This is a genomic window from Bradyrhizobium sp. BR 10289 (assembly GCF_019455385.1).
Taxonomy (GTDB): domain Bacteria; phylum Pseudomonadota; class Alphaproteobacteria; order Rhizobiales; family Xanthobacteraceae; genus Bradyrhizobium.
In genome coordinates this window covers 1-56,478 of the sequence record NZ_JACOFR010000012.1, presented here as the reverse complement: position 1 = coordinate 56,478, position 56,478 = coordinate 1, and the positions used below count along the sequence as shown (strand labels likewise).

Here is a 56,478-nt window from a genome sequence, read left to right as displayed (position 1 = left end):
GGCTGCGGCAAGCACACAGACGTTGGGCGGCCGCGCGTCCGCAAAGGTCAATGTGATCTGGACGCAGGCCTTCTCGTCCTACCTCGAAGCCCATGCCACCGAGATCGCCGGGACGACAACGGCCGGCGCTCAAGCGGGTCTCCGATACACTTGGTAACGACATCCGATTGGTCGCAACATCCGAGAGAGGCCCGCCAATGCTCTGGCTGGCCTCAGCCTTTCCGAGCATGCCCGCTACGGGGGACCGCAGAGTGCTTACGTCGGGCTCCGAGAGCGTTCTCCACCAAAGCTCGAATGGCTCACCGGCATTGCGAGCCGGCCTCCTCGCGTGACGCCACTCTTAAAGCGCGATCAGATTAGGATGAATCGTCATCGCGCTTTCGGTTATTGTTTGCGCATGATCCTTTCGGAAAACCGCTTCGCACTTTTCCGGATCATGCTTTAGGGCGCCAGATACCGTATCAGTTCCGGATTACCCCTCACCTCGCCTGCCTGCCCCTGTAGCGCGACGCGGCCGCGGTCCAGCACGTAGGCGTAGTCCGCGACGCGTAGCGCCAAATCGAGATGCTGCTCGACGATGATGACGGCGATCTCTTTCGCAAGCTCGATCAGGCGCTCGGTGATCTCCTCGATCACGCCGATCCAGACGCCTTCGGTCGGCTCGTCCAGCAACAGCAGTTTGGGATCGCCCAGCATGGCGCGGCCGATGGCGAGCATCTTGCGCTCGCCGCCGGAGAGGGTGCCGGCGGGCTGGTCGAGGCGCTGGCCGAGCTTGGGGAAGATGGCCAGCACGCGGTCGACCGCGTTGGCGTCCTTGTTGGTGAGCGAACCAACGGCGAGATTGTCGCGCACCGACAGACGCGCGAACACCGAGTGTTCCTGCGGCACATAACCGATGCCGGCGCGGACGCGCTCCTGGGTGGCGCGGCGGCTGATGTCGCGACCGTCAAAGGCGACCTCGCCCTTCCAGGCCGGCAGCTCGCCGACGATGGTCTTCATCAGCGTGGTCTTGCCGGCGCCGTTGCGGCCGAGCACGGCGACGCCGCCGCGCCAGGGAATGCCGAGGGTGACGTCGAACAGGACCTGGCTGCGGCCGTAGCCGGCGTCGAGATGCTTGATGTCCAAAAATTCAGGCACGGCGCAGATAAATCTCCTGAACGGATGTGTTGGCCTGGATCTCGGACACCGTGCCCGATGCCAGCACCTTGCCCTGGTCGAGCACGGTGAGGCGATCGCAGATGTCGCGGATGAAATCGAGGTCGTGCTCGACGATGACGAGCGAGCAATGCTGCTTGATCGGCTGGAGCAATTCACCGGTGACGCGGCGCTCCTCCAGGCTCATGCCGCCGGTCGGCTCGTCGAGCAGCAGAAGCTTCGGTTTTCCCGCGAGCGCCATCGCGATCTCCAGCCATTGCTGCTGGCCGTGCGACAGCGCGGCGGCGGGATCGAAGGCGCGATCGGCAAGGCGGAACTGCGTCAGCATGGTCATGACCTGATCGTGCAGCGTGCCCCGCGTGCGCGAGAACACCAGGTCGAACAGCGAGGACTGCGCCTGCAGCGCCAGCAGGATGTTGTCGTAGAGCGTCAGCGACGGCAGCACGGACGTGATCTGGAATTTCAGGCTCATGCCGGCCCGCGCACGCTCGGTCGGCGTGAACGCGGTGATGTCGGTGTTGACGAAGCTGACCTTGCCCTGTGTCGGCACTTCGGCGCCGGCGATGCACTTCATCAGCGTGCTCTTGCCGGAGCCATTCGGGCCGATCAGGCCGTGAAACTCGTTCTCGCCGACGGTGAGCGCGGCGCCATCGAGCGCGGTGAGCTTGCCGAAGACTTTCTTGATGCCAGCGGCTTCAAGGAGCATTGCGCGCCTCCTTGATCTTGGCCCCGAAGCTGCCGACGCGTTCGCGCTCGCCGAGCACAAAGCTGATCAGGCCCAACGGGCGGAACAGGATCACGAGCAGCAGCAGAACACCGAGGATAATCGGCCAGATGTCGCGATAATTGTCCGAGAGCCAGAAGCTGACGCCCTCGACGATGACCGCGCCGATGACTGCCCCGATCAGCGTGCCGGAGCCGCCGAACAGCACATAAAGCACCACCTGCGTCGAGACCACGACGCCGACCATGTTGGGCCAGACGAAGCCCTCGTGGAAGGCGTAGAGGCTGCCGGCAAGGCCGGCGACGGCACCACCGATCGTGAAGATGATGGCCTTCAGATGCTGCGCCTTGTAGCCGAAGAAGGCGATGCGCTGCTCGTTCTCGCGAAGGCCGGCGAGCGCGAGGCCAAACTGCGAGCGCACCAGGAAGCGACAAAGCAGATAGACCACGACGAGAATGCCGAGGACGAGATAATAGAACGCCGGACCTTCCGAGAATTCGTAGGCACCCAGTGTCATCGGCGCGATCGAGGGAATGCCGTTCTGGCCGCCGAGATAATACCAGCCGCGCGCGAGGCGGTCGGCGGCGTAGGAGCCGGTGAGCGTGCCGAGCGAGACGAAGATCACGCTGGAGGGATGGCGGCCCAGCAGCAGGAAGCCACCGAGCAACAGCGAGAAGGTCAATCCGATCAGCGTTCCCGCCGGCAGCACCAGGAAGATGTTGGTGATGTCGAGGTCCCGCGCGAGCAGCGCGACGCCGTAGCCGGCCGAGCCGAAGAACAGGGCCTGGCCGAAGCTCATGATGCCGGCATAGCCCCAGACCAGATCGAACGACAGCGCGAACAGCGCGAGGATGACCACGCGCGTCGCGAACACGGTGAGGTAGTCCTGCAGCACCAGCGGCGCGAGCAGCGCCGCGACCAGCACGACGCCCTCGACGATCGGCAGGACGTTTCGGCCTGCCTCGACCGGTTTCCCAGCCTCTCCCGCCGCCACGCGTTCAACCATCCCGTCGTCCGTTTCGTCGCCGGCGATGGCCTCTCTTACCACACTCATCGACTTCATCATTCCGAGTTAAACATCGTGAGAGTCAGGCGCACGAACAACGGCGGGGTTCACCTCTCCCCGACGGGGAGAGGTGAAGATCAGCATTCCTTGGGATCGACGAGCCCGTTGCTGCGCGCGACGATCTCGTAGTTCCCCCCCTTGGCGACCGCCGTGTACATCTTCATCTTGCAGTGCCGCTTGCCCGGTACCATCTCGGCGGGTCCACCCGGACCTTCCGCGATCTTCGCGTGATCGAGCGCAGCCGCCACGGACTCGCGGTCGATCTTGCCAGCTTCCTTGACGGCCGCTTCCCACAGCTTGAGGCCGCGATAGGTGCCGGTCGCGGCGCTGCCGGCTGCGAACAGGAAGTTACCCGGAAAATCCTTCTCGTAAGCTGCCTGGATCTTGGCGTCGAACGGGTTCTCCTTGGTCAGCACCTTGAAATAGTCGAGACAGCTGGCAAGGCCTTCGATTTCGCTCGCCTGGTTGATGTTGAGCGTGTTCTCGTCATAGTAGACGCAAGCGAGACGCCCGCCGTTCTTGAGGAAACCCGCTTCATAGAGCTGCTTGAAGAACGGGCCGACACCGGGCGGGATGACGGTGTTGAAGACGACGTCGACCTTGTTGGAGATGATGCGGTTGACGGTCGCGGAGAAATCGACCTGGTCGAGCGGGTAATATTCCTCGAACACGACCTCGCCGCCATTGGATTCGATCACCTTGCGGGCATAGACGTTGAGCGTGTGCGGCCAGACATAGTTGGCGCTCGGCAGCGCAAATTTCTTGCCGCCGTTCTTGATCAGCCATGGAATAAACTCGTCGCACTGCTGCGCCGGCGTCGGGCCGGTGCAGAACAGATAGGGCGTGCACTCCTTGCCCTCATAGAGCTGCGGATAGATGTAGAGTGTCTTGCCGCGCGCCACGATCGGGTCCTTGATCGCGTTGCGCATGGACGAGGTGATGCCGCCCAGCACCATGTCCACCTTGTCGCGCTGGATCAGCTTACGCACATTGCCGACGGCAACGGACTCGTTCGACGCCGTGTCCTCGATATAGAGCTCGAGCGGACGGCCGAGCAGGCCGCCGGCCGCATTGATCTCCTTGATCACCATTTTCGCGACATTGGCGTCGGCATTGCCGGCATAGGCGATCGGGCCCGTGAGGTCGGTGGCAATGCCGACCTTGATCGGGGCTTCAGCTGCGTTGGCCCAGGGCGCCGGGATCACCCAGCTGCCGACGCCGGTTGCGACCGCACCGGACGCAAAGGCGAAATTGGAGAGGAAACGGCGACGTGAGAGCTGAGTACGATCGAACATGACTAAACCCCTTTTCCAGCGATGAGGCCCTGTGGCCGGAATTTGATGAAGGCAATGGCGAGAACGAAGACGAGAACGTCAGCGACAACGGGCGCGATGATCCATGGCAGCGCGGCACTGAGCGTGCCGATGACGCCGGCACCCGCGACCGGCCCGATGAATGAGCCGACGCCGCCGACCATCACCGCGACAAAGCCCTGGATCAGGAAGCGCAGGCCCAGATCCGCGTAGAGGCTGAACACGGGAACGATCAGCGCACCGGCAAGCCCGGCGAGCGCCGAGCCGAACGCGAAGGTCGCGCCATACATCACGGGCGTGGAAATGCCCGAGGCGCGCGCCAGAGCCGGGTTCTCCAGCGTGGCGCGCATGCGCAGACCAAAGTTGGTGCGCGACAGCAGCAGATAACAGCCCGCCATCACCAGCAGCGTGATGACGATGATGGTGAAGCGCCAAGCCGAGATGTGAATGGTGCCGATGTCGATAGAGCCGCCGATCGGCTCGGGAACGGTGAGATAGAAACCGCCGATCAGCCCGCGCACGGCCTCGCGAATGATCAGGCCCAGCGCATAGGTGCCGAGCATGGCCACGATCGGTGCGGCGTAGAACCTGCGAATGATCAACGCCTCCAGCACGAAGCCGAGCGCGCCGACCACGAAGGGCGCGGCGACCATGCCGGCCCAGATCGGCAATCCCTTGGAATAGGCGAGATAGGTGATGTAGGCTCCGAGCAAGACGAACTCGCCTTGCGCAAAGTTGAAGATGCCCATCATGCTGGCGATGATCCCGAGCCCCAGCACGATCAGGACGATGATCGCGCCGAAGCTCAGGATCTCGAAGGCCGCGACGAACGCATTAGCCATGCAATGGTGTTCCGTCCGTCTGCATGAATTCTCCTCTCACATCTTCTTCCAGTCGCCGATCTGCTCGAACGCATGCGCGGCGCGGTAGATGGTGGATTCCTCGAACATGCGGCCCACCAGCATCAGGCCGACCGGCAGGCCGTCGACCATGCCGCAGGGCAGCGACATCGCGGGGTGATGGGTGATGTCGAACGGCGCGGTGTTCGAGATCATCTCGAGCGCGCGCGCAACGTATTCCTCGCGGCTGGCATTGGACTCCGGCAGCTTGGGGGCTTTCATCGGCGTTGTCGGCAGCAGAAGCAGATCGTAATCCCTGAAGGCCTTGTCATAGGCCGCGGTCAGGCGCCGCGAGATGTTGAGCGCCTTTCCGTAATAGCGGGGGCCGAAATTGTTGTTGATGTAAGTGCCGAGCAGGAGGAACAGCTTTGTGGTCTCGGACAGCGAATCCGCCTGCCGCCGCCAGCCGCGATGGAAGTCCATCAGCGACGTCGAGTAGAGATCGGACCGGCTCAGGCCATAGCCATCGCCATACATCATGGTCTGGGTCATGCCCTCGGTGCCGATCGGGGTCCAGATCGCGGGTCCGACCATGTGCATGGGGATCGAGACGGTCTCGACGGTGGCGCCAAGGTCCTTGAAGCGCTTGGCGGCCTCACGGACGCTTTCATTCACTGCGGCTTCCGCGGTCGGCTGCTCAAAACCCTCCTTGAGAATTCCGATCTTCATGCCCTTGACGCCCTGGCCGAGCGCCTTGGTGTATTCTTCGACCTTCGGCGCCTTGATGCGCGGATCGTAGCCGTCGTCACCGGCAAGCACTTCGAGCAGCAGCGCATTATCGGCGACGGTCGCCGTCATCGGGCCGGTGTGATCGACGAAGATCTCGATCGGCATGATCCCGGTATAGGGCACGAGGCCCCAGGTCGGCTTCATGCCGTAGGTGCCGCAGAACGAGGACGGCATCCGGATCGAGCCGCCCTGGTCGCCGCCCATCGCCATGTCGGCTTCGCCAAGCGCGACGACGACACCACTGCCCGAGGACGAGCCCCCGGCCGAATAGCCCATCTTGTAGGGATTATGCACCGCGCCGACCGCGCCGGTGTGGCTGCCGCCGGACATGCAGAAGGATTCACAATGGGTCTTTCCGACGATTTCCCCACCGGCGTCCAGGATGCGCGTGACGACCGTGGCGTCGAAATCGGGGATGTAGCCCTCGAGTGTCGCCGAGCCGTTCATCATGGGAACGCCGGCGAGCATGATGTTGTCTTTGAGCGCGACAGTCTTACCCTTCAGCTTCCCGCTTGCGGCGCCCTTCACGGTCGACTTGCGATACCAGGCGTTGCGCGGGTTTTCCTCCGGCGAGGGCCGGTAGCCCGGCGTGCGGGGATATTTCACCTCCGGCACCTCGTCGGGCATCGCGCCGACGAGATTGTAGGCTTCGATCGAGCCCCGCATCAGGCCGCGGAACGAGGCGACATCGTCGTCGGACAGTGAAAGACCGCACTGGTCGGCGACACTGCGAAGCTGGGCTTGTGTTGGAAGGACAACTGTCACGGCGCTCTCCTGAAGTTTCTTGCAACGAAAATCGGGCGCGGCCGCCCCGGCGCGATGCACCACCGGCCTCGCCGAAACATTCAAAACGGAAATATTTTCCTTTTCAAGTATTATTTTGCGCTTGCGGGCCGCCCGCGGATTTGCCGCGCGTCAGATCGGCTTGATCAGCTTGAAATCGAGACCGTCGGCCTCGGCGAGATGCATCGGCATGCGCACGTATCCGTTGCGGACGGTGACCGGTCCGCGGGCGCCGCTGTAAACAATGTTGCGGCCGGCTGCGAGCATCGGCCCCATCGCCAACGAGCCCGCCTTGTTGGCCACCGCTTCGAGAAAGCGCATGCCTTCGTAGCCGGACTGCCCGACCGAACCGATCGGCGGCGCGTTCGGTCCGAACATCGCGCGATAGCGGCTCTGGAAATCGTCATTGGCGCAAGCGCCGGTGCCGGTGAAATAGCCGGAGGCGCAGAACATGTTCTCGCTGTTGTCGGCGCCGACGCCGAGCAGCACGGTGTCGTCCATGGCGCCTGCCAGCCGTAGCGTGGTTGCGCCGAGCCCGCATTCGCCGAAGGCACGATTGAAGGTGCTGCTGTCGGTGCCGATCAGCGAGATCAGCACCACGTCCGGCCGCGCGGCGCGGATGCGCGCCAGATGCGGCTCGTGATTGTCCTCGCCGAGCGGAACGAACTCCTCGCCGACGACGTGTCCGCCGGTCTCCTTGATGTAGTTCTTCACGGCACGGTGTGACTGCCAGGGCCAGACGTAATCGCTGCCGATCAGGTACCAGCGCTTTGCTTTCTTGACATCCGCCAGCCAGTGGATGGACGGCCGGCTCTGCCAGCGCGGCGTCTCGCCGATCGCCATCACGCCCGGCGTTCGTTCGCCGCCTTCATAGACGGGCGTGTAGATATAGGGGATGCGATGCCGCGTGGTGATGTCGCGCAAGGCGACGCGGACCGCGCTGGTATGCAGGCCGACGATGAGATCGAGCTCGTCGAAGGCGATCGCCTGCTCGGCGCGGTTCAGCACCTCGTCCAGGGGGCCACCGACGTCGTAGACGGAAAACTCGACCTCGCGACCGAGGATGCCGCCACGCTTGTTGATCTCGGCGACGGCGAGCTGCGCAGAATTGGTCGCGCAGGGCCCCCAGATGCCCGGCGATCCCGTGCAGCAGATGAAGCCGCCGACGCGCAGCTTGTTCGTGCCGCGTCGCTTGAAGAGGATGTGATCGCTCGGCGACAGCGCGCCGTCAGCTGCCGATGACGACAGATTCCTGAACAGCATGGACGGCGGCAACGCCGGACCGCCGTGAGCCGGGAAGTTTACCGTCGCGCGCACGCCAACTCCTGTCCGGTGCCAGACCTGAAAGCCTATTGAGCAGGCGGCCGCGGCTTCCGCCCTTTTGTTGGGCAATGATCCTATTTGGAAAATATTGAATATTCAAGAATTGAAGTGCATATAGATGCAGCATTGATTGCAAGACATTCACTCATTCGGGTCAAGACGAAGTCTTAGCCGTGGCAAAATCGAACGCTCCCATCACCGAACATCTCGCTTATCTGCTTGCGCAAGCCAACCGGGAGATCAACCGGCAGCTGGAACTCCGGCTGAGCAAGGAAGGCGTGCCCGTCGAGCAGTGGCGTATCCTTAAAGTTCTTTCCGACGGCAACGGCCATTCGATGGGCGAGCTTGCGGACGCGGTGCTGCTCAATCATCCGACGCTGACCAAGATGATCGACCGCATGGTCTCCGACACGCTGGTCTATCGCGTGCAGGACCCGAACGACCGCCGCAAGGTGCTGATGTTCATCTCCGATCGCGGCAAGGTGCTGTGCAAGAAGCTCAACTCGCTCGCGGTGGACCAGGAGGAGCACATCCTGGAGAGCTACGGCGACAAGTCGACCAGCGAATTGAAGCGGCTGCTGGAGAGCTTGATCGACAGCTCGAATTGAGGGTGGCCCCCGCCATCCTCGCGGTGATGGAACCAAATGCGGAAGCCGCGGTTTACGAATGCTATGGCTGGCGAAAACCTCATCCGCTGAGCCGGTCCGGACTCGTCAGAGCATCACGACGCCGCAAATGACACCTTCAGTACTGATCGTCGAGGACGAGATTTTCGTCGCAAGCGACATCGCCCGCATTCTTGAAGATGCAGGCTACCATGTGGCCGCGATCGCTGCGGATCGCAAGGAGGCATTGGAGGCTGGCCCTCAGGCCCAGATCGCTCTTGTGGACGTCAATCTGAGGGACGGTTCGACCGGACCGCAGATCGCGGTAGACCTGGCGCGTGATTTCGGCACCAAGATCGTTTACGTGACGGCCAATCCCGCGCAAATTGCGCCCCGCGCTGGTACTGCTATCGGCTTCATCCGCAAGCCCTTCAGCGACGAGGCGATCCTCGCGGCAGTCCAGCGGGCTTCCGGCGAGGCCGAACGAATTCGTTCAGGCGAGGTCACGTTCTTTGCGGGACCGGACGGCTCATCGACGTCTTCGGAATTCTGATCTCGACCTCAAGACCTTCCGCACTCCAGCTATAGCGCACCGTTCCACCAAGCTGGTTGGTGAGGCTGAGATTGATCAGCCTCGAGCCAAATCCCTCGGTGGTCGGCGCCCGCTGCAGCTTCGGACCACCGCGCTCGGTCCACGCGATCGCAACATCGTCGCCCACTTCCCGGATTTGGATGACGACGCGCCCCTCGATTGTTGATAGCGCGCCATATTTCGCCGCGTTCGTCGCGAGCTCGTGGAATGACAAAGCCAGCGGCGTTGCAGAGCGGTCGTCGATGCGCAAGTCGCCGCCCTCGATCACAATCCGTCCTTCCTCTGATTGATAGGCCGAGAAAAGCTGCTCCAGCAGGCCCTTGAGAGCCGCCTGAGGCGTACTTGGTTGCGAGCGCGCACTATGCGGGCGGACGAAATCGTGAGCCCTGCCGAGCGACATGATGCGTGCACGAAGCTCGTCCGCCGGACGCTTCAGCTCGGGATGGGAGCGCGTCGACAGACCGATCAGGCCGTTGATCACAGAGAAAATGTTCTTGATGCGATGGCTCAACTCCTGACTGACCATCTCGCGCTGCTCCATCAGGAGCTTCTGCTCATGGATGTCCGTGCAGGTGCCGAACCAACGCGTGATATTGCCCTGATCATCGCGGATGGGCAGTGCGCGCCCCAGCGTCCAGCGATATTTTCCCGCGGCGTCGCGCAGGCGATATTCGATTTCGTAGGGTTCGCCAGTTTTCAGCGAGTGCCGCCAGACCTGCCAGGCGCGATCTTGATCTTCAGGGTGGAACATTCCGTTCCACGCCTCGCCGTCGGTGGAGCCTTCGGGCACGCCGGTGAACTCGTACCATCTTGCATTGTAGTAGTCGTGGTGGCCATCGGGCAGCGTGGACCACACCATTTGCGGCATGGTATCGGCGAGAATACGAAATTTCTGCTCGGTTTCCGAGAGCGCCTGCTTGGCTTCCGCTTCGCTGGTCGCCTGAAGCTTGGTTCTCCTGCGCGAGCCAAGCGCAGCTTTCACCTGTGAAGCCATGACCCGAAGGCCCTGCGCCTGCAGAGCCGAGAGGCCAGCCCGGGGCACGCTGTCGATGACACAGAGCGAGCCGAGCGGATATCCGTCGTCGGTCGCGAGCGGCGCTCCGGCATAGAACCTGACGTGGGGCTCTCCGGTCACGAGAGGATTGTTCGCGAACCTCGGATCCTGCGTCGCATCGGGCACGACCATGAGGTCCCTCTCGAGCATGGCATGCGCGCAGAACGACCATTCTCGCGGCGTCTCGCCAACATCGAGCCCGTGTTTGCCCAAAAAGCGCTGGGTGGTATCGCCGACGATGCTGACGAGGCAGATGGGCGCTTCGCAGAGCCCCGCGGCAAAAGCCGTCAGCTCCTCGAATCCCACGTTCTGCGTCGGATTCGTGAGATCGTGCTCGTCGAGGACGGCGGAACGGGACGAAGTGAACTTGTCTGCCGAAGTCATGATCCGTGTGAGCCGGCCCCGATTGCGCTCCCCATTGAACGCAAATCACATCGATGCAACCAGCCGTAGACGTTCGCGACTGGCGGCCTCACCGGATCTCAACGGAGAACCTTTGGAGCCGCGACGGACAACGTGTGCGCCCCAGCAGGGTGACCCATCAGGGTCATCAGCTAGATAATAACATATGTTGCAAACGGTTCCGCGGATGCCCACGGCAAAGACTGCCGCGGCCGCGCGGTGCGGCCAACGGGGTCGAGCTTCACGCCGATTATGCGTACCGCCCGTGGCAGTGCTTGTACTTCTTCCCTGAGCCGCAGGGGCAATCCTCGTTGCGGCCGACCTTACCCCAGCTTGCGGGATTCTTGGGATCGCGCAGCGCGGCGTCGGTCGCCTGCGGCGCGAGTGTGACGCTGGCCAGCGCCATTTCGTCTTCGCCGGTGTTCGGGTCGAACTTGTGCGCTTCCATCTGCGGCAGCACGGGCGCTTCCTGCTCCGGCGGGACGATCTCGACGCGCATCAGCTGCGCCGTGACGGCCTCGCGCAGATGCGCGCTCATCTCCTGGAAGAGATTGAAGGCTTCGGTCTTGTACTCCTGCAGGGGATCGCGCTGGCCGTAGCCGCGCAGGCCGATGACCTGGCGCAGATGATCGAGCATGATCAGATGCTCGCGCCAGAGATGGTCGAGCGTCTGCAGCAGAATGGTCTTCTCGACGTAACGCATCACGTCGGGACCCCATTGCGCGACCTTGGCGGCCATGTGCTCGTCGGCTCGGGTCTCGATGCGCGAGAGCAGTTCCTCGTCGGCGATGCCTTCTTCCTTGGCCCATTCGTCGACCGGCAGATCGAGATCGAGCACGCGCTTGAGCTCGTCCTTGAGGCCGGCGACGTCCCACTGCTCGGCATAGGCATGCTCGGGCACGTGCTTGGCGACGAGGTCGTCGATGAAGGCGTGGCGCATGTCGGCGACGGTCTCGGCGACGCTGTCGTCCTTCATCAGGTCGACGCGCTGGTCGAAGATCACCTTGCGCTGGTCGTTCTGGACGTTGTCGAACTTGAGCAGGTTCTTGCGGATGTCGAAGTTGCGCGCCTCGACCTTCTGCTGCGCCTTCTCCAGCGCCTTGTTGATCCAGGGATGGATGATGGCCTCGCCCTCTTGCAGGCCGAGACGTTGCAGCATGCTGTCGAGACGGTCCGAGCCGAAGATGCGCATCAGATCGTCTTCCAGCGACAGGAAGAATTTCGAGCGGCCGGGGTCGCCCTGACGGCCGGAACGGCCGCGCAGCTGGTTGTCGATGCGGCGGGATTCGTGCCGCTCGGAGCCCATGATGTAGAGACCGCCCGGCTTCTTCACGGTCTTGGCGGGCTTATTGCCCTTCGCCGGCTCGATCTCGACGGTCTCCTCGGCCTTCAGCACGATATCGCGGAAGTGCTCGATGTCGGCCTTGATCTGCTCGATCTTCTTGGCCTTCTCGGCCTCGTCGGTGATGCCGGCCGTCTCCTGCTGGATGCGCATCTCGAGCGAGCCGCCGAGCTTGATGTCGGTGCCGCGGCCGGCCATGTTGGTGGCAATCGTGATCGCGCCAGGCACGCCGGCCTCGGCGACGATGTAGGCTTCCTGCTCGTGGAAGCGTGCGTTCAGCACCGCGAACAATTTTGCCGGCTTGCCGGCGCGGGCTGCAGCGTAGAGCTTCTGCATCGAATTCTCGTTGCCGAAATCGATCTGCCGGTAGCCGTGCTTCTTGAGGTACTCGGCGATCACTTCCGACTTCTCGATCGAGGCGGTGCCGACCAGCACCGGCTGCAGCCGCGCATTGGCGCGCTCGATCTCGGCCAGGATCGCGGCGTATTTCTCGTTCTGGGTGCGATAGACCTCGTCGTCCTCGTCGAGGCGGGCGACCGGCAGATTGGTCGGGATCTCCACGACCTCGAGCTTGTAGATGTCAAACAGCTCGTCGGCTTCCGTCAGCGCCGTGCCGGTCATGCCGGCGAGCTTCTCGTACATGCGGAAGTAGTTCTGGAAGGTGATCGAAGCGAGCGTCTGGTTCTCGGGCTGAACCGTCACGTGCTCCTTCGCCTCCAGAGCCTGGTGCAGGCCCTCCGAATAACGGCGCCCGGCCATCATGCGGCCGGTGAACTCGTCGATGATCACGACCTCGTCGTCGCGGACGATATAGTCCTTGTCACGCGTGAACAGCGTGTGGGCGCGCAGCGCCTGGTTGATGTGGTGGACGACGGAGACGTTCTCGACGTCGTAGAGCGATTCGCCCTTGAGCTGGCCGGCATCGCGCAGCAGCCCTTCGATCTTCTCCATGCCGGCCTCGGTGAGCGTCACCGTGCGCTGCTTCTCGTCGACGTCGTAGTCGGACTTGTCGAGCTTGGGCAGGAACGAGTCGATGGTGTTGTAGAAGTCGGAGCGGTCGTCGAGCGGCCCGGAGATGATCAGCGGCGTGCGCGCCTCGTCGATCAGGATCGAATCGACCTCGTCGACGATGGCGTAGAAGTGCGGCCGCTGGACCATGTCCTCGAGCCGGTACTTCATGTTGTCGCGCAGATAGTCGAAGCCGTATTCGTTGTTGGTGCCGTAGGTGATGTCGCAGGCATAGGCCGCCTTGCGCTCGGCATCGTCGAGGCCATGGACGATCACGCCCGTGGTCAGGCCGAGGAAGCCGTAGATCTGGCCCATCCAGCCGGAGTCGCGGCGGGCGAGGTAGTCGTTGACCGTGACGACGTGGACGCCCTTGCCGGCGAGCGCGTTCAGGTACACCGCGAGCGTTGCGACCAGCGTCTTGCCTTCGCCGGTCTTCATCTCGGCGATGTCGCCCTCGTGCAGCACCATGCCGCCGATCAGCTGGACGTCGAAATGGCGTTGGCCGAGCGTGCGCTTGGCCGCCTCGCGCACGGTGGCGAAGGCGGGCACCAGGATGTCGTCGAGCGTCTTGCCCTCGGCGAGCTGCTTCTTGAACTCGGCGGTGCGGGCTTTCAGCGCCTCGTCGGAGAGCTTGGAGACCTCTGGCTCAAGCGCGTTGATCGCGTTGACGCGGGACTGATATCCCTTCACCCGCCGGTCGTTGGCGGAGCCGAAAAACTTGCGGGCGAGCGCGCCGATCATGCTGAATTCCTGTGTTCGCGATTCAACCGCGTTGCAGCCAAGAGGTTGTCACCCGCCTGCCTATCAACTCACCGTGACGCCAGATGGCGCCAGAGCCCGGACTGTGGGGGCCATCCGCCATATGGGTGGGAATTGGGCAAGCTTGGGTTCAACGGCCAAAAACGCAGCAAAATAAACGCCATCGCCATGGACGCGACCGGCCAGAGATATGGCCCGGTCAGGGCCTTGTCAACGGCGGCCGCATTGCGGCTAATTCATCAAATTGACAAGCTTTTCGCGTTGCCAAGCGCCCCTGAATTGGGCGAGTGTCCGCCCCGCTCGAGCAGCCCCCTGCTTCAACAAAAGGATTTTCCATGACCACCTCGTTCCCGGTAACCACCGGCCAGCGTTTCCGCCATGCGTCCGCCCTGGCTGGCAGCCTCGCTTTGGCGCTGACCTTGGCGTTTGCGGGCCCGCTCCGGGCCGCCGACGATCCGGTCCTGGCGAAGGTCAATGGCGTTGAAATCAAGAAGAGCGACGTCGCCATGGCCGAGGAGGAACTCGGACCGAGCCTCGCCCAGATGGACCCGGCGACCAAGGACGAGAACGTCCTGTCCTTCCTGATCGACATGAAGATCGTCGGCAAGGCCGCCGAGGACAAGAAGATCGCTGACGGCGAGGAGTTCAAGAAGCGGATGGCGTTCGCCCGCAACCGCCTGCTGATGGACAGCCTGCTGGCCCAGGAAGGCAAGGCCGCCACCACCCCCGACGCCATGAAGAAGGTCTACGAGGAGGCCTCCAAGCAGATCACCGGCGAGCAGGAAGTGCGTGCCCGCCACATCCTGGTCGAGACCGAGGACGAGGCCAAGGCGGTGAAGGCCGAACTCGACAAGGGCGCCGATTTCGCCGAGCTCGCCAAGAAGAAGTCCAAGGATCCGGGCTCCGCCGACGGCGGCGACCTCGGCTTCTTCACCAAGGAGCAGATGGTGCCGGAATTCTCGGCGGTGGCGTTCGCGCTGGAGCCGGGCAAGATCTCCGACCCCGTCAAGTCGCAGTTCGGCTGGCACATCATCAAGGTCGAAGAAAAGCGCAACCGCAAGGCGCCGGACTTCGAGCAGGTCAAGCCGCAGATCGAGCAGTATGTCACCCGCAAGGCCCAGGCCGACTACGTCGCCAAGCTGCGCACGGAAGCCAAGGTCGAGCGGCTGGACCAGCCCGCGGCCGATGCATCCAAGGATGCCAAGCCGGCCGACAGCAAGATGGCGCCCCCGGCCAAGAAGTAAGAATTCGCTGTCACTTCGGTGACGTGAAGAGTATCTAAGCCTTCGTGATGCCCGGCCCCCGCGCCGGGCATCTGCTTGTCCAGATCCCACCAAGGCGCCCGCGATGTCCTCTTCCGTCTCCCCCCTCGCCCCGAAAAACGTCCCTGATATGCCCGTGATCGCGGGCGTCCGTCTTGCGACGGCCGAGGCCGGTATCCGCTACAAGAACCGCACCGACGTGCTGCTGGCAATCATGGACAAGGGCACGGCGGTCGCCGGCGTCTTCACCAAGTCAAAATGCCCGTCCGCGCCCGTCGAATGGTGCCGTGCAAAACTGAAGGGCGGCAAGGCCCGCGCCCTCGTCGTCAATTCGGGCAATGCCAACGCCTTCACCGGCAAGACCGGCCGCAGCTCGACCGCGCTGACCGCCAAGATCGCGGCCAAGGCGGTCGGCTGCAGCGAGAGCGAGATCTTCCTGGCCTCGACCGGCGTGATCGGCGAGCCGCTGGACGCGACCAAGTTCGACGGCGTGCTCGGTCGCCTCGCCGAGACCGCCGAGCCCGGCGACTACCTCGCTGCCGCCAAGGCGATCATGACCACCGACACCTTCCCGAAAGTCGCGACCGCGACCGTCAAGCTCGGCAAGGCCAAGGTCACCATCAACGGCATGGCCAAGGGCGCCGGCATGATCGCGCCCGACATGGCGACGATGCTGTCCTTCATCTTCACGGACGCGCCGATCGCGCCTGCCGCGCTGCAGGCTCTACTCAAGGCCGGCGTCGAAGACACCTTCAATGCGGTGACGATCGACGGCGACACCTCGACCTCGGACACGCTGCTGGCCTTTGCCACGGGCGCTGCCGCCGAGCATGGCGCGCCAAAAATCAGCCGCGCCAGCGACCCGCGCCTGAAGGCCTTCGTCAAGGCGTTCAACCAAATTCTTGCCAACCTCTCGGAACAGGTCGCACGCGACGGCGAAGGCGCGCGAAAACTGCTCGAGATCACCGTCGAGGGCGCCAAGACCAAGGCGTCAGCGCGCAAGATCGCGATGTCGATTGCAAACTCGCCGCTGGTCAAGACGGCGATCGCCGGCGAGGACGCCAATTGGGGCCGCGTCGTGATGGCAGTCGGCAAGGCCGGCGAGACGGCCGATCGCGACAGGCTCTCGATCTCCTTCAACGGCATCCGCGTCGCCAAGAGCGGCGCACGCGATCCGTCCTACGACGAGGCGCAGGTGTCGGAAGCGATGAAAGCGCCGGAGATCGCAATCAAGGTTTCGCTCGGCCTCGGCAAGGGCCGCGACCGCGTGCTGACCTGCGATCTGACGAAGGAATATGTGGCGATCAACGGGGATTACAGGTCTTAAATCGAACGCCGATGGCCGATCTCAAACTGACACTGGTGGTGGCCTGCGCGCTGGTCGACGCCGACAAGCGCGTCCTGATCGCGCAGCGCCCCGAGGGCAAGGCACTGGCGGGCCTGTGGGAATTCCCCGGCGGCAAGCTGGAGCCCGGCGAGCGGCCGGAGCAGACCCTGATCCGCGAGCTGCACGAGGAGCTCGGCATCACCGTTGCCGAGCCGTGCCTGGCCCCGCTGACGTTTGCGAGCTACGGCTACGAGACGTTTCATCTGTTGATGCCGCTCTACATCTGCCGGCGCTGGGAGGGACAGGTGGCGGGCCGCGAAGGCCAGAACCTTGCCTGGGTCCGCGCCAACAAGCTGCGCGACTACCCGATGCCGCCCGCGGACATCCCGCTGATCCCGCATTTGATTGATCTGCTGATGTGAGACGAGGCGCTCACCACAGCCTCCGTCATGGCCGGGCTTGACCCGGCCATCCACGTCCTTCAGCTCGGCACGAAGATCGTGGATGCCCGGGACAAGCCCGGGCATGACGCGGAGAGAGACAGCCTACCCCTCCCCCGCCTTCTTCACCGCCTCCGCCAGGCTCGCCTTCGCCGAACCCGGCTTCAGCGGTTGCTGCTGGCTCGCATGCGGGGCCCAGCCGGATAGCCAGACGATGTCGAACGTCGCGCGGATGCGGCCGTCGGCATCGGCAAAGCGCTCGGCATAGATCTCGGCCATGCGCAGCAACGTCGCGCGCCGGCTCGGCGTGCGGCGCCGCTCGATCAGCACGTTGGCCGCGCCCATGCGGCGGAGATCCTGCATCAGCGCAAACGCATTGGAATAGCGCACCACGACGCGATCGACGTCGGTGACCGGCAGCGCAAAACCGGCGCGCTGCAACAGCGCACCGATGTCGCGCAAATCGGCGAACGGCGCGACGCGCGGCGACACGCCGCCCTCGCATTCCGCCTCCGCCGCGGCAAAGGCCTGGCGCAGCTCCGTCAGGCTGTCGCCACCGATCATCGCGGCGAGCAGCAGCCCATCCGGCTTCAGGGCACGGCGGATCTGCGCGAGCACGCCCGGCAGGTCGTTGACGAATTGCAGCGCCAGCGCGGAAATGACGAGATCGATGCTTTCAGGCGCGAATGGAAGCTTTTCCGCACCCGCCGCATCGAGCGCGATATGCGCGATGGACGGAAGCCGCACACGCAGTCCAGCGAGCCCCCCACCTGGCGTCCAGAGATCGACCGGGGCCTGAAACTCGCGCATCACCGCAGCCAGACGGTCCGACATGTCCTCGGCGACCCGATCGAGCAGAAAGGTCACTTCGCCCTGTGCCTGCGCGCGGCTCTGCCGCGCATGCAAAAGTGCGCGATCGAACAAAGCGGGCGGGGTTTGCGGGGTCTGGGCCATGCCGCTGGTTACGCCGATCGTGCCGGTCATTGCAATCTCCTCTCACGTGTCCCGGACGCGCTGCGCTGCGTCCGGGGCACGAGAGTGTGGCTTGAGGCCCAGCAAACGGAACGCTAGCCTCCCATCATGGACGCCAACGCCGCCCCAACCCGCACCATCGCCGCACCGTTGCGCGCCGCGTGGACGGCTGGCCGTCATGTCCTGACGCGGACGGCACGGCTCGCACTCGACATCGCGCTGCCGACGCTGTGCGTATCCTGCCGCGAGCCGGTGGATGGCGAAGGCGTCTGCGCGGCCTGCTGGGCAAGACTGTCGTTCATCGAACGGCCCTATTGCCCGCGGCTCGGCATCCCGTTCGTCTATGATCCCGGCCCCGACATGCTGTCGATGGAGGCGATCGCGAGCCCGCCGGCCTACCAGCGGGCGCGCGCGGCGGTCCGCTACGACGACGTTGCGCGCGCGCTGGTGCATGCGCTGAAATACCAGGACCGCACCGATCTCGCGCCGGCCATGGGCCGCTGGATGGCGCGCGCCGGCGGCGAGCTGCTGGCCGACGCCGACATGCTGATTCCCGTTCCGTTGCATTGGCGGCGGGCCTGGCGCCGCCGCTACAACCAGTCCGGGGTGCTGGCACGCATCATCGAACGGCAGTCCGGAGTGAAGGTGCGGGGTGACGTGCTGCGCCGGGTGCGCGCCACCGAGCAGCAGATCGGCCTGTCGCGGGCGCAGCGCGCCACCAATGTGCAGGGCGCATTCCAGGTATCCCCCGACCGTCAAGCCGAGGTTCAGGGCCGGCGGATCGTCCTCGTCGACGACGTCCTGACCTCGGGCGCGACACTGGATGCCTGCGCGCGGGCCCTGCTCCGCGCCAAAGCGGCCCAGGTCGACGTGCTGGTCTTCGCCCGGGTTGTCGAGAGCCGGTGAAGTCCCATATAATTCAATGAATTCATGACATGAGAGCGCCTGACAACATGACCGCTGCTGTCGAGATCTATACCAGGCCGGGTTGCGGCTATTGTTCCGCCGCCAAATCGCTGCTGAACCGCAAGAAGGCGACCTTCACGGAATTCGACGTCGCCCAGAACCCGTCCTGGCGCGCGGAGATGTACGACCGCGCCGGCGAGGGATCGACCTTCCCGCAGATCTGGATCGGCGGCACCCATATCGGCGGCTGCGACGATCTCTACGCGCTCGACCGCGCGGGCAAGCTCGACGGTATGCTCGAGAGCGTCAAGGCGATCTCATGAGCGAGAACCGGACCTTCACCGCTGCGATGATTCAGATGCGCACCGGCCTGCTGCCGGAGCCGAGCCTCGCGCAGGCCACAAAACTGATCCGGCAAGCGGCTGCCAATGGCGCCGACTACGTGCAGACGCCCGAAGTCAGCAACATGATGCAGCTGAACCGCAAGGCGCTGTTCGAGCACCTCCAGAGCGAAGAGGACGACGCCTCGCTGAAGGCCTATCGCGCGCTCGCGGCGGAGCTGAAGATCCACATCCATGTCGGCTCGCTGGCGCTGCGCTTCTCGCCGGAGAAGGCGGTCAACCGCTCCTTCCTGATCGGGCCCGAGGGCAATGTGCTCGCGAGCTACGACAAGATCCACATGTTCGACATCGAGCTGCCGGACGGCGAGAGCTACCGCGAATCCGCCAATTACCAGCCCGGCGAGACCGCCGTGATCTCCGACCTGCCCTGGGGCCGCGTCGGCTTGACGATCTGCTACGACGTGCGCTTCCCCGCGCTGTATCGCGCACTGGCCGAGAGCGGCGCGTCTTTCATCACGGTGCCGTCGGCCTTCACCCGCAAGACCGGTGAAGCGCACTGGCACATCCTGCTGCGGTCCCGCGCGATCGAGACCGGCTGCTTCATCTTCGCCGCCGCTCAGGCAGGCACCCACGAGAACAAGCGCGAGACCTATGGTCACTCGCTGATCATCGACCCCTGGGGCGAGATCCTCGCCGAGGGCGATGTCGAGCCCGGCATCATCATGGCCCGGATAGACCCGGCCAAGGTCGAGACCGCGCGGCGCGCGATTCCATCGCTCCAGCACGGCCGGCGCTTCGGCGTCGCCGACCCCAAGGCCGGGCCGGACCATCTGCACCTCGTGCGGGGATCGGCATGATCCGCTACGCGCTTCACTGCGAACGGAACCACGAATTCGAAACCTGGTTCCAGAGCTCGTCCGCCTACGATTCACAGGTCAAGCGCAAGCTGGTGACCTGCCCGATCTGCGGCTCGGCGAAGGTCGAGAAGGCGATCATGGCCCCGCGCATCGTCGGCAAGAAGGGCCGCGGCCGCGCGACGGCGCCGCCGGAGCCGAGCGCGACCGCCGCGCCCGAGGCTGCACCGTCCGGCTCCACATCGCTGATGCTGGCGCAGGAGCGCGAGCTGCGCGCCAAGCTGAAAGAGCTGCGCGACCACATCGTCAAGAACGCCGACAATGTCGGCGAGAAGTTTGCGAACGAAGCGCGCGCGATGCATTATGGCGACAAGGAGCATCGCCCGATCTACGGCGAGGCCTCGCCTGAAGAGGCGAAGTCGCTGATCGACGAGGGCATCGAGGTCTCGCCGCTGCCGACCTTGCCGGAAGACAGGAACTAGATCCCCACCAGCAGCGCCACGCCCACCACGATCAGCGCGATGCCAAAAATCTCGCGCGGCGCTATCGGCTGCTTGAACGAGTAATATGCCACGCCCTGCGCGAACAGCACCTCGATCAGCGCGAGCGTGCGGACATTGGCGGCCGCCGTCAGCGCGAACGCCAGAAACCAGAACTGCGAGGCAAAGGCGCCCATGAAGCCGGCGAGCAGCGACGGCTTCCACAATCCCAGGATCGCCTGAAGCACTTTTGGTGCGCGCCAGAGCAGATAGACCGTCAGGATCAGCGTCTGCACGAACAGGCCGAGCACGAGCGTGAACGAGGCCGAGGTCACGAAGGAGACGCCCGGCACGTTGATGATGGCGCCGCGAAAACCGACCGCGGACAGCGCAAACGCCGCGGCCGCGACGAGGCCGGTGATGGTCGGCTTCAGCTCGGCAAAGCTCTTCTCGCCGCCCGGACGGAGCGCCGTGATGACGACGCCGACGGTCGCAATCAAGATCGCCAGCACCTTCAACCAGGTGAGGTGATCGCCAAGGAAGACGAAGCCGAAGATCGCGGTCTGGATCGCTTCGGTCTTGAGGTACGCCGTCGTCACCACGAAGGAGCGGTCGTTCATCGCAAGCAGCATCAGGCCGGTGGCGACGATCTGGCTGAGCGCCCCGAGCAGCAGCCACGGCCAGAACACCGATGGCGGCATGCCGATATGATCGACGGTCGCAACCAGCACCAGCCCCAAGAACAGCACCGAGAACGGGAAGCCGAACAGGAAGCGGATATTGGTCGCCCCCCACGTCCCCAGCGGCTTCGTCAACGACCGCTGCATCGCGTTGCGCGCGACCTGCCCGAGCGCAGCGATGATGGTGAAGGGAATCCAGAGGCTGGTGATGGTGAGCATGGGAACAGATGCTAGAGCAGGAGGAGGAAGGCCAACCTGCCGCTGGCGCCCAAGCAGGTCAATCACGCCTACGTCATAGGAGCGATGCTCACGCCTGCTTCCGCCCTCACACCATCCCCTCCGCCACCACCATGTAGTTCACGTCCATGTCGGACGAGAGGCTCCATTTGTCGGCGAAGGGTGAGTAGACGACGCCGGTTTGCTCGGTGATGACGAGGCGGTTGTCCAAAAGATACTTCGTGAGCTCGTCGGGGGTGACGAACTTGTTCCACTCATGGGTGCCGCGCGGCAGCCAGCGCAGGACGTATTCGGCGCCGACGATGGCGAGTGCGAAGCTCTTCCAGTTGCGGTTAAGCGTGGACACGACCATCAGGCCGTTCGGCTTCAGCATCGATGCGCAGCGCTTCAGGAAAACCCCGACGTCGACGACGTGCTCGACCACCTCCATTGCCAGCACGATGTCGAAGCGCTCGCGCGGGTCGATCTCTTCGACGGTGGTGCAGCGGTAGTCGATTGCAAGATGGCTCTTCACGGCATGGAGTCTTGCCGCGGCGATGTTGCTCTGGGAGGGATCGACGCCGATCACCTGCGCGCCGAGGCGCGCGAGCGGCTCGCAAAGCAGGCCGGCGCCGCAGCCGATGTCGAGCACACGCAAGCCGCCGAGACAGTTGAGGCTGCGCACATTGCGCTCGAACTTGCGGCAGGCGGCGTCGCGGATATAGCCGAGCCGCAGCGGGTTGATCCGATGCAGCGGCGCCATCTTGCCCTTGGGGTCCCACCACTCCGCCGAGAGTTTTGAGAACTTTTCGATCTCGGCGGCATCGACGGTCGAGCCCGGCTGGGCTGTCGCGGAGGGGGAAGTATTTTGCTGCATGCTCATGTTAGCCGCGGTCCTACCGCGTGGTGATCGAGCTACGGAAGGCGAGCGGTGAGGCGATGGTGCGGATGGTCTCGCGTCCTTCGCCGACGCCGTTGATGGTCACGTCGCCGTAGTTGAGAATACGTCCAAGGATGGTCTGGTTGACATCGACACTCTCGACCTTGTCCAGCGCCATTTCAAAGGTGCGGCGCTTGATGAAGCCGATCTTGTGCACAACCCTGAGGTTGGTGACGTCGGTCTCGGTGGTGAGGCGATGGAACCAGCCCCTCACGGTCCAGTACAGGGCGGCCAGCGCCACCAGGCCGGAGCCGAACAGGCAGATGATCATCACGCTGTAGATATCGCTCTGCCGGGACAGGACGAACAGGGCCAAGGCCACGATCCAGGCCAAAATCGCCGGAAAATAGAAGATCCAGTGCGCATTGGTCGAATACAGCACCCGCTCGCCGGGCTGCAGGATTTCGTCAATATAGCGCGCCATAACCTCTGATAACCCATTGCCCGGAATGGGCCCCCAACAGCCTCATGAGGAACCCGCTTGCCCCGGGCGCCGCCCCTCTGTATACGCGCGGTCGGTATCCCCCGGGGCATCCGTCCGGCGCGGGTCACCATACTGATCCTCAAGAGGGAATGCACGCGTCGTCATGAGCCGCCTCGTGATGAAATTCGGCGGCACGTCCGTCGCCAACATCGAACGTATCCGCAACGTCGCACGCCATGTGAAGCGTGAGGTCGACGCCGGCCATGAAGTGGCCGTGGTCGTCTCGGCGATGTCCGGCAAGACCAACGAGCTGGTGGCCTGGTGCACCGAGGCCTCGCCGATGCACGACGCACGCGAATACGACGCCGTCGTCGCCTCCGGCGAGCAGGTGACGTCGGGCCTGCTGGCGATCGTGCTTCAGAGCATGGGCATCCAGGCCCGCTCCTGGCAGGGCTGGCAGATCCCGATCAAGACCAGCGACGCCCATGCCTCGGCCAGGATCGAGGACATCGACGGCAGCGAGATCATCAAGCGCTTCAAGGAGCGAAAAGAGGTCGCGGTCATCGCCGGCTTCCAGGGCATCGATCCCAGGACGGGCCGCATTACCACGCTCGGCCGCGGCGGCTCCGACACGTCGGCCGTGGCAGTTGCCGCCGCCGTCAAGGCCGACCGCTGCGACATCTACACCGACGTCGACGGCGTCTACACCACCGATCCGCGAATTGTGCCGAAGGCTAAGCGGCTCGATAAGATCGCATTCGAGGACATGCTGGAACTGGCGTCCCAGGGCGCCAAAGTGCTCCAGGTGCGCTCGGTGGAACTCGGCATGGTCCACAACATGCCGATCTTCGTCCGTTCGAGCTTCGACAAGCCCGAGGATATCGACCCGCATGCCAACCAGCCGCCCGGCACGCTGATCTGCGGCGAGGAGGAGATCATGGAAAACCACGTTGTCACCGGTATCGCCTTTTCGAAGGACGAGGCCCAGATCTCGGTGCGCCAGATCGAGGACAAGCCTGGCGTCGCGGCCTCGATCTTCGGCCCGCTGGCCGATGCCAACATCAACGTCGACATGATCGTCCAGAACGTGTCCGAGGACGGCAAGACCACCGACCTCACCTTCACGGTGCCGGCCGCCGATTACACCCGCGCCAAGGAGACGATCACCGCCGCCAAGGCCACGATCGGTTATGCACGGCTGGATACCGCGACCGACGTCGCCAAGATCTCGGTGATCGGCAGCGGCATGCGCAGCCATGCTGGCGTCGCCGCCCAGGCGTTCTCGGCCCTCGCCGGACGGAATATCAACATCCGGGCCATTACAACCTCCGAGATCAAATTCTCGGTTTTGATCGACACTGCCTATACCGAGCTCGCGGTGCGCACCCTGCATACGCTCTACGGCCTCGACCAAGGTTAGACTAATTTTCTCTTAGCGGTCGCAGCAAACGCGAAGGTGTACACACCTTCGCGTTTGGCAGGCGTTTTGCTTGGCAAAACAAGCCCCAGTTCGCTATACGGCGAAGAGGGTGGGCTGCCGCTGACTGTGTCCCAGTTCAGGCGGCGCTGATTCGGTGCAAGCGAGAGTTTGTACCTGCGCCGGACAAACAATTTGGTTGTTTTTCTGGAATTTTAGGCCAGCCGCCGGCCGATACCGCCGGGCCCGGCAGACGGAGGAGATTGACGGTTCATGCGGAGCGCGTCGGGAGGTCCCCGCGTCTTGTTGAGACGGCTCCGCGAAACCATGGCGGAGCAGGTCTCGGCCCAGGAGCGGCTGGACAAGATCGTGGTGCTGATCGCCGCCAACATGGTGGCCGAGGTGTGCTCGGTCTATGTGCTGCGCATCGACAACACCCTCGAGCTCTACGCCACCGAAGGCCTCAACCGCGAGGCCGTGCACCATACCGTGCTCAGCGCCCATGAGGGCCTGGTCGGCCTCGTCGCCAGCGAAGCGACGCCGCTCAATTTGAACGACGCGCAGAGCCATCCGGCCTTCTCGTTCCGTCCCGAGACCGGCGAAGAGATTTACCACTCCTTCCTTGGCGTGCCGATCCTGCGCGCCGGCAACACGCTCGGCGTGCTGGTGGTGCAGAACCGGGCCAAGCGCACCTATGTCGAGGAAGAGCTCGAGGCACTCCAGACCACCGCGATGGTGTTGGCGGAGCTGATCGCCTCCGGCGAATTGTCGGCGCTGGCCCAGCCGGGCCTCGAGCCGGCCGCGCGCCACTCGATGCAGAAGGTCGGCGCGATCCTGTCGGAAGGCATCGCGCTCGGCCATGTCGTGCTGCACGAGCCGCGCGTCGTCATCAAGGACTACATCGCCGAGGACCTGCCGAAGGAAATCAAGCGGCTCGACACCGCGCTGGCCAAGCTGCGCGCCGATCTCGACCGCATGCTGGAGCGCGGCGACGTCGCCGAGGGCGGCGAGCACCGCGAGGTGCTGGAAGCCTACCGCATGTTCGCCAACGACCAGGGCTGGTCGCACAAGCTGCACGAGGCGGTCGCCACCGGCCTCACCGCGGAAGCCGCGGTCGAACGCGTGCAGTCCGACACCCGCGCGCGCATGCTGCGCTCCACCGATCCTTATCTGCGCGACCGGCTTCATGACCTCGAAGACCTCGGCTACCGCCTGATGCGGCAGCTGGTCGGCCAGGACCACGCGCCCTCGCGCGAGCAGCTGCCCGACAACGCCATCGTCATCGCCCGCGCGATGGGCCCGGCGGCGCTGCTCGACTACGACCGCAAGCGCCTGCGCGGCATCGTGCTGGAGGAGGGCACCGCCAATTCCCACGTCTCGATCGTGGCGCGCGCGCTCGGCATTCCCGCGGTCGGCGAGGTCCCGAATGCGCCCGGCATCGCCGATCCCGGCGATGCCATCATCGTCGACGGCACGTCGGGCTCGATCTATGTCCGCCCATCGCAGGAGATCGAGGCGGCCTTCGCCGAGCGCGTGCGCTTCCGCGCCCGCCGCCAGGCGCAGTATCTGGCGCTGCGCGACCGGCCCTGCGTCACCAAGGACGGCCAGAAGGTCGAGCTGATGATCAATGCAGGTCTCGCCATCGACCTGCCGCATATCGAGGACACCGGCAGCGCCGGCATCGGCCTGTTCCGCACCGAGCTGCAGTTCATGGTCGGGCAGAGCCTGCCGCGTACCAGCGACCAGCTTGCGCTCTACCGCACCGTGCTGGATGCGGCCGGCTCCAAGCCCGTCACCTTCCGCACCCTCGACATCGGCGGCGACAAGGCGCTGCCCTATATGGAAGCGGTCATCGAGGAGAATCCGGCGCTGGGCTGGCGCGCGATCCGGCTTGGACTCGATCGTCCCGGCCTGCTCCGCGGCCAGATCCGCGCACTGCTGCGCGCCGGCGGCGGCCGCGCACTTCGCATCATGTTTCCGATGATCTCGGAGGTCGCCGAGTTCGATGCCGCGAAGGCGCTGGTCGAGCGCGAGCTGACTTATCTGCGCCAGCACGGCCACACGCTGCCGGAGCGCATCGACATCGGCACCATGGTCGAGGTGCCCGCCCTGCTCTACCAGCTCGACGAGCTCCTGAAGAAGGTCGACTTCATCTCGGTCGGCTCCAACGATCTGTTCCAGTTCCTGTTCGCGGTCGACCGCGGCAATGCAAAAGTCTCCGAGCGCTTCGACACCATGTCGGCGCCGATCCTGCGCGCGCTGCGCGACATCGCGCGCAAGGCACAAGCCGCGAACAAGTCGCTGTCGCTGTGCGGCGAGATGGCCTCCAAGCCGATCGGCGCACTGGCGCTGATCGCAATGGGCTATCGCTCGCTGTCGCTGTCGGCGACCGCGCTCGGCCCGGTCAAGGCCATGGTGATCGATCTCGACGCCAAGAAGGCCGAGGCGATGCTCAACCCGCTGCTGGATGCGCCAAGCGGCAGCGTCTCGATCCGGCAGAAGCTGACGGAATTTGCCGAGGCCGAAGGCCTGGCCTTGTAGCGGGCCTGCTGCCGCTGTCCGCCGCCTCGTCTTTTTCCGTCATTTGAGACTTACCCGATGTCGTCACTCCCCGAAGCCAAACTGGACGTGCTGCTTGCACATCACGCCTCTCTCGAGGCCGAATCGCTGGGGCAGCTCGCCTCCGAGCGCTATGTGCAGATCACGCGCGAGCTCGCCGAGATCACGCCGCTGATCGAGGCGGTGAAAGCTTATCGTTCTGCAGTCAAAGAGCTTGCCGACACCGAGGCACTGATCGCCGATCCCGCGACGGACGCCGAGATGCGCAGCATGGCGGAGGCCGAGCGCGACGAGCTGACGCCCAGAATCGAAGAACTGGTCCAGAAAATCCGCGTCGCCCTGCTGCCCAAGGACGCCATGGACGACCGCAACGTGGTCCTGGAAATCCGCGCCGGCACCGGCGGCGACGAGGCTTCGCTGTTCGCCGGCGACCTGTTCCGGATGTACGAGCGCTTCGCCGCCCTGCAGGGCTGGAAGGTCGAGGTGATCTCGGCCAGCGAAGGCACCGTCGGCGGCTACAAGGAAATCATCGCGGAGGTGCAGGGCCGCGGCGCCTTCTCGAAGCTGAAGTTCGAATCCGGCGTGCACCGTGTGCAGCGCGTCCCCGACACCGAGACGCAGGGGCGCATCCATACATCCGCGGCGACGGTCGCGGTACTGCCCGAGGTCGAGGACGTCGACGTCGACATCAAGAACGAGGATCTGCGCATCGAGACCATGCGCGCGCAGGGGGCAGGCGGCCAGCACGTCAACAAGACCGAATCGGCGATCCGCATCACCCACATCCCGACCGGCATCGTGGTGATGATGCAGGACAGCCGTTCGCAGCACAAGAATCGCGCCTCCGCGATGAACATCCTGCGCTCGCGCATCTACGATGCCGAGCGCCAGCGCGTCGATGCCGCGCGCTCGGCCGAGCGCAAGGAGAAGGTCGGCTCCGGAGACCGCTCGGAGCGCATCCGCACCTATAACTTCCCGCAAGGCCGCGTCACCGACCACCGCATCAACTTGACGCTTTACAAGCTGCCGCAGGTGATCGCCGGCGAAGCGCTCGGCGAATTGATCGACGCGCTGACTACCGAGCATCAGGCCGCGCAGCTCGCCGCGCAAGGCGCGGCGGCGTGACGCGTGAGCAATCCCTTCACCGGACAGTCGATCGAGAGCGCCCGGCGCACCCTGGCCGCACGGCTGAAAGCGGCGCAGCTCGATGAGGCCGATCTCGACGCCCGCATCCTGATCGGCGCGGCGCTCGATCTCGATCTCACCGGGTTGATCACGCAAGCGGCCCGTCCCCTGACCGAGGCCGAAGCATCTCGGCTCGCGCAGCATGCCCAGCGCCGGATCGCCGGCGAGCCTGTCGCGCGCATTCTCGGCGCGCGCGAGTTCTGGGGCCTGCCGTTTCGTCTGTCGGAAGCAACGCTGGTCCCGCGTCCCGATACCGAAACCGTGGTCGAACGCGCGCTCGAGCTGTTTCGCGAGCAACAACTGACACATCCGCCCGTTATCGCGGATCTCGGCACCGGATCTGGCGCCATCCTGCTCGCGCTGCTGCACGAGATTCCCGGTGCGTTCGGCGTCGGCACCGATGTCAGCCTGACGGCGCTCAACACCGCGCGCGACAATGCCGCGGCGCTCGGTCTCAGCGACCGCGCCGCCTTCGTGGCTTGCTCCTACGCGACAGCTCTGGGCGGCCCGTTCGATCTCATCGTGTCGAATCCGCCCTACATCCCTTCGGGGGAAATTCCAAAACTCGACATCGAGGTGCGCGAGCACGATCCGCATCTGGCGCTCGACGGCGGTAATGACGGCTATGACGCCTACCGCGCCCTGATCCCGCAGGCGGCCGAACGGCTCGCGCCCGGGGGCGCGCTGATCGTCGAGGCCGGACAGGGCCAGGCCCGGGACATTGAAACCTTGATGGCGGCTGCCGCGTTATCGGTGGACCGGCCGGCCAAGGCCGATCTGGGGGGCATCCTCCGAGCCGTTTCGGCCCGAAAAATGCCCCCATAAAAGCCGGATTGGCCAGCAAAAAACCTCTTGGAATATCGCCTGGGAACGACTACCTTCCGGTCAACAGATCGGTACCGGCCCCGTAGACCTACGGGTGAAAGCCGGGCTCTCGGGCGAGAGCGTTACTGACGAAGGTTCCAAGCCGCAGGTCCTGTTGAGCGCGATGGCGATTAGAGCTGCGCTGCGTACCGACCGCAACGTGAACGAAAGCCTGATATTGCGCTTCAAGACTTACGCAACAAAGCTGGGCTTGTTTCGGCAGGCAATATGAATGGGTTCGCTGGCGATCAAGGCTGGCGGGTGGGGAACGCGTCTTTGTTGAACGCGACGGTCGACGAACATCGGCAGGGTTCAAGCCGCTCTTGCGCGCGGTGCGCGAGAGAGCTGTGAACTGCTGTCATCAGGTCAATCTCAGCAATCAGTATGCGTGCAACCTTTAGGGCTGGAATTAAAGGCAGGACATGAGAAACGGTCAGAACAAGCAGCGGATGCGCAACCGCAACAATAATAACAATAACAACAACCGGCGCGGCCAGAACCCGATGACCCGGGTCTATGAGTCCAACGGACCCGACATCAAGATCCGCGGCACCGCCTCGCACATTGCCGAAAAATATCTCCAGCTTGCCCGCGACGCGCGCTCCTCCGGCGATCCCGTTGCAGCCGAGAACTACTACCAGCACGCCGAGCATTATTTCCGCCTGATCGCAGCGGCTCAGGAGCAGTTCCGCCAGAACCAGCAGCCGCGCGGCGACGAGCCGATCAGCACCTCCAGCGGTGACGACGGCGAGGACGACGGCGAGAATTTCTCCAATTTCGGCCAGGAGCCGGGCTTCGTCCCGCAGCCGCCGCCGCAGCAGAATTTTTCGCGCGACGGCCACCGCGATCACCAGCAGCGCGACTATCAGCAACGCGACAACCAGCAGCCCTATCAGCGCGACAACCAGCAGCCGCGCGAGCATCGCGAACGCGACCATCGTCCGCAGCCGCAATACCAGCCTCAACCCCAGCCGCTCCCGCTGAACCAGCCGCAGCCCGTCGTTGCCGACACCGGCAGCGTCGATCGCCTGCCCTCCTTCATCACCGGCGCACAGCCTCAGGTGAATGGCGGCCAAGCCAACTTCGAAGGCGGTGGTGGCGGTGAGCGCTTCCCGCGGCGGCGCCGCCGGCCGCACGGCCCGCGCCCCGAGCGCGAGGCAGCTCCGGCCGGCTCCAGCGACGAGGTCGCACCCGGCGAGTAAGCTTCTTCCGATGTTCTGATCTGCACTCGTCCCGGCCTCGCGCCGGGACGATTTGTTTTCAGGTCCGCGTCACCGTCGTCGAGGACGGCACCAGCACGGGCTTGGCCAGCGAGGGGATCAGCCGCGCTCGTTCGCGCTTGGCGGGGATCGCGCGATAGACCTGTTTGGTGGCCTCGACAATGTGCACGCCGGCAAAGGGCAACGACAGCGCCGCGCCGGCGCGCTCCCACATCTGTGCCGATTTCAGCACCCAGCCGCCGGCATAGGGCGGCATGAACAGCGCCTCGCCCCAGGCGGTCGGCGTGAACCAGGTCTGGCGCAACAGATCCGTGATCTGCGAGCGCGAATAGGGCCGGCCGTGGCCGAACGGCGTGCTGTCGGTGCGGGTCCACAGCCCACGGCGATTCGGGATCACCGCGATGACTCGCCCCGACGGCGCAAGGACACGCCACACCTCGCGCAGCAGCGCGGCCGGATCGTCCGACATCTCCAGAGCGTGGACCAGCAGGATGCGGTCGACCGCGGCATCGGGCAGCGGCAGCGAGAACTCATCGACCAGCGCGGCCAGCGCCGGCCGTCCGGTCGGCCATTTCAGCACGCCCTGGGCCGCCGGCATGAAGGCGATGCAGCGCTCGGCGTCCTCGCGGAACAGGCCCAGATAGGGCGTGGGATAGCCGATGCCCAGTACGCGCTGGCCCACGGCGCCGGGCCAGCGCTCCCTAATGCCGCGATTGATCATTTGCCGCGCCACAATCCCAAGGCGCCTCGAATAGAACTCGCGAAGGTCAACGACGTCGATGCTCATGACGGCAATGTAACATGCATGGAAGCGCAACCGCGTGCGGAATATTGCATTGCCTGCGCAACGTTAAGGCCATATTTGTCTGACGGGGCTGAGCGCGATGGAGATGTCATGGCCGCCGAAATTCGTACTTTCAGCTGTTTAAACGACAATTTCGGTTATCTGATCCACGATGTGGAAACCAAGGCGACGGCGTCGATCGATGCTCCGGAGGCAGGTCCCATCCTGAAGGCGCTGGAGCACGAGGGCTGGCAGCTCACCGACATCCTGATCACCCATCATCACGGCGATCATGTCGGCGGGGTCGCCGAACTCAAGCGGAAATACAATTGCCGCGTCGTCGCGCCGCATGACAAGACCACTGAGATCGCGGACGTCGACCTGCGCGTCGCCAATGCGGACGTGGTCAAGATCGGCAATCTGCTGGCGCGCGTGGTGGAGACCCCCGGCCACACGCTCGACCACATCTCCTACATCTTCGACACCGAGAAGACGGTGTTCGCCGCCGACACGCTGTTCTCGATCGGCTGCGGCCGCGTGTTCGAAGGCACCTACCCGATGATGTGGGATTCGCTCTTGAAGCTGCGGGCGCTGCCCGACGACTTCAAGCTCTATTGCGGCCACGAATACACCGCCTCCAACGTCAAGTTCGCGCTCACTGTCGAGCCCGACAATGCGGCGCTTCAGGCGCGTGCGGCGGAGGTGGCGAAGCTGCGGGCCGAGAACAAGCCGACCATTCCCTCACTGCTTGGTGACGAGAAGCGAGCAAACGTGTTCCTGCGGGCTGATGCGCCCGAGGTCGCGGCCAAGCTACACATGAAGGGCGCGGATGCCGCCGCCGTGTTCGGCGAGCTGCGCGAGCGCAAAAACAAGTCCTGACGAGGGCCGATGCCGACCGCAGCCGAGATCATCGCGCGCCTCGAGCTCAGGCCGCATCCTGAAGGCGGGCACTACCGCGAGACCTTTCGCGACCAGACCACGGACGCCAACGGCCGATCGCGTTCGACGCTGATCTATTTCCTGCTCGCGCGCGGTGAGCGCTCGCACTGGCACCGCATCGATGCGGTCGAGACCTGGCACTATTATGCGGGCAGCCCGCTGACGCTGCGCATCGCACATGACGGCTGCTCGCAGCATGAGGTGCGGCTCGGCACCGATCTCATCAGCGGCGAGCGGCCGCAGGGAATCGTGCCGGCAAATGCCTGGCAGATGGCGGAAACCACCGGCGAGTGGACACTGGTCGGCTGCACCGTGGCGCCCGCCTTCGAATTCGCAAAATTCGAGCTCGCGCCGAAGGGCTGGGAGCCGTAGGGCGAACAGTCACCGCTTCCGCAGCACCATGTCCTTCGCCGCGATCAGGCCGCCGCCGGCGATCAGGATCGCGGCCATGGCGATGTTGGCGCTGGCCTTGGCAAAGCCGGCGGCGATGAGAAAGCTGGTCGAGAGCAGCGGCGTCGCGTAGGACGCCGCGCCAAGCACGCGGATGTCGCCGCGCTTCATGCCGATGTCCCAGGCATAGAAGGCGGCACCGACGGGACCGATGCCGAGCGCGATCACCGAGAGCCATTGCAGCATGGTCTCGGGCCACACCGTGGTTTCGAGCAGACCATGCATCAGCGCCGCGAGCACCGATGTGGCGAGGCAGAAGCCCGCGACCGCATCGGTCGGCACCGCCTTCAATCGCCGCGACAGCACCGAATAGGTGGCCCAGACGAAGGCGGCGATGAGGGCCGCGATCAGCCCCGGCACCGCCCCGGGCGCGAAGCCGGTGGTGTTGCCGGCGAACAGCAGCACGGTGCCGACAAGCCCGAGCACCGCGCCGACGACGTGATGCACGGCCAATCGCTCGCCCGGCAGGAACGACGAGAACAGCACGATCAGCAGCGGCCACATGTAGTTCAAGAGGCCGGCTTCGGCCGGTGGCGCGAAGCGCAGCGCGAGGAAATAAAGCGCGTGATAGCCGAACAATCCGCCGACGCCGACAACCCACACGATGAGCGGCTGGCGCAGGCTTGTCGCGGCATCGCCGCGGCCGATCCAGGTGAGTAGGCCGACCAGGCCGCCGATCGCAAAGGTCATCGCGGCGAGCTGGAACGCCGGAATCGTTCCGGTCGCGACCGTCATCACCGACAGCAGCGACCACATCAGGATCGCGGTCAATCCGATCAGCGTCGCAGTGCGGGGAGTCATTGGCCAAACACTCTCGTCATGGCCGGACTTGCTTTGGCCATCCACGTTCTTTGCTTCGGAGGTTCTAAAGACGTGGATGCCCGGGACAAGCCCGGGCATGACGGAACGTTGGCTTTATGATCGAACGTGATGCGAACGCATCACACCATGTACTGGCCGCCGTTGACGGTCAGCGTCGAGCCGGTGATGGCGCCGGCTTCGTCCGCCGCGAGGAACACGACCGCGCGCGCGATCTCCTCGGGCTCGCCGAGGCGGCCGATCGGAATCAGCGGCAGGATGGCCTTTTCCAGCACGTCCTTCGGCACCGCCTGCACCATCTCGGTGTTGATGTAGCCGGGGCAGATCGCGTTCACGGTGACGCCTGCCTTGGCGTTCTCGAGCGCCAAGGCCTTGGTGAAGCCGATCTCACCGGCCTTGGCCGCGGAATAGTTCACCTGGCCGAACTGGCCCTTCTGTCCGTTGATCGAGGAGATGTTGATGATGCGGCCGAACTTCCGGCCGCGCATGCCCTCGATCACCTGGCGCGACATGTTGAACAGCGAGCCGAGATTGGTGCCGATCACGGCATTCCAATGCTCCAGGCTCATCTTGTGGAAGGCGCCGTCCTTGGTGATGCCGGCATTGTTGACGAGCACATCGATCGGGCCGACCTCGGCCTCGACCTTTTTCACGCCCTCGGCGCACGCGTCGAAATTGCTGACGTCCCATTTGTAGACGGCGATGCCGGTCTCGGCCTTGAACTTCTCCGCCGCCGCGTCGTTGCCCGCATAGCTCGCCGCGACCTTGTAGCCGGCCGCCTTCAACGCCTTGCAGATCGCAGCTCCGATGCCCCGCGTACCGCCCGTCACCAATGCAACTCGTGCCATATCGTATTCCTTCCCTTGGACTCTTCCTTGGACTCGTCGGACGTTTCTGAGTGATCGTTTTTAGCGGAGGATTATGCGGCTGGTTTGACGGACATCAAGAACAAAACGCCCGGCGTTGAGCCGGGCGTTTCTCTTTAGTCGAGGCTTGCGCGGTTGCGAAGAATATTTGATTTGCAACCGCCGCCTTTTTAGTCGCGTGCAACGCACTCACTGACGTGTGCAGCGCACCCGTCAGTCAAGTGTCATTTTCAGTCGCGCGCCAGACACATTGCGATGCCCATGCCGCCGCCGATGCACAGCGTGGCGAGGCCCTTCTTCGAATCGCGCTTCTGCATCTCGTGCAGCAGCGTCACCAGCACGCGCGCGCCGGAGGCGCCGACCGGGTGACCGATCGCGATCGCACCGCCGTTGACATTGACCTTGGCGGTATCCCAGCCGAGGTCCTTGTTGACAGCACAGGCCTGCGCCGCGAAAGCTTCGTTGGCCTCGATCAGATCGAGATCACCGACGCTCCAGCCGGCCTTCTTCAGCGCGGCGCGCGAAGCCGGGATCGGGCCCGAGCCCATGATCTTCGGATCGACGCCGGCCTGCGCCCACGAGACGATTCGGGCGAGCGGCTTCTTGCCTTCCTTGGCGGCCTGCTTGGCGGTCATCAGCACCACGGCGGCGGCGCCGTCATTGATGCCGGAGGCCGAGCCTGCGGTGACCGTGCCGTCCTTCTCGAAGGCGGGCTTGAGCTTGGCCATCGCATCGAGCGTGGCGCCATGACGCGGATATTCGTCGGCGCTGACGACGATGTCGCCCTTGCGGGTCTTGATGATGACGGGAACGATCTCGTCGTTGAACTTGCCGGCCTTCTGCGCAGCTTCCGCCTTCTGCTGCGAGGCCACCGCGAACTCGTCCTGCTGCGCGCGGGTGATCTGCCACTGCCGTGCGACGTTCTCGGCGGTATTGCCCATGTGGTAGCCGTTGAAGGCATCCCACAGGCCGTCCTTGATCATGGTGTCGACCAGTTCGAGCCCGCCCATCTTGACGCCGCCGCGTAGATGCTGGGCGTGCGGAGCCATGCTCATCGATTCCTGGCCGCCGGCGACCACGATTTCGGAATCGCCATTGAGCAGCGCCTGGTAGCCGAGCGCGACCGTGCGCAGGCCCGAGCCGCAAAGCTGGTTGACGCCCCAGGCCGGGCTCTCCACCGGAATGCCCGCGCCGATCGAGGCCTGGCGGGCGGGGTTCTGACCCTGGGCGGCGGTCAGGATCTGGCCCATGATGACTTCCGAGACCCGGCCGGGCTCGATGCCACCGCGCTCCAGCGCGGCCTTGATGGCGATGGCGCCGAGGTCATGGGCGGGAAGGGTCGCGAAGGCTCCGTTGAAGCTTCCGACCGGGGTGCGGGCGGCGCTGACGATGACGACATCGTCTGACATGGGCATCTCCTGGGGCTTGAGGTTCTGACGAAAGGGGCAGGCGGGCGATTGGAAATGGCCCGTCAGTCTCGTCCGGCATCCTGTTAACGTCGTTGCGGCATGTCAATGCCGCACCGCATTCAAAATAGCGTCCTTGGCGCTTTCGCAAGCACGTTTTTGCTGTGCAATTAACCGTGCCGCACAAAACGGTAGCGTGAGCCCGTTGAAAATGCTTATTTTGTTGCGTTGCGTACTCTTCCCGCCCTGCGGCATGGCCGCAAGGTTCCCGTTCTCAGCGTTTGCAAGTGAGAGCCCATGGCGAAATCAGACCAACCCACGACCATCAAGAAATACGCGAACCGCCGGCTCTATAACACCGGAACGAGCACCTATGTGACGCTGGAAGACCTCGCCGCCATGGTCAAGGACGGCGAAGATTTCCTGGTCTACGACGCCAAGACCGGCGACGACATCACCCGCTCCGTGCTCGCGCAGATCATCTTCGAGCAGGAGAACAAGGCTGGCCAGAACCTCTTGCCGACCACCTTCCTGCGCCAGCTGATCCGCTTCTACGGCGACAGCATGCAGATGGTGGTGCCGAAATATCTGGAGCAGTCGATCGCGACGCTGACCCAGGAGCAGGAGAAGTTCCGCAAGCAGATCGCCAACACGCTGTCCGGCACTCCGTTCGCTCCGCTGGAAGAACAAGTCCGCCGTAACATGGAGCTGTTCCAGCAGACCTTCTCGATGTTCAAGCCGTTCGCGCCGAGCGCAGGCCGCCCGGCCGCCACTCCGGAGCCGGAGCCTGATGCCAACGCCCCGGCGGCGACGGACAGCAACATCGACGACCTGCGTCAGCAGATGAAGGACATGCAGGAACGCCTCGAGCGAATGTCGAAGAAGGACGAATAGGCTTTCGCTCTCGCACCGAGGCGTCCGCATGGGCGGGCGCCGCCGTCCCGGCCAAGGCCGGAGCCGCTCATGTCTGGCCGCAGCACACATTGGCAGAACGTCTACGCCACCAAGGGCGAGACCGAAGTCAGCTGGTTTCAGGACAGCCCGGCGACCTCACTCGAGATGATTCGTGCGGCCAATCCGCAGCATGGCGCGGCCATCATCGACATCGGCGGGGGAGCCTCGCGGCTGGTCGATGCGCTGCTGCAAGGCGGCTATCGCGACATCACCGTGCTGGACCTTTCCGCCAATGCGCTCGCGGCAGCCAGACAGCGTATCGGCGAGGCCGCATCGATGGTCGACTGGATCGTCGCCGACGCCACCACATGGCAGCCGGCGAAGTCCTATGAGGTCTGGCATGATCGCGCAGCGTTTCACTTCCTGACCGATCCGCACGACAGGGCCGCTTACGTCGAGCGTCTGCGATCGGCGGTTGCGCCCGGGGGGCACGTGATCATCGCAACGTTCGCCCCGGACGGTCCGGAGAAATGCAGCGGCCTGCAGGTGCAGCGGTACGACAGCGCGAGCCTTGCGGCGGAGCTCGGAGCAGAGTTCGAGCTGATGGAGACGCGGAGGGAGACGCATCACACGCCGTGGAATTCGACGCAGGCGTTCCAGTTTAGCAGGTTTCGAAGGCGGTAGCTCCGTCAGGGCCGGGCTCGTCCCGGGCATGACGACGGGAAACGAGTATCAAGCCGCCAGCTTCACCGCATGCGCAAAGTCCCAATAGAGCTTTCGCGCCTTGGTGTAGAGCGGGCCGGGCTTCAGCTCGCGCTCGTCGATGCGGATCACGGGTGCGACCTTGGCAAAATTGCCGGTTGAGAAGATCTCGTCGGCGGTGAGGAAATCGGCATAGCGCAGCGTCTTCTCGACCACGGTGACGCCGTCGCCGCGCAGCAGGCTGATGACGCGTTGGCGCGTGATGCCGTTGAGGAACGTGCCGTTCGGCACCGGTGTGAACACGACGCCGTCCTTGGCCATGAACACGTTGGAATTGCCAAACTCTGCGACATTGCCGAGCATGTCGAGCATCAGCGCGTTGTTGAAGCCGCGGGCGGCCGCCTCCGCCAGAGCCCGCGAATTGTTCGGATAGAGGCAGGCCGCCTTGGCTTCGACCGGCGCGCATTCGGCGGTCGGCCTGCGGAACGGCGACAGCGTGATCGCATTGCCGACCGGCTTTGGCATGGGCGCCTCGTAGATGCACAAGCACCAATTGGTGGTTTCAGGATCGAACAGCACGCCGCCGCCCGAGCCGTTCTGCGCCCAATACATCGGACGGATGTAGAGCTCGGCATTCGGCGCGAAGCGCGCGATGCCTTCGTTCGCGAGCGTGAGCCAGGTGGCGGCATCGACCACCGGCTTCAGGCCGAAATTGATCGCGGATTGATTGGCGCGGGCGACGTGACGGTCGAGATCCGGTGCAACACCCTCGAACGCGCGGGCGCCATCGAACACGACCGAGCCGAGCCAGGCCGCATGCGTGCGCGGCCCCATGATCGGCACATTGCCGTCGTGCCATTTGCCCTCGAAGAAGGTCCAGCTCGGCGAATATTCGATGGGTTTCTTGATCTCGACCATGACCGGCCTCCCGTTGGCGTGATGCCGCAGTATAGCGTCACTATTGAGCGCCATTTCTAAATGATTCCCTGCGGGAAGATGATGAGTTAACCTCGCCCGCAAGGAGACGAGGAGTGCCATGCCGCTCGATCCGCTCGCAAAGCGTTTGTTGACCATGATGGCTGCGGCCGGGCCGCAGGCACGGAGCCGGCCGAGCGTGGAGGCAAGGCGGCAGTCGCTGGCCAAACTGATGCAGTTCGCGCGCACCGATGCGCCGGATATAAGCGCATCCGACGGCACCCTGCCCGGCCCCGGCGGGGATCTGCCCTATCGGCTCTATTCGCCGGCAAATGCCGGCGAGCCCACGCCGGGCTTCGTGTTCTTTCATGGCGGCGGGCTCGTCGCCGGCAGCATTGCCACGCATGACCGCATCGCCGCGGCACTCGCGCATGCCACTGGCTGCCGACTGGTCTCGGTCGACTACCGGCTCGCGCCCGAGTACAAATATCCCGCAGCCGTGGACGATGCGGTCGCCGCCACCGAATGGGTGGCGCGACAGGCCTCATCGCTCGGCATCGACGCCGAACGCCTCGTGATCGGCGGCGATTCCGCCGGCGCCACGCTCGCTGCGATCGTGTGCCAGCAGGCGGCGCAGATCGCCGGTCTTTCGATCGTCGCGCAATGCCTGATCTGCCCGGTGCTGGATTTCGAGGAGACCTCGCCCTCGCGCGAGGAATTCGCCGAAGGCCATCTGATCGACCGCGTCACGATCGAAGCCGATCTGTCCGACTATCTTCCCGACGGCGTCGACGCCGCCGATCCCCGCATCTCGCCCCTGCGCGCGACGCGGCTCGCGGGCCTGCCGACCGCGATCATCCACACTGCCGAATTCGATCCGATGCGCGACGAGGGCAATGCCTATGCACGCAAGCTGCTCGCCGCAGGCGTTGCCGTCGAGCACATCTGCCACGACGGCATGGTCCACAATTTCCACGCCATGGGAGCAATCCTGCCGCAGGCACAGCTCGTGCTGTCGCAGATCGGCGAGCAGGTGCGGCGGGCAGTGGCGAGATAAAAGCGAATCACGCGCGCGCGCCGAGCACCGCCCTCGCCGCCACCACATAGTCCGGCCAATGCGCGTCCGCATAACGCTCGGCCTGCCGTGCGCAGGTGATGTCTGGGGCGTGCGCGGCGGCGATCGTGCGCGCAAAACGCTCTTCGGCGACCGTCACGTCGCCGGGCCCGGGCGACGGCACGCTGGCCGCGACAGTGGCCGGGGCGACGGCGAGGCCCGCCAGGCCGGTGAGCAGGATGCGGCGTGACGTGTTCATGGCGGTCGTCCTTCCAATTGTCCGGCCTGCACTCTGGCCTGGGAGTGTGTCGGTGCGATCACGGCAGGGTAACCGTGCACAGCCGCGCCGTCCATCGGCTGCGGATGGCGCTTGACCACACGCGCGATCACGTTCCATCTAACAACGGTCCCGTCATCAAATTGCCACGCGTCGGATTGTCACGTGCCCCATCAACGGCCATCACATCGACAGGCCTTGCGCGCCGCCGCGATGGGGCTGTTCTGTCTGGCGCTGTCGGAAGGCGCCGCGTGCGCCGCCGATGAGGAGGATGAGGACGCCCCGGCGAAGCCTGACGTCCCTAACATCTATCTCGATCTGCGCACGACCTATGCAACGATCCCGGCGGGCACACTGGGGCTCGGCTTCGGCAATACATCGTTGTCGGCCGCGTTCGAAGCGCTGGCGGCCCGACGCGGCACGACGCTGCCGAACGGTTTGCCGGCCGCAAAATCGATCGCCGTGGACGTGCCGCTGACCGTCGATGTCAGCGACCGCGTCTCGCTCTATGGCGGCGTGTCGGGCTCGACGACGGATATCGGCGGCGGCTGGTCGTCCTTCGACATCACCAGCTGGAATATCGGCGTCCAGGCCGATCTCTATCAACAGAACGGCGGAAGGATTCCGACCATCACGCTGCAATCGACCCTGACGCAGTCGGTGCCGAACGAGCCGGGCATGACCAACACGTTCAACAACGTCCTTGAATTCGACTACGCGCTCGACGAGGACGAGACGCGGGGCTGGCTAGCCGGCTTGCAAAACACCTACACTACGATCGCAAGCCCGTTCGCCAGTATCCGGCCCAACACGATCCTTTACGCCGGTGGCTTTTACCAATGGCCGAGCAATTGGAAATTTACCGGGCGCCTCGGCATGCAGTCATTCGGCGGCGCGCAGTTCGCCGGCCGGACGCTGGCGGAGTCCTTCACCCAGCCGATCCTGCGCCTCGATCTCGACCGCATGGACGACAACGACAACCGCCTGTTCGGCATCACCGCGCAGATCGCATGGATGCCGAAGCCGTCGTACCAGCTGACGTTGCGCACGCCGCTTTACGCCGTCCGCAATTAATCCGGCACCGGTACGTCGAAGGTGTTGAGCGTGACCGAGACCATGCAATAGACGCCGACGAGATAGGACAGCTCGGCCGCGCCGTGCTCGCCGAATTCCTTGACGGCGGCCCGATAAGTCAACTCCGGCAGCACGCCGCCGCTCACCAGCGCCGAAGCCATGTCGTAGGCGACTGCTTCCTGCCTGGTCAGATCAACCGGCCGCTGGCCGGCGACGATGGTGGCGAGCTTCTCGTCGGAGAGGCCGCGCTGCTCGGCGACCAGCACATGGGCGTAGAGTTCGTAGCCGGAACGGAAATGCGAGCCGGTGACGAGAATCGCGACCTCGCGCACCGGGGCCGGCAGCAGCGGGTTCGACGCAATCGCCTTGACCAGCTCCCAAACCGGCTTGCCGAAGCGCGGCTCGCGGATCCAGGGATTCCAGGGACCGAGCAGCGCGCCGTCGTCGCGCATGTTCACGAAGCCCTTGAAGTGGTCCTTGATGCCGGCTTGCATATCGTCATACAGCGGCTTCTGTTCGGCGCTCAGGTCTTTCGGATCGAGAATAGGAAGGCGCACGGCAGGATCTCCTCGTTGAGAAGCCGCAAAGCTCGCCCGCATGCGTGCACATGGCAAGTGAAGTTGCCGTGACGAGCCGTGCCATTTTGCAAATCGCACGGCGACATCAGTTATGAAGCCGCTACGCTTTGCGGATTTGCGACGTCGTCGACGTCCAATGCCAACGGCTCGCCCGTCGCAAGGAACGACGAGAGCGCCGCCTCGAACGGCGCCGGATCGAGGCCGCGCGTTTTCAGCCATTCAGCCTCGTAATAGGTCTGCCGGTAGCGCTCGCCGGAATCGCAGATCAGCGTCACCAGCGATCCGGTATGGCCCGCCTTGCGCATCTCCGAGGCAAGCCGGCACAGCGCAAGGAAATTGGTGCCGGTGGAGCCGCCGACCACGCGGCGCAGCCGGCGCGACAGCACATTCATCGCCGCGATCGTTGCCGCATCCGGAATCTTCATCATGCGATCGACCACACCGGGCACGAAAGAGGGCTCGCAGCGCGGACGTCCGACGCCCTCGATCAGCGACGGGCGTTCGCAAACATGCGAGCGGTCCTGCGTGCGGAAACAGTCGAAGAAAGCGGAATGCTGGACATCGGCAACGCACAGCCGTGTCGGATATTGGCGATAGCGCAAGTACCGTCCGATGGTCGCCGATGTGCCGCCGGTGCCCGCGCCCATCACGATCCAGTCCGGGATCGGTCGCGGCTCGCCCGCCAATTGCGTGAAAATCGATTCGGCGATGTTGTTGTTGCCGCGCCAGTCGGTGGCGCGCTCGGCAAAAGTGAACTGGTCCATGTAATGGCCGTTCAGCCGATCGGCGAGTGCCGCCGCTTCTGCGTAGAGCGCGCGGCCGTCGTCGATCAGATGGCAGTTGCCGCCATAATGCGCGATCGCGGCGATCTTCTCCGCCGACGTCGTGCGGGGCATCACGGCGTAAAAGGGCACGCCGATCATCTGCGCGAAATAGGCTTCCGACACCGCGGTCGATCCCGACGAGGCCTCGACGACGGGCGTGCCCTGGCGGATATGACCGTTGCAGAGCGCGTAGAGGAACAGCGAGCGCGCCAGGCGGTGCTTCAGGCTGCCGGTCGGGTGCGTGGACTCATCCTTTAGATAGATGTCGATGCCTGACAGCGCCGGCACGATCAGCCGGATCAAATGCGTGTCGGCGGTGCGGCACTGGTCGGCCTCGATCGCGGCGATGGCCTCGTCGACCCAGCCGCGCCGATAGGCCGGCCCGGCCGGATTGAGGTGACGGAAGGGGAATGTCTGCATCGGAGGAATCTCTCATGACGCGCATCGCGCATCAAGAGCCCTTGTTTTGACGCGTTTTCTGACGCGAACCGGTTTCCAGTTCGCTGGAAAACGCTATGGTTCAAAACTCCAGCGGCGCGTTGTCGACGACTTCCTTCATCACGAAGAAGGTGCGGGTCTGGCGCACGCCGGGCAGCGCGATCAGCTGCTCGCCATGGATGCGGTTGAAGTCCTCCATGTCGCCGACGCGGATCTTCAGGAAGTAATCGAAGTCGCCGGCGACGAGGTGGCAATCGAGCACGAATTTCAGCTTTGCGATCGCCTGCTCGAAGATGGCAAAGCTCTCCGGCGTCGAGCGGTCGAGCACCACGCCGACCATGACCAGCGTCCCCTTGGCTACCTTCTTCGGCGCGACCATGGCGCGCACGGTGGCGATGAAGCCGTCCTCGAACAGGCGCTGGGTGCGGCGATGGCAGGTGGCCGGGCTGATGGCGACGGATGCGGCCAGCTCGGCATTGCTGAGCCGGCCGTTATTCTGCAGCAATCTCAACATCTTGAGGTCAATTCGGTCGAGACGAGCGGACATGGAAGAAGCTTCCGTAGATTACCGTTTATATGGAAGATATCACGTCTTTCAGCGACTTATATGCAAGATTCAGCGCAATATGGGCGCAATATTCGAGAGCACATTTCCGCAGGTCAATGCTAGCCAATTCCAGACATCAACGCCATCAGGGATGACCCATGAAGCTGGACCAATTTCCGCGCTATCCGCTGACCTTCGGCCCGACGCCCATCGAGAAGCTGGAGCGGCTGTCAAAACATCTCGGCGGCAATGTCGAGATCTATGCCAAGCGCGAGGACTGCAACTCGGGCCTTGCCTATGGCGGCAACAAGCTGCGCAAGCTCGAATACATCATCCCCGACGCGATCGCCTCTAACGCCGACACGCTGGTGTCGATCGGCGGCGTGCAGTCCAACCACACCCGCATGATCGCCGCGGTCGCCGCCAAGATCGGCATGAAGTGCCGCCTGGTGCAGGAAGCCTGGGTGCCGCACGAGGACGCCGTCTACGACCGTGTCGGCAACATCATGCTGTCGCGCATCATGGGCGCCGACGTGCGCCTGGTCGATGACGGCTTTGACATCGGCATCCGCAAGAGCTGGGAGCAGGCGATCGAGGACGTGAAAGCGGCCGGCGGCAAGCCCTACGCGATCCCGGCCGGCGCCTCCGTGCACAAATATGGCGGGCTCGGCTATGTCGGCTTCGCCGAGGAAGTGCGCAAGCAGGAGGCCGAGCTCGGCTTCAAGTTCGACTACATCATCGTCTGCACCGTCACCGGCTCGACCCATGCCGGCATGCTGGTCGGCTTCGCCGCCGACGGCCGTGCGCGAAAGGTGATCGGCATCGACGGCTCGTTCACGCCGGCGCAGACGAAGGCGCAGGTGCTCTCGATCGCGCAGAACACCGCCAAGCTGGTCGAGCTCGGCAAGGACATCGTGGCCGACGATGTCGTGCTGATAGAGGACTACGCCTATCCCGCCTATGGCGTGCCGTCGGAAGAGACCAAGGAAGCGATCCGCCTCACCGCGCGGCTGGAAGCGATGATCACCGACCCGGTCTATGAAGGCAAATCGATGCAGGGCCTGATCGACCTGACCAAGAAGGGCTATTTCGAGAAGGGCGCCAAGATTCTCTACGCCCATCTCGGCGGCGCGCCGGCACTCAACGGGTACGGCTACGCGTTCCGGAACGGCTGAGGCGGCCCGGCTTCGCTGCCTCATACACCGCTGTCGTCCCGGGCAAGCGTCAGCGCAGACCCGGGACCCATACGCCGCAGCAATCGTTTTGCGAAGACTCGTGGTTGCAAGCTTACCGTGACAACGTCGTCCTGTGGCTATGGATCCCGGATCTACGCGCGCTTAGGGCGCGCTTGTCCGGGATGACGACGTGGAGAGATTGAGGCACCCTACCGCGTCTTGACGATCTGCAGCAGCTCCTCGCCGTAATGTTCGAGCTTCTTGTCGCCGATGCCGGGGACGTTGCGGAGCTCGTCGAGCGTGGTTGGCCAGGCCCGGACGATGCCGTCGATGGTGGCATCGTGCAGCACCACATAGGCCGGCACGCCGCGCTCGCGCGCGACGTCCGAGCGCCAGGAGCGCAGGCGCGCGCGCAATTCGGGATCGACATCGCCTTGCGGCGCATTCGCGGCCGGCGCGAGATCGCCGCGGCGGGATTTTGTCCGGCTGGCACGAACCCGCGTGCCAGCTGCCTCCTCACGCAACCATATCTCGGTCTCACCGCGCAGCACCCCGCGCGCCGAGTCGGTCAGCTTCAGGGCGCCATAGGCTTCGCTGTCGCTCTGCAAATGGCCCATCGCCACCAGCTGCCGCAGCACCGTGCGCCACTGCTTCTCGTTGAGCTCGCGGCCGATCCCGAACACCGACAGCTTGTCGTGGCCGAACTGCGTCACCTTCTCGGTCAGGCGTCCGACCAGAACGTCGATCAGATGCATCGCTCCAAAACGTTGTCCCGTGCGATAGGCGCAGGACAGCAGCTTCTGCGCCAGCACCTTGCCGTCGCGCATTTTGGGCGGCGTCAGGCAATTGTCGCAATTGCCGCAGCTCTCGCTGTGCACGCTCTCGCCGAAATACCCAAGCAGCCGCTTGCGCCGGCAATGCGCGGTCTCGGCGAGCCCGACCAGCGCATCGAGCTTGCGGATAGACACGCGCTTGAACTCGTCGGAGCCGCTGGACTCGTCGATCATGCGGCGCTGCTGCACGATGTCGGACAGGCCGTAAGCCATCCAGGCCGTCGACGGCTTGCCGTCACGGCCCGCGCGCCCGGTCTCCTGGTAATAGGCCTCGATGCTCTTGGGCAGGTCGAGATGGGCGACGAAGCGCACATCGGGCTTGTCGATGCCCATGCCGAAGGCGATGGTTGCGACGATGACGATGCCGTCCTCGTTGAGGAAGCGGTCCTGGTTGCGCGAGCGGACGCTGCCGTCGAGCCCGGCGTGATAGGGCAGCGCGGGAATGCCGGCCTCGTCGAGCGCGGCGGCGACCTCCTCGACGCGGTTGCGCGACAGGCAATAGACGACGCCGGCATCGCCCGCGTGGCGCTCCCGGATGAAATCTTTCAGCTGCGACACCGCATTGCGCTTGTCGACGATCTCGTAGCGGATGTTGGGGCGGTCGAAGCTCGAAACGAATTGCGGCGAACCGGCAAGCCGCAGCCGCTCGACGATCTCCTTGCGCGTCAGCTCGTCGGCGGTCGCGGTCAGCGCGATGCGCGGCACGTCCGGAAAACGCTCGGCGATGATGGAGAGGCCGACATATTCGGGGCGGAAGTCGTGGCCCCATTGCGAAACGCAATGCGCCTCGTCGATCGCGAACAGCGCCACCTTGGCCTGGGCTAGCATCGCCAGGCAGCGCGGCGTGACCAGCCGTTCCGGCGCGACATAGAGCAGGTCGAGATCGCCCGCGATCAGGCGGCGCTCGATCTCGGAGGCTTCCTGGAACGTCAGCGACGAGTTCAGCGCGGCAGCGTTGACGCCGGCTTCGATCAGCCCTGCGACCTGGTCACGCATCAGCGCGATCAGTGGCGAGACCACGATGCCGCAGCCTTCGCGCAGCAGCGACGGCAGCTGATAGCACAGCGACTTGCCGCCGCCGGTCGGCATCAGCACCAGGCAATTGCCGCCATCGGTGACGTGTCGGATGATCTCACCTTGCGCCCCGCGGAAACCCGGCAGGCCGAACACCGAATGCAGCACCGACAGCGCATCGCGGCCGTCGGCCGGCGCAGGCAGCGGAGCTGTGGAGGGGGCGGACATGAGCGAGCAGGAACCACGGCCGTGAGATTCGACACAAGGCCAGTCGCATGGCGGCGGCGGCGTGGCAAGACCGTTTGGGCTGCCTATTCCCCCTCTCCCCGTTCTTACGGGGAGAGGGTTGGGGTGAGGGGCTTCTCTCCGCACATGGGATAAATCGAGGGACCCGTACCCCCTCACCCGGATTGCATCTCCGATGCAATCCGACCTCTCCCCGCAGGCGGGGAGAGGTAAAAGGCCTACGCCCCGATCCGTCGCAATGCTTCGGCGACCGTCAAGATCGGCATGCTGCGCCGCTGGGCCGCTTCCAGCGCGTGGCGCATCAAATGCGGCGTGCAGCCATAGGGGCTTGGCGCGTCCGCGACGTCGTGGCTGTAGAAGATCAGCCAGCCGCCGCTCGCGACCGCTTCGTCGAAATAGCGATCGACGCCCGCTGCATCGATCTCGTAATTGACCAGAGGCGAGGCGCGCAGGAATTGAAGGTCGATGACATCGCGGTTGACACCAGGCAGGATGCCGCGTGCCGAGCGGAAGGCCTTTGCGAGCTGCGGCTTACGCGCGAACGAGGCGATCCCATAAGGATAGGCGAAATTCTCCAGCGCGATCGAGGAATCGAGGCTGCGAATATGGCTGCGGTTCCGTTCGATCTCGCGGCCCATGGCGGCCTCGTCGAAATTGACCGAGCTCTGATGCGAGAAGGTGTGGCAGGCAATCTCGTGGCCGGCCCGGTGCAGCCGCACGATCGCATCATTCGACAGCCCATGCCAATGATCCGACGGCCGGCCGATCAGGCTGCCCGCGATGTAGTAGGTGCCGCGGCCGCCATGCGCTTCGAGCAGCGCGGCGCCGTCGCCGGCGGCGCTATCAGGGGCATCGTCGAAGGTGAAGCTCACCATCGGCGCATGCGCGGGCAAGCGGTGCGGCGCGGCCCGGAAATGCCGGGCCAGCCGATTGCTCACGCGTCCCTGGAGTGCCGACCACACGACCGCATTTCCCGTGATTCCGTATTTCGCCAGTGAAACATTTGCGCGACGGGCGAGGCAAGCTTTACGCTTGGGTAATCCTAACGCAGAACCAACGCCTTTCGGCTAGCGGGCAAGGACCGAGGCATCCGCCTCCGCGCCGAGACATTGCAGCCAGTTGCGAAACAATACCGCCGCGGCGCTGCCGGCGGCAATATCGTCGCGCAAGGTCAGCGCGGGCAGGTCGGTACTGAGTGCCGGATGGCGCTCGTGCCTTGCCCGCTTCTCGAAGCGAGCCAGCCTTTCTTCCGTCGCTGCGTCAAAATAGCTCATGGGCAAATGCGGATAATGATCGCGCTCGCGCGCGAGGTAGCGCCCGACATCGCGCAGATATTCGCGCTGGAGCGACAGCGCGTCGTATTCGGGATGGCCCTGGAAGAACACGAAGCGGCTGGCATATTGGCGGACGAAGACGTCGACGCCGGCAAGGGACGAGCGGGTCAGAACCTGATAACCGGCTTGCGCGAGGTCGCTCTCGACGAGCTCGTTGAGACGCGAATGCGAGACCTTGAGCGGCATGGGCGCGGCCTGCGTCAGCGAATCGCTCGTCACGGCCTCGCAGTCGAAGATGCCGTGGCATTTGGCCGGTAGCCGCCGCCGTTCGATGCCGTCGAGATGCAGCACCGCGGCATGCGCGGCAAGGCATGACCAGATCGTCGAGCGCGTGTTGACTTTGGCCCAGTCGATGAGATCAGTGAGGTCGCGCCAGTACGGTTCCTGATTGAGCTCCGGCGCGACCGGCTCGGCGCCGGTCACGATCAGTCCGTCGAACCGACGGCGCTTGAGATCAGCAAGATCGGAATATTCGCTCTCGACATGCCATGTCGCTTCCGGCGAGCGCTTGACCGAAGGCAGCGAGAAGCAATGGAAGCGGATGCGGCGCGGGCCTGCAGCAGACTGGAGCAGCTTCATGAACTGCCGCTCGGTCGCCTTCAGCGCCGGATCAGGCATGTTGTTGATGAGCCCGATGGTCAGCTCGGTGCCGGCCTGCTCGCGCGCCAGATCGGCTTCGGCCGGCACCAGTGCCGGGCTCGTGATACCTTGATCCCTGTCGATCAGGATCGTCATGGGCGCCGTCGCCTACTCCGCGGCCTGGAGACGTGACGACGGGCAAGCTTTTTCAAGCGCCTGGTCGATGTCCTCGATGATATCGGCGGAATGCTCGATGCCGATCGAGAGACGGATCGTCTCCGGCAGCACGCCGGCGGCGCGCTGCTGCTCCGCCGACATCTGGCGGTGCGTGGTCGAGGCCGGGTGGCAGGCCAGCGACTTGGCATCGCCGATATTGACCAGGCGCGTGATCAGCTTCAGCGCGTCGTAGAAAGTCTTGCCGGCTTCCATGCCGCCCTTGATGCCGAAGGTGAACAGCGAGGAGGCGTTGCCGTCGAGATATTTCTGGACCAGCGGATAATAAGGACTGTCGGGGAAGCCGGTGTAGTTCACCCAGGCAACGCGCGGATCGCCCCGCAGGAATTCGGCGACCTTGCGGGCGTTCTCGCAATGGCGCTCCATGCGCAGCGCTACGGTTTCGATGCCCTGGAGCAGCAAGAAGGCGTTGAACGGCGACAACACCGAGCCCATGGTCCGCTGATAGACACTGCGCGCACGCTCGATATAGGCGGTCTTGCCGAAACGCTCGGCATAGACGAGGCCATGATAGGAGGCGTCCGGCTTGTTGTAGGCCGGGAAGCGGTCGACGTATTTCGCCCACGGAAAATTTCCGGAATCGACGATGGCGCCGCCGAGCGTGGTGCCGTGGCCACCCAGGAACTTCGTGAGCGAGTGCACGGCGATGTCGGCGCCGTAATCGAACGGCCTCAGCAGGATCGGGGTCGCGACCGTGTTGTCGACGATCAGCGGCACGCCATGGGCATGCGCGACCTTCGCCAGCGCCTCGATGTCGCAGACATTGCCGGCGGGGTTGCCGATGGTCTCGGCGAACACGGCGCGGGTGTTCTCGTCGATCAGCTTCGCGATCGCCTCAGGCGCGTCGCTCTCGGCGAAGCGGCCGGTGACGCCCTGACGCGGCAGGATGTGCGAGAGCAGCGTGTGCGTGGTGCCGTAGAGCTGCGGCACGGAGACGATGTTGCCGCCGTGATCGGCGACGTTGACGAAAGCGAAATGCAGCGCCGCCTGGCCGGTCGCGACCGCGAGCGCGCCAACACCTCCCTCGAGCTGAGCGATGCGCTTCTCCAGCACCGCGCTGGTCGGATTGGCGATCCGGCTGTAACGGAAACCTTCGGCCTCGAGATTGAAGAGGGCCGCGCCGTGATCGGCGCTGTCGAAGGCATAGGCCGCGGTCTGGTAGATCGGCACCGCAACCGCGTGCGTGGTGGCTTCAGGCTCGTAGCCGGCGTGAATAGCGATCGTCTCGTTGCGCATCGTGCCACCTCCGCGTGGGCGCGGGCCGCACTTATTGGCCTGTATGAGGCATGTGCGTTGTCCGCCCTCCCTCTGTTAGAGGCGGGTGGTAAAGCGGACAATAATTCGCTTAGAGATCGAGGAAGTAACCCTAACGGTTGTTGGTGAATCGGCTAAAATTCGAGGCAAATTTGATTAATGAATTGCCGAGCTGGCGCGACGGCTCCATGAGCCGGAGCACCCGGGAGCCCCTTCTCATCTCCGATGTGGTTGCCATCAGGAATGCCTGTGTCCCGTCGACGACCAGACGAACTGCGCCCGGCAGACCAACTTCGGAATATACGGATAATCGAAGAGAGCCGGGGCGATCGGACGATCATTTGTCGTCACGCCCTCTCCTGACTCTGAGTTGACGCGCTCTTGCAGGACCCGGCATCCGTGCATGTCGAAGCCACGCGCCCGAACGGCACCGCCCCCCGGTATACTACGGGTCCGCTGAACACCGCGTTCGAAATGTCCTGCTTTTGTCGGGGTTTCTCGCGCTCTTGCGACATGCCCCGCAACACTACGGACACGCGTGTTCACATCGCAGTCAACTCTTGCGTAAGTTCCGGAGTGCTAGCGTCCGCGCATTGTTTGCGTTCAAGGATGCGTTCGTTTGACCTTTTCCACCCGGAATGCTCATCGCCTGCTTTCGCGCTTTGTCTCCGACCGAAATGGCAACATCGCAGTCATCTTTGCGCTCTCACTGGTCCCGCTGCTGTCCTTCGTCGGCGCGGCCGTCGACTACTCCCTCGCCGCGCGGGCGAGAGCGAAACTGATCGCGGCGCTCGACACCGCAGTGCTGGTTGCCACCGCCAAGAGCGAAATCACCAAGAGCGCCTCGGCCGCCCAGAGCGACGCCCTCAACACCTTCACCGGGCAGATGTCCGCGCTCGGCCTGACGACGAGCTCGGTGACCATCACCGTGACCGACAGCGTCACCACGCGCACCGCCACGGGGACGGCGACGTCGGCCGTGACCACCTATTTCATGGGAATTGTAGGCTACAAGACCATCGGTTTCACGGCGACATCGAGTGCGGCCGCCTCCCTCCCCGCCTATATCGACTTCTACGTGCTGCTGGACAACTCGCCGTCGCAAGGGCTCGGCGCGACGACCGCCGACATGACCAAGTTACAGAATGCGACATCCGACAGCTGCGCCTTCGCCTGCCACGACACCTACACGTCGAGCTCGAAGAAGACGCTACAGACCAACAGCTATTACTCGATCGCGAAGAACCTCGGCATCAAGATGCGGATCGACCTCGTGCGTGACGCGACCCAGTCGCTGACGGACACGGCAACCGCGAGCCAGCTCGTCAGCAACCAGTACCGGATGGCGGTCTACACCATGGGCAGCGATTGCAGCTCGATCGGCCTGTCCACCATCTCGACGCTGACCTCGAGCCTTTCATCGGTGAAGACCGCGGTTTCCGCCGTCGACCTGATGACGATCCCCTACAGCAACTACAACAGCGACATGTGCACGGATTTCGACGGCATCCTGTCGTCGATGAACGGCACGATTCCGACGCCCGGCAATGGCTCGTCCAACTCGCCGCAGAAATGGCTGTTCTTCGTCTCCGACGGTGTCGCCGACTATTACTATCCCTCGAGTTGCAGCCAGACGGTGATCTCGGGGGGACGATGCCAGGAGCCGCTGACAACGGCGATCTGCGACACCATCAAGGCGCGCGGGGTCAAGATCGCGGTGCTCTACACCACCTATCTCGCGATCACCAACAACAGCTGGTACAACACCTACATCGCGCCGTGGCGCAGCTCGATCGGGACCAAGATGCAGTCCTGCGCGACGCCGGGCTACTATTACGAAGTCTCGAGCGATGCAAGCATCAGCGACGCACTGAACGCGCTGTTCCAGAAGGCCATCGCCGCCTCGCATCTGACGAACTGACCAGCTTCGTCGCAAGGGCTTCGTGCCTGACGCGCGAAGCCCTTGCGCGCAGGTTCAGGCCATCGTCTCCCAGAGGCGATGGGCAAGCACGCCGGCGCGCTTCTCGATCGCCGCTGCGGCATCGAGCGCGAGATCCTCACGATAGCGGCCGGCAATGAGCTGCACGGCGATCGGCTTGCCGTCGTGCAGGGCCACAGGCACGACCGCGCCCGGCAGGCCCAGCACGTTGATCGCGGAGATGAAGCGGATCTCGCCCCAGAAAATCTCCCTCACGCGCTCGGCACTGATCGTATCCTCGCGCGGTCCCGGCGTCGGCTTCACCGTGGTCGGCGCCAGCACCACGGGATATTGCTCGAAGAACAACTGCCAGGCGCGAATATGGCCGTTGCGCGCGGCGGTCGCCTGCATCCAGGCCTTGAGATCGAGCACATTGGCCTTGGTCTTCATGCCGCCCCAGGCCTTGTGGAAGTCCTCGGACGTCACCTTCAGCATGGCGGCCTCCTGCATCACCATCGTCTCGTTGGTGATGATGTCGCACCAGGTCTGCCAGACGCCGTTGATGTCGGGGACCTCGACCTCGGTCACGCGATAGCCGGAACGCTCGAGGTGATCGGCGGCCTGGCGCAGCGCCGCCGCGATGGAGGGATCGACGTCCATATCGTCGGGAATCCTGGCCAGCGCCACCTTGATCGGCCCCTTCGGCTTCTCGCCGGCCAGCGGCGCCGGCACCCACCAAGGATCGCGCGGATCGCGCTGACTCATCACCTCCAGCGCGAGGCGAACGTCGGCCACATGACGGGCAAGCGGCCCCTGCGCCGACATCAGATGCGCCAGCATCGGACGCTCTGCCGTTGCGCTCGCGTTGAAGGCGGGAATGCGGCCCTGCGTCGGCTTGACGGTCGCAACGCCATTGCAATGCGCCGGCCAGCGCAGCGAGCCGCCGATGTCGTTGCCATGGGCGATGGTGCCGATGCCGGCGGCAACCGCTGAACCCGCGCCGCCCGAGGAGCCGCCGCAGGTGATGTTGGGATCCCAAGGATTGAGCGTCAGCCCGTGCAGGGGATTATCGGTGAAGCCGCGAAAGGAGAATTCCGGCGTGTTGGTGAGGCCGATGACGATCGCGCCGGCCTTCTTGAGGTTGCGCACGACAGGCGAATCCGACGGCGCGATAAGATCCTTGTTGGCGGGCACGCCGTTGAAATTCGGCCGACCCTCGTAATCGACGTTTTCCTTGATGGTGATGGGAACGCCGTGCAGGAGGCCGAGCGCACCGCCGTTGGCGCGCTGCTTGTCGGCGGCATGCGCGGCCTTCAGCGCCTCCTCGCTGAGATCGACGACGACCGCATTCAGGGCGGGATTGACGGCGCGCATCCGGTCCAGATGCGCCTCGACGGTCTCGACCGCGGAGATTGCGCCGTTGCGGATTGCGGCCGCAGTGTCGACCGCGGACCATTGCCAGGCCGGCCCCTTGGGGCGACGGGCCGTGGCCGATTTACGCGGCGCAACCTTCCTGACCGCCTTCTTCGCATTTTTTGCAACGGCGCCCTTGCGAGCGGTGCTCGTCCTGGCCTTCGCTACTTTGCTTGAAGCATTCTTCTTCCTTGCCGTCGTCTTCGCCACGTCGCATCTCCGAAAAATTGCGCGGCGGAGGTTATGGAGGTCACGTCGGCGTGTACAGGTGCGTTTCTGCATGGCGCATCGCCGCGACGCTCTGTCACGTCCATGGCGGCTGCACTTAGACCAGCGGCGGGTTGAGCCGCGCAAAGCCCTCCTGGATACGATAGGGATAGTAGGGATAGGGCGGCATCACCGCGCTGACCTCGTCGAGGCGCTTGATCTGATCCGCGCTCAGCAACCAGCCGACCGCGCCGAGATTGTCGCGCAGCTGCGCCTCGTCGCGGGCACCGATGATCACGGAGGCGACGGTGGGGCGTGACAGCAGCCAGGCAATGGCAACCTGCGGCACGGAGCGGCCGGTTTCCGCGGCGATCGCATCGAGCACGTCAACGACGGCGTAAAGCCGCTGCTCGTCCACGGGCGGACCGAACTGCGCGGTGGCGTGCAGGCGGCTCGCTTCCGGCAACGGCTGGCCGCGCCGGATCTTTTCGGTCAGCCGGCCCCAGCCGAGCGGGCTCCAGACCAGCGCGCCGACGCCCTGGTCGCGCGCCAACGGCATCAGCTCCCATTCATAATCACGGCCGAGCAGCGAGTAATAGACCTGGTGCGCGACATAACGCGGCCAGCCGTGGCGGTCCGCAATGGCGAGCGATTTCATCAGCTGCCAGCCGGCGAAATTGGAGACGCCGACATAGCGCAGCTTGCCGGCGCGCACGAGCCTATCGAGCGTCGACAGCACCTCCTCGATCGGCGTGAATGCATCGAAGGCATGGAGCTGAAGCAAGTCGATGGTGTGTGCCGAGCCGGCGCAGCGCTGCGTCGACCGAGATCAGCAGCCGCTGCCGAGAGGAGCCCGCATCGAGCGGGCCATCGCCCATCGGCAGGCTCATCTTGGTCGAGATCAGCACCTTGTCGCGACGGCCCTTGATGGCCGCGCCGAGGATCTGCTCGGAAGCGCCGTTCGAATAGACGTCGGCGCTGTCGAACAGATTGACGCCGGCCTCGAGGCAGATATCGATCAGCCGGCGCGCTTCATTCGCGTCGCTGTGGCCCCAGGCCGAGAACAGCGGACCCTGACCACCGAACGTGCCGGTGCCGAAGCTGAGGACGGGGACCTTGAGACCGGACGCGCCGAGATTGCGATAGTCCACGATCCCTCTCCTATTCGGCCGGACACGCCGCGACGGCGACCTGCCGGCGGTCGAGCTGGAGGCTCCACAGCGCAAGCACGAGGCCGAGCGCCGTGATACCGGCCGCGACCAATGGCAGCGTGGACAGGCCGAGTCCACGATCGATGGCGACGCCGCCGGCCCAGGCGCCGAGCGCGTTGCCGAGATTGAACGCGGCGATGTTGAGGCTGGAGGCGAGGGTGCGGCCACTGGGGCCGGCGGCCTCCAGCACGCGAAGCTGGAGCGGCGCGACGGTCGCGAAGGCGGCAATGCCGAGCAGGAGGATCAAAGCCACGGCGGCGATCTTGACCGACAGCACCGCGGCAAGGCCAAGCAGCACGATCGCGAGCGCGGCCAGCGTGCCGATTAGCGCACGTGCGAGGCCGCGGTCGGCGAGCTTGCCGCCGGCGACATTGCCGATCGCAAGGCCGGCGCCGAACACCAGCAGGATCGGCGACACCGCACCTTCCGAAAAGCCGGTGAAGCGGGTCAGGATCGGCTGGATATAGGTGAAGACGACGAACAGGCCGGCAAAGCCGAACACGGTCATGGCGAGGCCGAGCAGCACCTGCGGGCGGCGGAGCACCGCCACCTCCTCGGCGAGCGAGATCGGCTTGTCCCCGTTGCCGACATGGCCGGGCACGAACGCGGCCACCACGGCAAAGGCGATCACGCCGATCACCGTCACCGCCCAGAACGCCGCACGCCAGCCCAGCATCAGGCCCAACCAGGCGCCGAAGGGCACCCCTAACAGCGTCGCAACGGTCAGGCCGATGAACATGGTCGCAATGGCGGAGGCGCGCTTGTCTTCGGCGACGAGGCTGGTCGCCACCACGGAGCCGACGCCGAAAAAGGTGCCATGGGCAAGCGAAGTCAGCACCCGCGCCGCCATCAGGAGTTCGTAGTTCGGCGCGAGCGCGCAGGCGGCATTGCCGAGCGTGAAGATCGCCATCAGCGCCAGCAGCACGGTTTTGCGCGGCATACGGCGCGTCGCCAGGGTCAGCACCGGTGCGCCGACAAACACGCCGAGAGCGTAGCCGGAGATCAGCAGGCCCGCGACCGGCACGGAGACATGCATGTCGGCGGCGACCTGGAGCAGCAGGCCCATGATGATGAATTCGGTGGTGCCGATACCGAAGGCACCGGCGGTGAGCGCGAGGACGGCGGGAGGCATGCGTGGCTCCAATGGATGAGACTGGTCACGCACATAGCCGCCGTGCGACAAATCCATTAGCATGTCCGTAATCCAATCATTTATGACTTCAATTCAACATGGCCCGTTTCGACACCAACCGCTCCGCCGAGATGGAGGTCTTCGTCCGCGTCGTCGATCTCGGCGGCTTCACGCAGGCCGCGCGAAAACTGCGCCTGACACCGTCGGGCGTCAGCAAGCTGATCTCACGGCTGGAGGCGCGGCTCGGCGCGCGGCTGATCAACCGCACCACGCGCAAGCTCACCCTCACCGCGGAGGGCCAAGCCTTTTACCAGCGCTCGCTCCGCATCCTCGGCGAGATGGAGGAGGCCGAGCGCGAGGCGGCCTCAGGCGCGGCGCCGCGCGGCCGCCTGACGGTCAACAGCAACATCCCTTTCGGCATGCTGCATATGATGCCGCTGATCCCGCGCTTCCTCGAACAGCATCCCGAAATCACACTCGACCTCGTGCTGACCGATACGTTGATCGACCTGATGCAGGAGCGCGCCGACGTCGCCATCCGTGTCGGACCTCTGAAGGCCTCGCGCCTGATCGCGCGCAAACTCGGCACCAGCCGCATGGTGGTCGTCAGCGCTCCGAGCTATCTGGCACGCTTCGGCACGCCGAAGACGCCGGGCGATCTCGCCGATCACCGCGGCATCGGCTGGACCTTTCCACGCATCCGCGGCGGCTGGCCGTTCAAGCGCGGCGAGCATGCCGAGGAAGCCGTTCCGCCGCCGGTCGCACGCGCCAGCGACGGCGAGGTCGCCCGCCGCCTCTGCCTCGGCGGCGTTGGCCTCGCCCGCCTCGCCCTTTTCCACATCGGCCCCGACATCGAGGCCGGCCGCCTCATACCGGTTCTTCAGACCTACAATCCCGGCGACCGCGAAGACATCCACGCCGTCTATGTCGGCCACACCGCGCCCCTCCCCGCCCGCGTGCGCGCGTTCATCGATTTCCTCGCCGAACATGTGCGGGTGCCGGATCCCGCGCTGAAGCGCGCGGGGGATGGGAGGTGGAAATTGGTGGGTTGAGATGGCGGCGAAGGGCTCGGAAAGAAGCTTGCCCCTGTTCGGCTTGCCGAGCCGAAGCAAACGCAACGAGTTCGCCTTCGCCCTGCAGGCTTCGGCGCGCCAGCCTTGCGCAAACTTCGTGAGGCTGCGCTAGCGATGTATCGGAAGGCCTGGGCCTAGCCACCCGAGTTCTTTCAGGCGAGAACGAAATACCTGCAGCTTGCCGACAAGGCCACCCGCACCGTGATGATGTTGACCGAACGACTAGACCACCATCGAGGGCGGGGGCAGCAGTCGATCACGGTGAAGCATGTCACCGTTAACGCCGATCAAGCGATGCTCGCTGAGACTATAACGACGGCGCCCGCACTGACCCTCCCCGAGCAAAGGACTGCTGCCGACCGAGCAGATCATCGAGCCTGAGCTCACCGCGAAGAGCAGCAAAGCTCTAAAGCATGGGCGATATACCGCAGCCACAGCACGCTCCCTC

The 56,478-nt window shown here is 64.6% G+C and carries 52 protein-coding genes and 1 pseudogene (1 of these 53 only partly in view); 24 read left to right on the top strand and 29 right to left on the bottom strand.

Going from position 1 to position 56,478, the window contains the following annotated elements; all coding sequences use genetic code 11:
• Positions 1–157, top strand: the 3' portion of a protein-coding gene (locus HYH08_RS20530; protein WP_220011628.1) for an autotransporter outer membrane beta-barrel domain-containing protein. It extends 1,175 nt beyond the left edge of the window; 157 of the gene's 1,332 nt are visible here — the last part of the coding sequence; its start codon lies beyond the left edge, outside the window; its stop codon occupies positions 155–157.
• A 284-nt stretch (positions 158–441) separates the two neighbouring features.
• Here HYH08_RS20530 and HYH08_RS20525 read toward each other — a convergent pair whose 3' ends face one another.
• From HYH08_RS20525 to HYH08_RS20495, 7 genes are all read right to left on the bottom strand, one after another.
• Positions 442–1,137, bottom strand: coding sequence for a branched-chain amino acid ABC transporter ATP-binding protein (locus HYH08_RS20525; protein WP_220011627.1), 696 nt, complete (start codon positions 1,135–1,137; stop codon positions 442–444).
• Positions 1,130–1,861, bottom strand: a complete 732-nt coding sequence (locus HYH08_RS20520) for an ABC transporter ATP-binding protein (protein ID WP_220011626.1) — start codon at positions 1,859–1,861, stop codon at positions 1,130–1,132. The genes HYH08_RS20525 and HYH08_RS20520 overlap by 8 nt, the downstream gene beginning before the upstream one ends.
• Positions 1,851–2,945: a branched-chain amino acid ABC transporter permease gene (locus HYH08_RS20515; protein WP_220011625.1), complete on the bottom strand. Its 1,095-nt coding sequence runs from the start codon at positions 2,943–2,945 to the stop codon at positions 1,851–1,853. Before HYH08_RS20515 ends, HYH08_RS20520 begins: the two co-directional genes overlap by 11 nt.
• Positions 2,946–3,022: 77 nt before the next feature.
• Entirely contained in the window at positions 3,023–4,240 is a 1,218-nt protein-coding gene (locus HYH08_RS20510; protein WP_220011624.1) for a substrate-binding protein, read from the bottom strand.
• Between the two features lie 2 nt (positions 4,241–4,242).
• Entirely contained in the window at positions 4,243–5,100 is an 858-nt protein-coding gene (locus tag HYH08_RS20505) for a branched-chain amino acid ABC transporter permease (RefSeq protein WP_220011623.1), read from the bottom strand.
• 36 nt (positions 5,101–5,136) lie between these two features.
• Positions 5,137–6,651 carry an amidase gene (locus tag HYH08_RS20500; protein ID WP_220011622.1) on the bottom strand — a complete coding sequence of 505 codons (1,515 nt, stop codon included), beginning with the start codon at positions 6,649–6,651 and terminating at the stop codon, positions 5,137–5,139.
• Between the two features lie 150 nt (positions 6,652–6,801).
• Positions 6,802–7,986, bottom strand: a complete 1,185-nt coding sequence (locus HYH08_RS20495; RefSeq protein WP_220011621.1) for a substrate-binding domain-containing protein — start codon at positions 7,984–7,986, stop codon at positions 6,802–6,804.
• A gap of 179 nt (positions 7,987–8,165) precedes the next feature.
• Here HYH08_RS20495 and HYH08_RS20490 point away from each other — a divergent pair, with 179 nt between their 5' ends.
• Both HYH08_RS20490 and HYH08_RS20485 read left to right on the top strand, forming a co-directional pair.
• A complete protein-coding gene (locus HYH08_RS20490; RefSeq protein WP_220011620.1) occupies positions 8,166–8,600 on the top strand; it encodes a MarR family winged helix-turn-helix transcriptional regulator in 435 nt (144 codons plus the stop codon).
• Positions 8,601–8,658: 58 nt separating this feature from the next.
• Positions 8,659–9,150: a response regulator gene (locus HYH08_RS20485; protein WP_220011619.1), complete on the top strand. Its 492-nt coding sequence runs from the start codon at positions 8,659–8,661 to the stop codon at positions 9,148–9,150.
• Here HYH08_RS20485 and HYH08_RS20480 read toward each other — a convergent pair.
• Positions 9,101–10,627: a sensor histidine kinase gene (locus tag HYH08_RS20480; protein WP_220011618.1), complete on the bottom strand. Its 1,527-nt coding sequence runs from the start codon at positions 10,625–10,627 to the stop codon at positions 9,101–9,103. The two genes, HYH08_RS20485 and HYH08_RS20480, sit on opposite strands and share 50 nt — an antisense overlap.
• Before the next feature lie 268 nt (positions 10,628–10,895).
• Positions 10,896–13,736: a preprotein translocase subunit SecA gene (secA, locus tag HYH08_RS20475; protein ID WP_220011617.1), complete on the bottom strand. Its 2,841-nt coding sequence runs from the start codon at positions 13,734–13,736 to the stop codon at positions 10,896–10,898.
• A 353-nt stretch (positions 13,737–14,089) separates the two neighbouring features.
• Here secA and HYH08_RS20470 point away from each other — a divergent pair, with 353 nt between their 5' ends.
• The 3 genes from HYH08_RS20470 (at position 14,090) to mutT (ending at position 16,765) form a co-directional block, all read left to right on the top strand.
• Positions 14,090–14,998, top strand: a complete 909-nt coding sequence (locus HYH08_RS20470) for a peptidylprolyl isomerase (protein ID WP_220011616.1) — start codon at positions 14,090–14,092, stop codon at positions 14,996–14,998.
• 103 nt (positions 14,999–15,101) lie between these two features.
• The gene (gene argJ, locus HYH08_RS20465) at positions 15,102–16,343 is read left to right on the top strand and encodes a bifunctional glutamate N-acetyltransferase/amino-acid acetyltransferase ArgJ (RefSeq protein ID WP_220011615.1); all 1,242 of its coding nucleotides are present in this window, start codon (positions 15,102–15,104) and stop codon (positions 16,341–16,343) included.
• An 11-nt stretch (positions 16,344–16,354) separates the two neighbouring features.
• On the top strand, positions 16,355–16,765 hold the full coding sequence (gene mutT / locus HYH08_RS20460) for an 8-oxo-dGTP diphosphatase MutT (RefSeq protein WP_220011614.1): 411 nt from the start codon (positions 16,355–16,357) through the stop codon (positions 16,763–16,765).
• 123 nt (positions 16,766–16,888) lie between these two features.
• On the opposite strand, the gene HYH08_RS20455 is transcribed toward mutT, so the two are convergent.
• Positions 16,889–17,767 carry a methyltransferase domain-containing protein gene (locus HYH08_RS20455; RefSeq protein WP_220011613.1) on the bottom strand — a complete coding sequence of 293 codons (879 nt, stop codon included), beginning with the start codon at positions 17,765–17,767 and terminating at the stop codon, positions 16,889–16,891.
• A gap of 96 nt (positions 17,768–17,863) precedes the next feature.
• On the opposite strand from HYH08_RS20455, the gene HYH08_RS20450 reads away from it, so the two are divergent.
• From HYH08_RS20450 to HYH08_RS20435, 4 genes are read left to right on the top strand one after another with little or no spacing between them, the layout of a single operon-like run.
• Positions 17,864–18,661, top strand: a complete 798-nt coding sequence (locus tag HYH08_RS20450) for a ComF family protein (protein WP_220011612.1) — start codon at positions 17,864–17,866, stop codon at positions 18,659–18,661.
• A gap of 47 nt (positions 18,662–18,708) precedes the next feature.
• Positions 18,709–18,984: a glutaredoxin 3 gene (gene grxC, locus HYH08_RS20445; protein WP_220011611.1), complete on the top strand. Its 276-nt coding sequence runs from the start codon at positions 18,709–18,711 to the stop codon at positions 18,982–18,984.
• Positions 18,981–19,859, top strand: a complete 879-nt coding sequence (locus HYH08_RS20440) for a carbon-nitrogen hydrolase family protein (RefSeq protein WP_220011610.1) — start codon at positions 18,981–18,983, stop codon at positions 19,857–19,859. The genes grxC and HYH08_RS20440 overlap by 4 nt, the downstream gene beginning before the upstream one ends.
• A complete protein-coding gene (locus tag HYH08_RS20435; RefSeq protein ID WP_220011609.1) occupies positions 19,856–20,338 on the top strand; it encodes a DUF1178 family protein in 483 nt (160 codons plus the stop codon). The genes HYH08_RS20440 and HYH08_RS20435 overlap by 4 nt, the downstream gene beginning before the upstream one ends.
• Here HYH08_RS20435 and HYH08_RS20430 read toward each other — a convergent pair.
• From HYH08_RS20430 to HYH08_RS20420, 3 genes are all read right to left on the bottom strand, one after another.
• On the bottom strand, positions 20,335–21,234 hold the full coding sequence (locus HYH08_RS20430) for an EamA family transporter (protein WP_220011608.1): 900 nt from the start codon (positions 21,232–21,234) through the stop codon (positions 20,335–20,337). The two genes, HYH08_RS20435 and HYH08_RS20430, sit on opposite strands and share 4 nt — an antisense overlap.
• 106 nt (positions 21,235–21,340) lie before the next feature.
• Positions 21,341–22,114 (bottom strand): bifunctional 2-polyprenyl-6-hydroxyphenol methylase/3-demethylubiquinol 3-O-methyltransferase UbiG, encoded by a 774-nt coding sequence (ubiG, locus tag HYH08_RS20425; RefSeq protein ID WP_220011607.1) that lies wholly within the window; start codon positions 22,112–22,114, stop codon positions 21,341–21,343.
• A gap of 13 nt (positions 22,115–22,127) precedes the next feature.
• Positions 22,128–22,595, bottom strand: a complete 468-nt coding sequence (locus tag HYH08_RS20420) for a PH domain-containing protein (RefSeq protein WP_220011606.1) — start codon at positions 22,593–22,595, stop codon at positions 22,128–22,130.
• A gap of 163 nt (positions 22,596–22,758) precedes the next feature.
• On the opposite strand from HYH08_RS20420, the gene HYH08_RS20415 reads away from it, so the two are divergent.
• From HYH08_RS20415 to HYH08_RS20395, 5 genes are all read left to right on the top strand, one after another.
• Positions 22,759–24,015: an aspartate kinase gene (locus tag HYH08_RS20415; protein ID WP_220011605.1), complete on the top strand. Its 1,257-nt coding sequence runs from the start codon at positions 22,759–22,761 to the stop codon at positions 24,013–24,015.
• A gap of 270 nt (positions 24,016–24,285) precedes the next feature.
• The gene (gene ptsP, locus HYH08_RS20410) at positions 24,286–26,553 is read left to right on the top strand and encodes a phosphoenolpyruvate--protein phosphotransferase (protein ID WP_220011604.1); all 2,268 of its coding nucleotides are present in this window, start codon (positions 24,286–24,288) and stop codon (positions 26,551–26,553) included.
• A 57-nt stretch (positions 26,554–26,610) separates the two neighbouring features.
• Positions 26,611–27,696 carry a peptide chain release factor 1 gene (gene prfA, locus HYH08_RS20405; protein ID WP_220011603.1) on the top strand — a complete coding sequence of 362 codons (1,086 nt, stop codon included), beginning with the start codon at positions 26,611–26,613 and terminating at the stop codon, positions 27,694–27,696.
• A gap of 3 nt (positions 27,697–27,699) precedes the next feature.
• A complete protein-coding gene (prmC, locus tag HYH08_RS20400; RefSeq protein WP_220011602.1) occupies positions 27,700–28,581 on the top strand; it encodes a peptide chain release factor N(5)-glutamine methyltransferase in 882 nt (293 codons plus the stop codon).
• A gap of 461 nt (positions 28,582–29,042) precedes the next feature.
• Positions 29,043–29,822 carry a DUF4167 domain-containing protein gene (locus HYH08_RS20395; RefSeq protein ID WP_220011601.1) on the top strand — a complete coding sequence of 260 codons (780 nt, stop codon included), beginning with the start codon at positions 29,043–29,045 and terminating at the stop codon, positions 29,820–29,822.
• Between the two features lie 58 nt (positions 29,823–29,880).
• Here the strand turns inward: HYH08_RS20395 and HYH08_RS20390 are convergent, their stop codons facing one another.
• Positions 29,881–30,627: a class I SAM-dependent methyltransferase gene (locus HYH08_RS20390; RefSeq protein ID WP_220011600.1), complete on the bottom strand. Its 747-nt coding sequence runs from the start codon at positions 30,625–30,627 to the stop codon at positions 29,881–29,883.
• Between the two features lie 108 nt (positions 30,628–30,735).
• Here HYH08_RS20390 and gloB point away from each other — a divergent pair, with 108 nt between their 5' ends.
• Both gloB and HYH08_RS20380 read left to right on the top strand, forming a co-directional pair.
• Complete coding sequence (gloB, locus tag HYH08_RS20385; protein WP_220011599.1) at positions 30,736–31,503, top strand: hydroxyacylglutathione hydrolase; 768 nt, start codon at positions 30,736–30,738, stop codon at positions 31,501–31,503.
• A gap of 9 nt (positions 31,504–31,512) precedes the next feature.
• Entirely contained in the window at positions 31,513–31,935 is a 423-nt protein-coding gene (locus HYH08_RS20380; RefSeq protein ID WP_220011598.1) for a cupin domain-containing protein, read from the top strand.
• A gap of 9 nt (positions 31,936–31,944) precedes the next feature.
• Here HYH08_RS20380 and yddG read toward each other — a convergent pair whose 3' ends face one another.
• The 3 genes from yddG to HYH08_RS20365 all read right to left on the bottom strand — a co-directional run bounded on the left by yddG (position 31,945) and on the right by HYH08_RS20365 (position 35,107).
• Positions 31,945–32,814 (bottom strand): aromatic amino acid exporter YddG, encoded by an 870-nt coding sequence (gene yddG / locus HYH08_RS20375; RefSeq protein WP_220011597.1) that lies wholly within the window; start codon positions 32,812–32,814, stop codon positions 31,945–31,947.
• 140 nt (positions 32,815–32,954) lie between these two features.
• The gene (phbB, locus tag HYH08_RS20370; protein ID WP_220011596.1) at positions 32,955–33,680 is read right to left on the bottom strand and encodes an acetoacetyl-CoA reductase; all 726 of its coding nucleotides are present in this window, start codon (positions 33,678–33,680) and stop codon (positions 32,955–32,957) included.
• A gap of 248 nt (positions 33,681–33,928) precedes the next feature.
• A complete protein-coding gene (locus tag HYH08_RS20365; protein WP_220011595.1) occupies positions 33,929–35,107 on the bottom strand; it encodes an acetyl-CoA C-acetyltransferase in 1,179 nt (392 codons plus the stop codon).
• 294 nt (positions 35,108–35,401) lie between these two features.
• On the opposite strand from HYH08_RS20365, the gene phaR reads away from it, so the two are divergent.
• Positions 35,402–35,998, top strand: coding sequence for a polyhydroxyalkanoate synthesis repressor PhaR (gene phaR / locus HYH08_RS20360; protein ID WP_220011594.1), 597 nt, complete (start codon positions 35,402–35,404; stop codon positions 35,996–35,998).
• A gap of 69 nt (positions 35,999–36,067) precedes the next feature.
• Positions 36,068–36,682 carry a class I SAM-dependent methyltransferase gene (locus HYH08_RS20355; protein WP_220011593.1) on the top strand — a complete coding sequence of 205 codons (615 nt, stop codon included), beginning with the start codon at positions 36,068–36,070 and terminating at the stop codon, positions 36,680–36,682.
• Between the two features lie 48 nt (positions 36,683–36,730).
• Here the strand turns inward: HYH08_RS20355 and HYH08_RS20350 are convergent, their stop codons facing one another.
• Positions 36,731–37,618: a branched-chain amino acid aminotransferase gene (locus tag HYH08_RS20350; protein WP_220011592.1), complete on the bottom strand. Its 888-nt coding sequence runs from the start codon at positions 37,616–37,618 to the stop codon at positions 36,731–36,733.
• Positions 37,619–37,736: 118 nt separating this feature from the next.
• Between HYH08_RS20350 and HYH08_RS20345 the strand changes: the two genes are divergently transcribed.
• The gene (locus HYH08_RS20345; RefSeq protein WP_220011591.1) at positions 37,737–38,672 is read left to right on the top strand and encodes an alpha/beta hydrolase; all 936 of its coding nucleotides are present in this window, start codon (positions 37,737–37,739) and stop codon (positions 38,670–38,672) included.
• A 7-nt stretch (positions 38,673–38,679) separates the two neighbouring features.
• On the opposite strand, the gene HYH08_RS20340 is transcribed toward HYH08_RS20345, so the two are convergent.
• Positions 38,680–38,928, bottom strand: coding sequence for a hypothetical protein (locus HYH08_RS20340; RefSeq protein WP_220011590.1), 249 nt, complete (start codon positions 38,926–38,928; stop codon positions 38,680–38,682).
• A gap of 216 nt (positions 38,929–39,144) precedes the next feature.
• Between HYH08_RS20340 and HYH08_RS20335 the strand changes: the two genes are divergently transcribed.
• Positions 39,145–40,020 carry a hypothetical protein gene (locus HYH08_RS20335; RefSeq protein ID WP_220011759.1) on the top strand — a complete coding sequence of 292 codons (876 nt, stop codon included), beginning with the start codon at positions 39,145–39,147 and terminating at the stop codon, positions 40,018–40,020.
• Here HYH08_RS20335 and HYH08_RS20330 read toward each other — a convergent pair.
• From HYH08_RS20330 to HYH08_RS20320, 3 genes are all read right to left on the bottom strand, one after another.
• Complete coding sequence (locus HYH08_RS20330) at positions 40,017–40,577, bottom strand: carboxymuconolactone decarboxylase family protein (RefSeq protein ID WP_220011589.1); 561 nt, start codon at positions 40,575–40,577, stop codon at positions 40,017–40,019. The genes HYH08_RS20335 and HYH08_RS20330 overlap by 4 nt on opposite strands.
• Before the next feature lie 110 nt (positions 40,578–40,687).
• Positions 40,688–41,842: a PLP-dependent cysteine synthase family protein gene (locus tag HYH08_RS20325; RefSeq protein WP_220011588.1), complete on the bottom strand. Its 1,155-nt coding sequence runs from the start codon at positions 41,840–41,842 to the stop codon at positions 40,688–40,690.
• A gap of 100 nt (positions 41,843–41,942) precedes the next feature.
• Positions 41,943–42,407 carry an Lrp/AsnC family transcriptional regulator gene (locus HYH08_RS20320; protein ID WP_220011587.1) on the bottom strand — a complete coding sequence of 155 codons (465 nt, stop codon included), beginning with the start codon at positions 42,405–42,407 and terminating at the stop codon, positions 41,943–41,945.
• Between the two features lie 158 nt (positions 42,408–42,565).
• Between HYH08_RS20320 and HYH08_RS20315 the strand changes: the two genes are divergently transcribed.
• Positions 42,566–43,582, top strand: coding sequence for a 1-aminocyclopropane-1-carboxylate deaminase (locus HYH08_RS20315; protein ID WP_220011586.1), 1,017 nt, complete (start codon positions 42,566–42,568; stop codon positions 43,580–43,582).
• A gap of 209 nt (positions 43,583–43,791) precedes the next feature.
• Here HYH08_RS20315 and recQ read toward each other — a convergent pair whose 3' ends face one another.
• The 4 genes from recQ to HYH08_RS20295 all read right to left on the bottom strand — a co-directional run bounded on the left by recQ (position 43,792) and on the right by HYH08_RS20295 (position 49,058).
• Entirely contained in the window at positions 43,792–45,657 is a 1,866-nt protein-coding gene (recQ, locus tag HYH08_RS20310) for a DNA helicase RecQ (protein WP_220011585.1), read from the bottom strand.
• Between the two features lie 236 nt (positions 45,658–45,893).
• Positions 45,894–46,637 carry a polysaccharide deacetylase family protein gene (locus tag HYH08_RS20305; RefSeq protein ID WP_220011584.1) on the bottom strand — a complete coding sequence of 248 codons (744 nt, stop codon included), beginning with the start codon at positions 46,635–46,637 and terminating at the stop codon, positions 45,894–45,896.
• A gap of 105 nt (positions 46,638–46,742) precedes the next feature.
• Positions 46,743–47,744 (bottom strand): homoserine O-succinyltransferase MetA, encoded by a 1,002-nt coding sequence (gene metA / locus HYH08_RS20300; protein ID WP_220011583.1) that lies wholly within the window; start codon positions 47,742–47,744, stop codon positions 46,743–46,745.
• A gap of 12 nt (positions 47,745–47,756) precedes the next feature.
• Positions 47,757–49,058, bottom strand: coding sequence for an O-acetylhomoserine aminocarboxypropyltransferase/cysteine synthase family protein (locus HYH08_RS20295; RefSeq protein WP_220011582.1), 1,302 nt, complete (start codon positions 49,056–49,058; stop codon positions 47,757–47,759).
• A 637-nt stretch (positions 49,059–49,695) separates the two neighbouring features.
• Between HYH08_RS20295 and HYH08_RS20290 the strand changes: the two genes are divergently transcribed.
• Entirely contained in the window at positions 49,696–50,997 is a 1,302-nt protein-coding gene (locus HYH08_RS20290; protein ID WP_220011581.1) for a TadE/TadG family type IV pilus assembly protein, read from the top strand.
• Positions 50,998–51,051: 54 nt separating this feature from the next.
• On the opposite strand, the gene HYH08_RS20285 is transcribed toward HYH08_RS20290, so the two are convergent.
• The 3 genes and pseudogenes from HYH08_RS20285 to HYH08_RS20275 form a co-directional block, all read right to left on the bottom strand.
• Positions 51,052–52,617, bottom strand: a complete 1,566-nt coding sequence (locus HYH08_RS20285) for an amidase family protein (RefSeq protein WP_220011758.1) — start codon at positions 52,615–52,617, stop codon at positions 51,052–51,054.
• Between the two features lie 115 nt (positions 52,618–52,732).
• Positions 52,733–53,765 (bottom strand): annotated as a pseudogene (locus HYH08_RS20280) (aldo/keto reductase).
• 10 nt (positions 53,766–53,775) lie between these two features.
• Positions 53,776–54,957 (bottom strand): MFS transporter, encoded by a 1,182-nt coding sequence (locus HYH08_RS20275; protein WP_220011580.1) that lies wholly within the window; start codon positions 54,955–54,957, stop codon positions 53,776–53,778.
• 98 nt (positions 54,958–55,055) lie between these two features.
• On the opposite strand from HYH08_RS20275, the gene HYH08_RS20270 reads away from it, so the two are divergent.
• The gene (locus HYH08_RS20270; RefSeq protein WP_220011579.1) at positions 55,056–56,009 is read left to right on the top strand and encodes a LysR family transcriptional regulator; all 954 of its coding nucleotides are present in this window, start codon (positions 55,056–55,058) and stop codon (positions 56,007–56,009) included.
• Positions 56,010–56,478 lie beyond the last annotated feature (469 nt).

Excerpts from the sequence above, each read along its gene's own strand:
- HYH08_RS20520 (WP_220011626.1), bottom strand. The coding sequence starts at position 1,861 with ATGCTCCTTGAAGCCGCTGGCATCAAGAAAGTCTTCGGCAAGCTCACC.
- HYH08_RS20515 (WP_220011625.1), bottom strand. The coding sequence starts at position 2,945 with ATGATGAAGTCGATGAGTGTGGTAAGAGAGGCCATCGCCGGCGACGAA.
- HYH08_RS20510 (WP_220011624.1), bottom strand. The coding sequence starts at position 4,240 with ATGTTCGATCGTACTCAGCTCTCACGTCGCCGTTTCCTCTCCAATTTC.
- HYH08_RS20505 (WP_220011623.1), bottom strand. The coding sequence starts at position 5,100 with ATGGCTAATGCGTTCGTCGCGGCCTTCGAGATCCTGAGCTTCGGCGCG.
- HYH08_RS20485 (WP_220011619.1), top strand. The coding sequence starts at position 8,659 with ATGCTATGGCTGGCGAAAACCTCATCCGCTGAGCCGGTCCGGACTCGT.
- HYH08_RS20480 (WP_220011618.1), bottom strand. The coding sequence starts at position 10,627 with ATGACTTCGGCAGACAAGTTCACTTCGTCCCGTTCCGCCGTCCTCGAC.
- secA (WP_220011617.1), bottom strand. The coding sequence starts at position 13,736 with ATGATCGGCGCGCTCGCCCGCAAGTTTTTCGGCTCCGCCAACGACCGG.
- HYH08_RS20470 (WP_220011616.1), top strand. The coding sequence starts at position 14,090 with ATGACCACCTCGTTCCCGGTAACCACCGGCCAGCGTTTCCGCCATGCG.
- argJ (WP_220011615.1), top strand. The coding sequence starts at position 15,102 with ATGTCCTCTTCCGTCTCCCCCCTCGCCCCGAAAAACGTCCCTGATATG.
- mutT (WP_220011614.1), top strand. The coding sequence starts at position 16,355 with ATGGCCGATCTCAAACTGACACTGGTGGTGGCCTGCGCGCTGGTCGAC.
- HYH08_RS20455 (WP_220011613.1), bottom strand. The coding sequence starts at position 17,767 with ATGACCGGCACGATCGGCGTAACCAGCGGCATGGCCCAGACCCCGCAA.
- HYH08_RS20450 (WP_220011612.1), top strand. The coding sequence starts at position 17,864 with ATGGACGCCAACGCCGCCCCAACCCGCACCATCGCCGCACCGTTGCGC.
- grxC (WP_220011611.1), top strand. The coding sequence starts at position 18,709 with ATGACCGCTGCTGTCGAGATCTATACCAGGCCGGGTTGCGGCTATTGT.
- HYH08_RS20440 (WP_220011610.1), top strand. The coding sequence starts at position 18,981 with ATGAGCGAGAACCGGACCTTCACCGCTGCGATGATTCAGATGCGCACC.
- HYH08_RS20435 (WP_220011609.1), top strand. The coding sequence starts at position 19,856 with ATGATCCGCTACGCGCTTCACTGCGAACGGAACCACGAATTCGAAACC.
- HYH08_RS20430 (WP_220011608.1), bottom strand. The coding sequence starts at position 21,234 with ATGCTCACCATCACCAGCCTCTGGATTCCCTTCACCATCATCGCTGCG.
- ubiG (WP_220011607.1), bottom strand. The coding sequence starts at position 22,114 with ATGAGCATGCAGCAAAATACTTCCCCCTCCGCGACAGCCCAGCCGGGC.
- HYH08_RS20420 (WP_220011606.1), bottom strand. The coding sequence starts at position 22,595 with ATGGCGCGCTATATTGACGAAATCCTGCAGCCCGGCGAGCGGGTGCTG.
- HYH08_RS20415 (WP_220011605.1), top strand. The coding sequence starts at position 22,759 with ATGAGCCGCCTCGTGATGAAATTCGGCGGCACGTCCGTCGCCAACATC.
- ptsP (WP_220011604.1), top strand. The coding sequence starts at position 24,286 with ATGCGGAGCGCGTCGGGAGGTCCCCGCGTCTTGTTGAGACGGCTCCGC.
- prfA (WP_220011603.1), top strand. The coding sequence starts at position 26,611 with ATGTCGTCACTCCCCGAAGCCAAACTGGACGTGCTGCTTGCACATCAC.
- HYH08_RS20395 (WP_220011601.1), top strand. The coding sequence starts at position 29,043 with ATGAGAAACGGTCAGAACAAGCAGCGGATGCGCAACCGCAACAATAAT.
- HYH08_RS20390 (WP_220011600.1), bottom strand. The coding sequence starts at position 30,627 with ATGAGCATCGACGTCGTTGACCTTCGCGAGTTCTATTCGAGGCGCCTT.
- gloB (WP_220011599.1), top strand. The coding sequence starts at position 30,736 with ATGGCCGCCGAAATTCGTACTTTCAGCTGTTTAAACGACAATTTCGGT.
- HYH08_RS20380 (WP_220011598.1), top strand. The coding sequence starts at position 31,513 with ATGCCGACCGCAGCCGAGATCATCGCGCGCCTCGAGCTCAGGCCGCAT.
- yddG (WP_220011597.1), bottom strand. The coding sequence starts at position 32,814 with ATGACTCCCCGCACTGCGACGCTGATCGGATTGACCGCGATCCTGATG.
- phbB (WP_220011596.1), bottom strand. The coding sequence starts at position 33,680 with ATGGCACGAGTTGCATTGGTGACGGGCGGTACGCGGGGCATCGGAGCT.
- HYH08_RS20365 (WP_220011595.1), bottom strand. The coding sequence starts at position 35,107 with ATGTCAGACGATGTCGTCATCGTCAGCGCCGCCCGCACCCCGGTCGGA.
- phaR (WP_220011594.1), top strand. The coding sequence starts at position 35,402 with ATGGCGAAATCAGACCAACCCACGACCATCAAGAAATACGCGAACCGC.
- HYH08_RS20355 (WP_220011593.1), top strand. The coding sequence starts at position 36,068 with ATGTCTGGCCGCAGCACACATTGGCAGAACGTCTACGCCACCAAGGGC.
- HYH08_RS20350 (WP_220011592.1), bottom strand. The coding sequence starts at position 37,618 with ATGGTCGAGATCAAGAAACCCATCGAATATTCGCCGAGCTGGACCTTC.
- HYH08_RS20345 (WP_220011591.1), top strand. The coding sequence starts at position 37,737 with ATGCCGCTCGATCCGCTCGCAAAGCGTTTGTTGACCATGATGGCTGCG.
- HYH08_RS20340 (WP_220011590.1), bottom strand. The coding sequence starts at position 38,928 with ATGAACACGTCACGCCGCATCCTGCTCACCGGCCTGGCGGGCCTCGCC.
- HYH08_RS20325 (WP_220011588.1), bottom strand. The coding sequence starts at position 41,842 with ATGCAGACATTCCCCTTCCGTCACCTCAATCCGGCCGGGCCGGCCTAT.
- HYH08_RS20320 (WP_220011587.1), bottom strand. The coding sequence starts at position 42,407 with ATGTCCGCTCGTCTCGACCGAATTGACCTCAAGATGTTGAGATTGCTG.
- HYH08_RS20315 (WP_220011586.1), top strand. The coding sequence starts at position 42,566 with ATGAAGCTGGACCAATTTCCGCGCTATCCGCTGACCTTCGGCCCGACG.
- recQ (WP_220011585.1), bottom strand. The coding sequence starts at position 45,657 with ATGTCCGCCCCCTCCACAGCTCCGCTGCCTGCGCCGGCCGACGGCCGC.
- metA (WP_220011583.1), bottom strand. The coding sequence starts at position 47,744 with ATGACGATCCTGATCGACAGGGATCAAGGTATCACGAGCCCGGCACTG.
- HYH08_RS20295 (WP_220011582.1), bottom strand. The coding sequence starts at position 49,058 with ATGCGCAACGAGACGATCGCTATTCACGCCGGCTACGAGCCTGAAGCC.
- HYH08_RS20275 (WP_220011580.1), bottom strand. The coding sequence starts at position 54,957 with ATGCCTCCCGCCGTCCTCGCGCTCACCGCCGGTGCCTTCGGTATCGGC.
- HYH08_RS20270 (WP_220011579.1), top strand. The coding sequence starts at position 55,056 with ATGGCCCGTTTCGACACCAACCGCTCCGCCGAGATGGAGGTCTTCGTC.